Raw genomic sequence first — 53,154 nt, 5'->3', positions numbered from 1 at the left:
CTCATGACCACGCGACGGGGGCACCCGTCAACCAAACGGGACCGCACTGAATGCTCGACGATTTCCTTGTGCGCGCGGCGCTGGCCGGACTGGGGCTGGCGCTGGCGGCGGCGCCGCTGGGCTGCTTCGTGGCGTGGCGGCGGATGGCCTACTTCGGAGATGCCACTGCGCATGCGGCGATCCTGGGCGTGGCCCTGTCGCTGGCGACCGCGCTGCCGATCGTCTTCGGCACGCTGCTTGTCGCGCTCATCATGGCGCTGCTGGTAAGTTCGCTGTCCGAGCGCGGGCTCGCGCTCGACACGGTGCTGGGGGTGATGGCCCACAGCGCGCTGGCCTTCGGTCTCGTGGCGGTGACCTTCGTGCCCGGTGCGAGACTGGACCTGAGTGCCTATCTCTTCGGTGACATCCTTGCGGTGACACGGTCCGATCTCGGGGTGATCTGGGGCGGGGCAGTCGCGGTGCTGGCGCTCATCGGCTGGCGCTGGCAGGCCCTGCTGACCGCGACCGTCTCGCCCGACCTGGCCTGGTCGAGCGGCATCGACCCGAGACGCGAGCAGCGCATCCTGACGCTGGCCCTGGCGCTGGTGGTCGCGCTGGCGATCAAGGTGGTGGGGGCGCTTCTGGTCAGCGCCATGTTGCTGATTCCCGCTGCCGCGGCGCGACCCTTCGCTCGCAGCCCCGAAGCCATGGTGCTTATCGCGGCGGCGCTCGGCGCGCTCTCGGCGCTTGGCGGGCTCTGGGGGGCGTTCGTCTTCGACACTCCGGCGGGGCCGTCGATGGTCTGCGCGGCGGCGATTCTCTTCGGGATCACCACGGGCCTGCGCCGGCTTCTGGGCTGAGCGCAGCACACCGCGGACCGCATGTGAATCGCAGCGTTTCCGGTAGCTTGGATGTGCTGGAAAGGGGGGTGGTGGTACCGCCTTCCCGGTTCGAACGGGAGACCTCTTGATCCACAATCAAGCGCTCTAACCTACTGAGCTAAGGCGGCACGTTGCGGGGGAGATAGCGCTGCCTCGGAAGGATTGCAACCCGAAATTCGGCCTTAAAGTGCACGATCCCAGTGCTGTTCGACGAGGTCGACGCCAAAGCTGTGCACGGGCGTGGCCGAGCGGCAGGCAAAGCCGTTGCGGGCGTAGAGCGCGCAGGCGGCGCGGTGGCTCTCGTGGGTCCAGAGCGTCATGCGCCGGTAGCCCGCGTCGCGTGCGAAGCCAAGCGCGTGGTCGAGCATGTGCTGCCCGAGCCCCATGCCGCGCGCCTCGGGGAGCAGCAGGAACAGCCGGAGTTTCGCGGTGGTGTCGTCCGATCTGACGCAGAAGATCGAGCCGAGCCGCCGGCGCCCGTCGCGCGCGATCCAGCCGGCTTCGCAGCGCGGATCGTGGTCGCGCTCGAAGGCGCGCAGGATGTCGTCGACCAGCGCCGGGAAGGTGGCATCGAAGCCCTCGGCCTCGGCGTAGAGCGCGCCGTGGGCCGCGACCAGCCAGTCTTGGTCAGGGGCCGAGTAGGGGGTAAGGGCGGCGGCGCACATGCGCGAAGGCTTTCACCGGGCGTCTTGCAAATCAAGCGTGCCGGGGCTACCTCGCCAAGATGCCGCGGCGCATGAGGCCGCGCGGCGACAAGAGGGCAACGTCATGGGTATCAATACCGAACGCGACATCGAGGCAAATCTCCAGATCGGGCCGACCGATCAGGGCATGGTGCGGATCTTCATCGCCGCGGGCGACCTCGAAGTGCCGATGGACTTCGAGCCGGACGAAGCCGAGGAGATTGCCGACGAGATCCGCGCCGCCGCTGCGGCTGCGAGCAAGCTTCGGGCCAAGGGCCGCCGCTGAGCGACCAGCCGTCGTGATCAGCCCGGGCCATCCAGCATGGCGCCAGGATCGCGCAGCCCGTGCAGGCGCCGCGCCGCATGGGCGGCAAAGCGCCGGATCAGCGCGTTGCGCCGGGCGCCGGCGAGCTTGCTCTCGGGGCCCATCCGCAGGATTTCCGCATCATAGGCGTCGGCGATGATGAGTCCGGTGCCCTCGGGCAGCAGGTCGGTCGGAAAGGCCTCGTCTACTGCCCAGAAGTAGCGGTCGCACCACTCGAGATACCCCTGCCACTTGCCGTCGGACATGAAGTCCGCGCGGCTGCTCTTGCATTCCACGATCCAGATCTCGCCCTTGGGGCCAAGCGCCATGACGTCGACGCGCTTGCCGCGCTCGGGGACGAATTCCTCGATCACGGAGAAGCCATGCCCGCCGGCAAGGTGGCGGCAGACGCCGCGCGCCAGAAGCTGACCGGGCATGAGAGAGGGATCGGGAGCCAGAACCATGCTGCAATCGTATGAACAATACGTGAACAGATGCAAGCATTTCGCCTGTCACTCTTCCTTGAGCGGGCGGGGTGCCTACTTCAAGAGGCACTGCGATCAAGGGAGCCCCACGCATGAGCGACGAATCCGGACTGCCGCGGCACCAGGCGCGGGGCGTGCGCAACGCGCGCGAACTGCAGGATCACCTGAACTGGCTCGACACGTTTTCCGGCACGGCGCTGGGGGTGCTGGCGGTGGCCTCGGGCATCTACACCTACCTCGGGGTGTCCTCGCTGCTCGATGACAACGGCTCGATGTCGGTCTTCGCCGCCATCGCCTATTCGGTGGCGGTCTCGGTCGGCATCTTCGTCTTCTGGTCCTACCTGATGCGCCTCTTTCCGGCGGTGCGCACTGCCTCGGCGCGGATCGGGCTGATGGGGGCGATGGCGGTGGGCAGCCTGGCCATCGTGGCGATGTCGTCATGGCTGAACGCGGCGGCGCTGGCGGGCTCGGCGGCGGTCGAGCAGCACCTCGCGAAAACCGTGCAGGATTACCAGGCGTCGCTCGAGCGCAGCCACGAGGTGGCGCTTTCGGCGCAGTCGCTGGAGCGGGACGTAGCCCGCGTGCGGCAGAGCTTCGAGGATCTCTCCGAGCAGGAGGCCGCCGGCACGCTCTCGGGGCTTGCCGGACGCGGCGCGGTGTTCCGTGTGCTGCGGCAGAAGGCAGCCGAGCTCGAGGGGCTCGAGGAACAGATCGCCACCCAGACGCAACCGGTGGAGCGGGCCTTTGACCAGGGCAACGCGATCCTGTCGCGGATGCGGGCGTTGACGGTCGAACCCGGCCCGGTCGAGGCGCGCTCGGTCGAGTTTTCCGAGGCGGCAGTCGAACTGCAGGGGCTGATCGCCCAGTTGCGGCAGCTTTCGGTCGCGCCGCTGGTGGCGCGGGCGGCGCAGGACCTCTCGGCTTCGGTCGTGCTGCCCGAGCTCGATGGCAGCACCGAGGAGATCCGCGGCAGCCAGACCGCCACCATCGACTCGGTGCTCGACACGCTGGCGAGCCGGGCGGCCACGCTCGAGGAGGCGGCGCGCGAGGTCATGGCCATGACCCCGGCGGACGAGGTGACCTATACGCCGGTGTCCTCGGCGGACGCCGTGATCCTCTATGCGCGCAATTTCGTGCCGTCCTGGGCGGGGGCCATCGCCATCGACCTGCTGCCGGCCGTGCTGGTGTTCATCACCGCCATCACCCACGCGGCGATCCGCGAGAACCGCGACGGCGCGGCGGTCGAAGACACGATGACCCTGTCGGAACTGCGCTCGGCGATCTCGGCGCTGCGCGACGTCGAGACCGACATGGAGCGGATGCCCGAGGTGCACAGCCGGGCCGAGCCTGCGCCGAGCGGCGCGCGGCCGGTGGACCCGGCGCCCTCCGAGGCGCCCACGCCGCCGCAGCCGGAGGCGCCGCGCGACAAGGGCGACCCGGCATGATCGGGCGCAGCTCCATCGGCCGGGTACTGGGCGGGGTGCTTGTCTTCCAGCTCTTCATCGCGGGTTTCCTCATCATCGGCGACATGCGCGAGGGCATCCGCCTGCCGAGTTTCGGCCCCTCTGCGCCGCGTACCTCCGAGCCCGTTCGGCCGGGCGACCAGCGCCGTCTCTACAGCCCGGACTACGAGCGCCCGCCGCTGAACCCCGCACGCGATCCCGGCGACATGCCCGAGCGTCTGACCCTGACCGAGAGCGGCGAGGCGGGGGTCTGGAGGCTCGAGGGGACCATCGCGGCAGGCGACGGCGCGCGCATCGCCGACCGGATCGACTCGGCGGAACCGGCGGTGGAGACCGTGATCCTGCAAAGCCCCGGCGGCTCGGTGCGCGACGCGCTGGAGCTGGGCCGTCACCTGCGCGCCGGCGGGATCGGCACGCGGCTGCTGCGCGGCGAGATCTGCTACTCGGCCTGTCCCTATCTCTTTGCCGGGGGCGAGACCCGGGAGGTGGAAGAGGGGGCCTCGGTCGGGGTGCACCAGCATTACTTCGGAGAAAGCACGATCCTGCCGGCCTTTGTTGCCGTCGAGGACATCCAGCGGGGGCAGGGCGAGGTGATGATTTACCTCGAGGACATGGGGATCGACCCGCTGGTAATGAGCCACGCGCTGACCACCCCGGCGGACGAGATATACCTGCTGCTGCCGGAAGAGCTCGAGCGTTACAATTTCGTGACGGATGAGGCGGGCTGAATCGTGCAAGGCCCCTTGCCGTGGGCCTGCACGCATCTTATCTCGCGGGTCAGGCGGGTTTCTGCGCTTCCCGTGACACGGTTGCATTCCGGTGGCCTTAAGCAATTCCGAGGGAGCTGGCTCTGTCCGGGCCCTGGTCCGGTTACCTGGCGCCCACCTGTATATACAGGTCCTCGGGAATGAGATAACCACACGGTCGCCGCGGTTCCCGCCGCTTTTCCAAGACAGACGACAGCCGGTCCGCCCGGCATGAAAAAAGCGCCCCGCGGGGCGCTTTGTCGTGTCTGGTCGGGCGCCGTCCGGTCAGCGGCGGCGGTGAAGCAGATGTGCGCGGTCCTTCGGACGCTCGGCGGCGACGCGCACGGGCACCGGCTGCATCGTGACAGTGGGCGCGCGTTTGCCGCCCGACGGCGGGGTGTCCGTGTCCTGCATCCGCATGATCGAGATGGCGAACTGTGCGCCGGCGAACACAAGGCCATTGAACAGCCAGAGCAGGAACACTGCCAGCAAACCGGCATCGGTGCTGGTCACCAGGTGGTAGAGGTTCGCCACGTTCTGCCAGAGCAGCAGTCCCACGAAGACCGTGGAAAGGCCGAAGCCCATGAGGGTTTGCAGGATGTAGAGGCGCACGAGGCGGGGCATGTTCATGTCTTCCTGTCTCCTTGCTGTGCAACAAATGGTATTGCAGCAACGCGGTTTGACAAGGATCGACCGCAACCGATCCTTCGTCTCTGTAAAAGATGGAAGGTCTGTGCGGCGAAATCAAGCGACGTGGCGTCGCACGGTCAGGTGTGCGGTGCCGCCGGTCGTGAAATGTCGCATCTTTCTTACATTTTTTCTCCATGGCTTCGACGGAAATCCGGCGCGGCGCCGTTCAATGCCCTCCAGACCGTTCGCCGCGCGCCCTTCGTGAGGTTTCATACGCAGATTTTCCGCCACTCGCCCGTTCCCGTTCCTGTCTGCCATCATGGCGACCCTTTTTCTGGTGACGCAGCCCCATGCCGGCCGGGCGCAGGCGCCGGGCGGCATGGGGCCGGCGGGGCGGGCGATCGAGGTCGGCGTGGTCACGCTCGAGACCGCGCAGGTGCCCTTCACCAAGACGGTCCTGGGCCGCGCGGTGGCTTATCAGCAGGTCGACATCTGCCCGCGCGTCGGCGGCATGATCGCCGAGATCGTCTATGACGCCGGGCGTTCGCTCTAGGCCGGTGACGTGCTCTTCCGCATCGAGGATCAGACCTACCGCGCCGAGGTCACCTCCGCCTCGGCCGAGGTCGACCTGGCGCAGGCCTCGGTCGATACCGCGCAGGAGACCGTCGACCGCTACCAACGCCTGCTGGGCACTGGCGTGACCCAGGAAGAACTCGCCTCGGCCCGGGTGTCGCTGAAGCAGGCGCAGGCGGATCTGAGCGGGGCACGCGCCGCGCTGTAGGTGGCGCAGCTCGATCTGGACCGCACCGAGATCACCAGCCCGATCGCGAGCTTCCCTTCGGTGCCCACCGTCTCGGTCGGCGCGCTGGTGACGGAGAACCAGACCGACGCGCTGACCACCGTCACGCGGCTTGATCCGATCTACGTCGATGTCGAGGAAACGAGCCGCCGCATCGGCCAGATCCGCGAGAAGATCGACACCGGGACGTTGCAGCGCGGCGACCGGCTGGGGATCACGCTGCAGCTCGAGACCGGCGAGACCTACTCGGGCGAGGGCCGCATGGTCTCGCCCAGCGTCAACGTCTCGACCACAACCGGCACCACCGAGCTGCGCCTGCAGTTCGACAACCCCGAGCGGCGGGTGCTGCCGGGGCAGTTCCCGCGGGTGGACATGACGCTTGGCACGACCACGGCGGTGCTGGTGCCGCAGGGGGCGACCTCGCGCGCGGCGGACGGCACGCTCACGGCCCTTGTCGCCGTCGACGGCACGGCGCAGCAGCGCAGGCTGACGAGCCAGGGCAGCTACCGGAACGCGTGGATCGTCACCGACGGTGTCGAGGACGGCGAGGCGCTCGTCATGGACGGGCTCAGCAACCTTGCCGACGGGGCGCAGGTCACGACGGTGCCGGTCTCCATCTCGGACGACCGCGTCGTGACGGAGGTGCGGCAGGACGACGGGGAGGAAACAGGCGGCGGCAGAGCCGGGGCCGCCCCCGACGACGGCGCGGCGCAGGACGCAGAGTAAACCCGATGGGCCTGTTCTTCATCCGCCGCCCCGTCTTCGCCTGGGTGCTCGCCCTGATGACCATGCTTGCCGGGGCATGGTCCTTCGTGTCGCTGCCCGTCGCGCAATATCCCGACATCGCGCCGACCGCGGTGCGGGTCTCGGCGACCTATTCCGGCGCCACCGCCGAGGCCGTCGAGAACTCGGTGACGCGGGTCATCGAGGACGCCATGACCGGGCTCGAGGGCATGATCTACATGACCGCGCGCTCGTCGCAGGGCGCCGCCTGGACCGGCATCAGCTACCAGGAGCGGCAGTCGGGCGATCAGGCGCCCTGGCTCTACGCGATTTCCGCATTCGTGATCTTCCTCGCCCTTGCGGCGCTCTACGAAAGCTGGTCAATCCCGTTCTCGGTGATGCTCGCGGTTCCCGTGAGGGTGCTCAGAGCGCTCCTGACGGCCTGGGTGTGTGGCCAATCTAACGACGTTTACTTCAAGGTTGGGATGCTCACCACGATCGGACTTGCAGCCCGGAATGCGATCCTTATCGTCGAAATTGCCGAGGATTTGCGCGCTCAGGGGCGCAGCATCGCAGAGGCGGCGATCGAGGCAGCACGGCTTCGCCTGCGCCCCATCCTGATGACCGCGTCGACATTCATCCTTGGCGTCCTTCCGCTGGCCACCGCGAGCGGGGCCGGCGCTGCGGCACAGAATGCCACCGGCACGGGCGTGATCGGAGGCATGGTGGCGTCGACATTCACAGGCATCTTCATGGTGCCAGCGCTCTACGCGCTCATCATGCGACTGGTCCGCTGGGCCGAAGAGAGAGTAACGAGCAGATGAAAAAGATAAAACTGGCACTCCTGACCGCGACGACGGCCCTCGCCGCCTGCACCGTCGGTCCGGATTACGAGGCGCCGAAACAGACGCTTGCGGTCAGCTTCGCCGAGGGCGCGGCCGCACCGATCGGCAAGGCCTCCGAGCAATACTGGTGGCGTGCCTTCAACGATGCAACGCTCAACAGCCTCGTGCAGACCGGGCTGGACCAGAACCTCAATATCCGGACCGCCATTGCCCGCGTCGCCGAAGCACAGGCCGCCGCCCGCGCGACGGGGCTGCCGGCGCAGATCTCGGGCGGGGCGTCGGGACAGATCACGCGCGCCGGAGGCGAGACCGTCGATGGCACCACCACGACGACCACCGGAGGGTTCAGCCCGTCCTACGTGTTCGATCTCTTCGGGGGCGAGCGCCGCTCGCGCGAGGCCGCGCTGGCATCGCTGCAATCGGCCGAGCTGAGCGTCGGCGAGGCGCGGCTGGCCTTCCTGTCGGCGCTGGTCTCGAACTACATCGACCTGCGTTACTACCAGAACGCGCTGGCGATCACGCGGCAGACGCTCGACACCCGCCGCGAGACGCTGTCGCTGGTGCAGAGCCAGCGCGAGGCCGGGGCCGCAACCGCGCTCGACGAGGCGCAGGCGCAGGCGGCGCTGGACGACAGCCGTGCGTCGCTGCCCTCGCTGGAAAGCGGCTTCTACGCGTCGGCCTATTCCATCGCCACCCTGCTGGCCCAGCCGGTGCAGAGCATCGAGAGCCGGCTTCAGCGCGGCGCGGCACAGCCCAGCCCCTCCGGCAGCGCCGGGGTCGGCGTTCCGGCGGACCTGCTGCGCAATCGTCCGGACGTGCGCGGCGCCGAGCGCGACCTTGCCGCCTCCGTGGCGCGGATCGGGGTGAACGAGGCGCAGCTCTACCCGTCGCTCAGCCTCGGCGGCACGGTGAGCGCCACCGAAGGCGTGAGCAGCTGGTCCTTCGGACCGCAGCTTTCGGTGCCGGTGCTGAGCCAGCCGCTGCTGCGCGCCAGCCGCGACCAGGCCGTCGCGCAGGCGAAGCAGGCGGAACTCGCATGGCGATCGGAAGTGCTGAGCGCGGTCGAAGAGGTCCAGTCGGCGCAGACCGACTACCTGCGCAATCGCCGCGCGGTCTCGGCCTATCGCCGCAGCGTGAACTCCTACGAGCGGGTCGTGTCGCTGTCGCGTGAGACCTACAACGGCGGCACCACGACGCTGCTCGATCTGCTGGACGTTCAGCGCTCGCTGGCGAACTCGCGGCTGACGCTGGCGTCGAGCGTGCGGAATCTCGCGGCAAGCTGGGCGACCCTCCAGGTCGCTGCAGGCAAGGGCTGGGCGATGCCGGTCGCGGTCACGACCGAAGCCGAGGGCAGCTGATCGGTGCGGCCGGGGCGCGGCAGTCGCGCCCCGGCCGTGACCTGCGCTGGACTGTGGGTTTGAAACCCGACACTACCGGTGCCGCCGGGGCCAGGTATTTCGAATATTGCGGCAAGATGAGACGCCGGTGGCGCCCGTGCGACAGGCGTGCCGGGCGGTGGATTTGGAAAACCGGCCCCACGCGTGGCGCGAGGCTTCGGCGGCTCCGAGAGGCGAGAGGCTTCGGCAGCGGCCTTGGCGGGCCTGCGCGTGTGGCGGATGTTCCGAAGGGCCGCGGGGCCATCCACGCCATCATGTCGATCAGGGACGCCCCCGCCGTCGGGGCGCGTCGTGCCGAGCTCAGAACGCTTCGGGCTTGGCCTCGCGGGCAATGTGGTCGAGCACGGCGTTGACGAACTTCGCTTCACGGCCCTCGGGGAAGAAGGCGCGGGTCACTTCCACGTATTCCGAGATGATCACGCGCGGCGGCGTGTCGCTGTCGACCAACTCGGCGCCGGCGGCGCGGAAGAGCGCGCGCAGCGTCGGGTCGAGCCGCGCGATGGGCCATTTCGCCACGAGCGCGCGGTCGGTCATCTGGTCGATCTTCGCCTGCCAGTTCACCGCCGAAGAGGTGATGCGGCTGAAGAGGTCGACATCGCCCTCGATCATCTCGATGCCCTCGTCGATCTCGGCGCCGAAGCGGTGGTCGACGAACTCGTGCTGAACCTTCTCCACCGTGAGGTTACCCACCTCCATCTGGTAGAGCGCCTGCACCGCGTAGAGCCGCGAGGCGGATTTCATCCGACGCTTCTGATTGCCCGAGGGGGCCGGGGGAGTGTCCGGGGTGGTCATGCGGTGTCGTTTCCTCGTGAAGACCCCGCAAGCTGATACTCGTCGCGGGCAGGAACGAATCCCACCCCCTTGCGGGCGCCGCCCCACCTACGGGCCAGCGCGACCAGATGCAAGGCCGCCGCGGCCGCGCCGCCGCCCTTGTTCTGGCCGTCCGCCTCGGCCCGGACGCGGGCCTGCTCGTAGTTTTCCACGGTGAGGATGCCGTTGCCGATGCAGAGCCCCTGCAGCCCCAGAAGCGTCAGGCCGCGCGAGCTGTCGTTGCAGACCGTGTCGTAATGGGTCGTCTCGCCGCGGATCACGCAGCCGAGCGCGACGTAGCCGTCGAAGTTCGACAGCCGTTCGGCGATGCCGATGGCCGAGGGCACCTCGAGCGCGCCGGGCACCTCGATCACCTCGTGGAAGCCGCCGGCCGCCTCGATCTCCTCCGTGGCGCCCTTCACCAGCTGCTCGGCGATCTGCTTGTAGTAGGGCGCGACCACGATCAGGATCTTGACCGGCTTGTCGAAGCTCGGCCGGGGCAGGGTGTAATGCTCTTCGTTCGAGGCCATCAGGCACCTCCGATCTTGCGCGTGCCGACGATCTCGAGACCGTAGGCATCGAGGCCCACGATGCGCGGCGTGGGCGAATTGGTCAGAAGTTCGAGCTGCGACAGGCCGAGCGACGACAGGATCTGCGCGCCGAGGCCATACTGCCGAAGCGTGCCGGGCGAGCTGCCCTCGGAGGGGTCGAGCTTCATCGCCGTGTCGCGCAGCAGCACGACCACGCCGCGCCCCTCGTCGGCGACCGCCTGCATCGCCAGCCGGAACTCGTCGGCGCGGCCGGGGTGGCCGGTGCCCGCCACGTCGAGCATCGGGTCGAGCACATGCATCCGCACCAGAACCGGCTCGGCGGTTTCGAGGTCGCCCTTGGTAAAGGCGATGTGCTCGTCGCCGTGGGTGGTGTCGGAGTAGATCCGCATCTGCCACTCGCCGCCGAATTCCGAGGTCACGGTTTCCTCGCGCTCGACCCGCACGAGATTGTCGTGGCGTCGGCGATAGGCGATCAGCTCGGAGATCGTGCCGATCTTGAGGCCGTGTTTCTGGGCGAAGGACACGAGCTCGGGCAGGCGGGCCATCGAACCGTCGTCGTTCATGATCTCGCAGATCACGCCGGCGCTGTTGAGACCGGCCAGCCGGGAGACATCGACCGCGGCCTCGGTGTGACCGGCGCGGACCAGCACGCCGCCCGCCTTGGCGCGCAGCGGGAAGATGTGGCCCGGCGTCGCGATGTCCTGCGCGCCCTTCGAGGCGTCGATGGCCACGGCAATCGTGCGCGCCCGGTCGGCGGCGGAGATGCCGGTGGTGACACCCTCGCGCGCCTCGATCGAGGTGGTGAAGGCGGTTTCGTGCCGCGAGGAGTTGTTGGTCGACATGAGCTCGAGCCCGAGCTGCTCGATCCGCTCGGCGGTCATCGACAGGCAGATCAGGCCGCGCCCGTAGGTGGCCATGAAATTGATCGCGTCGGGGGTGGCCCACTGCGCGGGAATGACGAGGTCGCCCTCGTTCTCGCGATCCTCGTGGTCGACGAGGATGAACATGCGGCCGTTGCGCGCGTCCTCGATGATTTCCTCGATCGGGGAAATCGCTGCCTTCCAGTCCGTCTCGGTCTGGCCCGGGTTCTCGTAATCCGCCATCTCGCCACTCCTGATACCGTTCCTGCCAGATAAGAGATGCAGGCCGAAATGGCTAGGGTGGTTTTGGGTCGCGGGGCGGTGGTGGCGCCCTGCGGGCGCCCGGGGGCGCGGCCCCCGTCGCTGCCGCGACTCCCCCAGGATATTTTCGGCCAGAAGAAGGCCGGGGGTCAGTCGAAGATGTCCTCGAGCAGGTCGAAGAGCCCCTTCGCGGCCTTGCGCCCGAGGGTCTTGGGTTTCTTCTTCTTGCGGCTCTTCTTGCCGGGCTTGCGCGGCCCGTCGCGCAGCGGGTCGGGCCTGTGGCGCAGCGAGCCGCGGTCGACCGCATCCGAGCGAAGTTTCTTCAGCTCGTGCAGCGGCGCGCCGCAGGAGGCGCAGGCCAGCTCGTGCCGGCCGCGGTCCAGCACCAGCGCTGCGCGGGTGCCACAGTAGCTGCAGGTGGCGATCTTGGTGTTCGGCATGGTGGCGATATGGGCGCGGCGGGGCGGCCGCGCAAGCGGCAGGGTCAGGGGCGCGCGGCGTAGAGCGCGACGGCGGCGGCGTTCGACACGTTCAGCGAGCCGAAGCCCCCGGCGAAATCGATGCGCACCAGCTGGTCCACGGTCTGGCGGGTCTTTTCCCGCAGGCCGGGGCCCTCGGCGCCGAGCACCAGCGCGACGGGGCGGTCGCGACGGCCGTCGATGGCCTCCTCGATGGTCTGCTCCGCCTCGCCGTCGAGGCCGAGCACGACGTAGCCCATTTCCTGCAGCGCGCGGATCGTGTCGGCGAGGTTGCGTTCGCGCAGGTAGGGCTGACGCTCGAGCGCGCCCGAGGCGGTCTTGGCCAGCGCGCCGGTCTCGGGAGCGGAGTGGTGCAGCGTGCCGATGACCGCCTGCGCGCCGAAGACCTCGGCCGAGCGCAGGATGGCGCCGACGTTGTGCGGGTCGGTCACCCGGTCGAGCAGCACCAGACGGGGGGCGCGGGCATCGTCGCGGATGGCGACATCGGCGAGGCGGCCCCAGTCGAGCGGCTTCACCTCCATCGCGGCGCCCTGGTGCACCGATTGCGGGTCGAGCGGCGCACGGAACTTGCGCGGGTCCTCGACCTCGGGGGTGATGCCGGCGGCCTCGATGGCGTCGGCGAGCTTGACCTGGGCGTTGGGGGTGACCAGCAGCCGCAGCTTTTCGCGCCGGGGGTTCATCAGCGCGTCACGCACCGCGTGCAGGCCGAAAAGCCAGACGGTCTCGGCGGCACGGGCCTTCTTCGCCTGTTCCTTCTCGACCACCCATTTCGGTTTCTTGACCATGACGGTTCCCCTTGTCGCTGCGCCGCCGATCCCTTGCATCGCGGTCAGGCACGCTGCAAGGGATTTTCCTGTTGACGCCGCAAATCGCCTTTTGTATGCCCCGCCCACACCGGCAGCGCCGGGGTGAAAGTGGGCGACAGGCCGCAAGGTGTGGCAGGGGACTGTAACTCCCTCGCGGAGACGCACGCTAGGTTCGATTCCTAGGTCGCCCACCACTTTCCCACCCTTTTTCTCGCATCGAAACGCTATCGCATTCGCCAATGGGCGCGAGCGATGGTCGCGCCTTCGGGCGCGTGACGGCCGTTCCGACAGTCGAGCCCGCGGGGGCCGCGGCTACTCGGCCGTTTCGATTCGCAGCGTCTGGCGCAGCTCGCCGCTGGCGCGGTCGAAGATCAGGATCTCGTCCGCCTCGGTCACCACCGCGTACCAGTCCGAGCCTTGCGTGTAGGCAGTGGCGGTGGAGCCGTCGGGCAGGGTGATCGCCTCGGGCAGCGGCGCGCGGGCGTTGCGGTAGGAGATGACAATCACCGCCACAATCGCTAGAAGCCCCGCGATCATCACCGCCGTCAGGATCGTGACCAGCACGCGCAGGAAGCGCAGGTTGGCCGGTTCGGGCGCTTCTTCTTCGGTTTCTGGAGTCTGGGACATGGACAAGCCTCTGCGCGTCATCATCGGGGACACCCCGCCGCCGCGCCTTGATAAGGCGCTGGCGCGCGATGTTCCAGAGGAGGCGGCGCTGTCCCGGACCCGCCTTGCCCGTCTGATCGCCGAGGGGGCCGTCACCCGCGACGGCGTGGCACTTCGGGACGTGAAGGAAAAGGTGACGGCGGGCGACGAGATCGTCATCGCCGTGCCGCAGGCCGAGGAAAGCCACATCGGCCCCGAGGACATCCCGCTCGCGATCGTCTGGGAGGACGAGGACCTCGTCGTCGTCGACAAGCCCGCCGGCATGGTCGTGCATCCGGCGCCGGGCACGCCGACGGGCACGCTGGTCAACGCGCTGCTGCATCATTTCGGCGGCAGGCTGTCCGGTGTGGGCGGCGTGGCACGGCCCGGGATCGTGCACCGCATCGACAAGGATACGTCGGGGCTTCTGGTGGTGGCGAAATCCGACCGGGCGCACCACGGGCTGGCCGCGCAGTTCGAGGCGCACAGCGCCGACCGGGCCTACCTTGCGGTGGTCTACGGCGTGCCCGACCCGGCCGACCCCCGGCTGCGGGGCACGCGGGGTGTCTCGCTCGAGCTGGGCGGGGTGATCCGCATCCAGTCGGGGCTGGCGCGGCACCGCACCGACCGGCAGCGGCAGGCGGTCTACTTCGACGGGCACGGCAAGCACGCGGTGACGCGGGCGCGGGTGCTGGAGAGCTTCGGCACACCTCCCTCGATGGCGCTGGTCGAGTGCCGGCTTGAGACCGGGCGCACGCACCAGATCCGCGTGCACATGGCCCATGCCGGGCACGGGCTCGTCGGCGACCCGGTCTACGGTGGCCGGCGCAAGCCGCCGCTCAAGGCCATCGGCCCCGTGGCGGGCGAAGCGGTGGCCGGCTTCTGCCGACAGGCGCTGCATGCCGCAGAGCTGGGCTTCGACCATCCGGTGACGGGAGAGCGGATGCACTTCGAGGCGCCGCTGCCCGAGGATATGGCCGCGCTTCTCGCTGCCTTGGAAGATAGCGTCAGGGGCTGATCGTTTGCGCACATTGCGAGTGCAATTTCGGCCAATTCCATGAATCAATGCACATCTGTAAAGGTTTTCCCAACCTCGTGAGCGCGTCGTTTTGACGGATCAATGCGACGGACGCTTGCGTTAGGATGATGACAGCCAATGGCGGGCACGATCCGTGTCGCCGAGCCATGCAACTTGCAATTCTCCAGGCGCGTTCCCATATGGAATGTTAAGCCCTGTAACATTGGAGTATACTGGGACAGTGAGCAACTATGCCAATCTCCCGGCACCGTCCCCTGAGGCGGGCCTCAGCCGCTATCTCTCCGAGATCCGGAAGTTTCCGCTTCTGGAGCCCGAAGAGGAATACATGCTGGCCAAGCGCTGGGTCGAGGATCAGGACGCCGAGTCCGCGCATCGCCTCGTGACCAGTCACCTGCGCCTCGCCGCGAAGATCGCGATGGGATATCGTGGCTATGGCCTGCCGCAGGCCGAGGTCATCTCGGAAGCCAACGTCGGTCTCATGCAGGCGGTGAAGCGGTTCGATCCCGAGAAGGGCTTCCGCCTTGCCACCTATGCCATGTGGTGGATCCGGGCCTCGATCCAGGAGTACATCCTGCGGTCGTGGAGCCTCGTGAAGCTCGGCACGACGAGCGCGCAGAAGAAGCTGTTCTTCAACCTGCGCAAGGCCAAGTCGCGCATCGGCGCGCTCGAGGACGGTGATTTGCGGCCCGAGCATGTTCAGCGGATCGCCACCGACCTCGGCGTGACCGAGGACGAGGTGATCTCGATGAACCGCCGCATGTCGGGCGGTGATGCGTCGCTCAACGCCACCGTCGGCAGCGACGACGAGAGTTCGATGCAATGGCAGGACTGGCTCGAGGACGAGGAAGCCGACCAGGCGACCGAATACGCCGAGCGCAACGAGCTCGAGGCGCGCCGTGAACTGCTGGCACAGGCCATGGACGTGCTCAATGATCGCGAGAAGGACATTCTCACGCAGCGCCGTCTTGCCGAGCAGCCGGTGACGCTCGAGGAACTGTCGGGAACCTATGACGTGAGCCGCGAGCGCATTCGTCAGATCGAGGTGCGTGCCTTCGAGAAACTGCAGAAGCGTATGCGTGAGCTTGCGCAGGACCAGGGGATGCTTGCCGGCGCCTGACCTCGGCGCGTCCGCCATACCGTGAATGATGACACCCGCCCGTTTGTCCGGGCGGGTGTCTTTTTTTGTCGGGGAAGGGGGCTCTGCCCCCTCTGCGGCTGCGCCGCATTCACCCCCGAGGGTATTTGGAAAGAGAAGAAGGGCCGGGGCTTGCTTTGCAATGGTAGAGGTCCGTGCCCGGGTTGCGGGCCGCGGTGGGTGCGTTAGGGTCGTGCCGGAGCAGAACCGGAGGAGGCGAAACATGGCAGACCATCTGCGCTGGGGTATCCTGGGGGCCGCAAAATTCGCGCGTGAGTACATGGCGCCGGCCATTCATGCGGCGCGGGGCGGTGCGTTGGCGGCGATCGCGACATCTTCGCGGGACAAGGCGGCGCCCTTCGAGGCTTTCGCGCCCGGTCTGCGCATCTTCGAGGACTACGACGCGCTGCTTGCCGATCCCGGCATCGACGCGGTCTACATCCCGCTGCCGAACGCCATGCATGTCGCATGGTCGCGGAAGGCAGCCGAGGCCGGCAAGCACGTGCTTTGCGAGAAGCCCATCGCGATGCAGGCCGAGGAGATCGACGGGCTGATCGAGACCCGCGACCGCACCGGCATGCTTATCGCGGAAGCCTGGATGGTCGCGCATCACCCGCAGTATGCCAAGGCGCGCGCGCTGATCGAGGAAGGTGCGCTTGGGAGGATCATTCGCATCGACTCGACCCTGTCGTTCTTCAACGACGATCTCGACAACATCCGCAATCGGCCTGAGACCGGCGGCGGCGCATTGGGAGATATCGGCATCTATGCCTTTGGCGCGGTTCGCCTGCTGACAGGGCAGGAGCCGGAGGCGCTGCTTTCGGTCGAAGCGGACTGGCTGAACGGTGTCGACGCCAGCGTGCATCTGACCGCTCGGTTTCCGGGGTTCCTCTACTCCGGTCGTATCTCGATGCGCGCCGCGCCCTGGCAGGAAATCGTGGTGCATGGCGAGAAGGCGGTCATGCGGCTGCCGGTGCCCTTCAATGCGCGCGTCTTCGGCGAACCGCGCGTCGAGCTGCACCGGGCCGATCTGTCGGTCGAGACCTGGCGCTGGCCGCGCGACGATCACTATGTGCTGCAGGTCGAGGCCTTCAACCGCGCCGTGCTGGAAGGGGCCGACTGGCCGCTGCCGCTCGAGGCGTCGCGCGGGACGCAGGCTTTCATTGACCGCATCCGGGCCGCCGCCGACGACTGAGGGCCCGGTGTTGTGCATGGTAAATCAAAGGCTTTTCTTTTTTTCTGCGCTCGCATAGGCTTTTCTGCAACGCTGCACGCCAGGGAGGGCAAGACGTGGCTGACAAGGACAAACCGCTGCTGATCAAGCGCTACGCCAGCCGTCGTCTCTACAACACGGAGACGAGCGACTACGTCACGCTGGAGGACATCGCGGGCTTCATTCGCGACGGTCGGGACGTTCAGATCGTCGACCTCAAGTCCGGAGACGACCTGACCCGCCAGTACCTGCTTCAGATCGTGGCCGAGCACGAAAGCCGCGGCGAGAGCGTGCTGCCGATCAACGTGCTGACCGATCTCGTGCGGAGCTACACCACGCAGGCGACCTCGGCAGTGCCGCAATTCCTCGCGGCGAGCTTCGAGATGTTCCGCGACAGCCAGTCGAAATGGGCCGAGAGCATGTCGTCGAATCCGATGATGCCGAAGATCCCCGGGTTCGAGGCGATGCAGGCGCAACAGGAAGCCTTCATGAAGGCGATGACCGGCAAGATGGGCAACCAGTGGTCGGGCCCCGAAGCCGAGGGCGGCGAGACGGAGGAAGACCTCGACGCCATCAAGAAGCAGCTTGCCGAGCTTCAGGCGAAACTCTCGAAGATGAACAAGTAGGGCGGTCTTGCCCGCTGCATCCCGGACCGCAGGGTGGGTTTCGCGACCCAGCCTGCGGTCTTGTTTTGCAGGATGTCAGGTGCCGTAGGCGCGCGTTTCGCCCATCACCGCCTCGGCGGCGTCGATCAGAACATCGGCCACTGCGGCGCAGTTCTCGAGCGTCAGCCGTGCGGGAAGGCGCGTGTCGCAGGCCGCCTCGAGCATCGCACGGGTGCGGGGCAGCTCGGGCATCTCGGGCAGGAACTGCCAGTTCCAGAAGGCGCGGGCGTTGTCCGACGACAGGCCGAAGACCTGCACCTTCACGCCCATGGCGGCGGCGGTCTCGGCGAAGCTGCGCATCTCGTCGCGATCCATGCCGACCAGGTTGAACTGCAGCGAGTCCGGGGCGCGCTCTTCCGGCCCGAGCGCGGCCGGAACCTCGATCCACGGGCTCTGCGACAGGCGGTCGGCGACGAAATCGTGGTTGCGGCGACCGTCGCGCACCCGGCGCTCGACATGGGGCAGCTGCGGCCGGATCACCGCTGCCGAGAGGTTCGACATGCGAAGGTTGTAGAGCGGCAGCTTGTTCTGCCAGCGATCGAAGGCCGTCGCGAGCGCGTCGCTGTTGTCGCCCCGGTCCATGTGCTTCTTCCAGTTGTGCTCGTAGGCGCCCGAAAGGATCACCGCCTGCGCCACAACGTCGGCGTTATCGGTGATGAGGATGCCGCCTTCGCCCGCGTTCACCAGCTTGTAGCTCTGGAACGAGAAACAGCCGATCCGGCCGATTGTGCCGATCTTGCGCCCGTCCCAGACGGTGCCCAGCGAGTGCGCCGCGTCTTCGACCACCGGGATGCCGCGCGCGTCGCAGAGCGCCATGATGGCGTCCATGTCCGAGGTGTGGCCGCGCATGTGGCTGATGATCACCGCCTGCACGCCGTCGAGCTTCGCCTCGAAATCGGCGAGGTCCACGCGGTAGTTCGTGCCGACCTCGCAGAGAACCGGGATGCAATCCGCGTGGATCACTGCCGAGGGCACCGCGGCGAAGGTGAAGCCGGGGATCATCACGCGGGCGTCGCGCGGCAGCCCCAGCGCCTTCAGCGACAGGAACAGCGCGGCCGAGCAGCTCGACACCGCCAGCGCGTATTTCACGCCCATCATCGCCGCGAACTCGCGCTCGAGCAGGGCGACGGGTGCATCCTCGGGCGCGGTGTAACGGAAAAGGTCGCCCGATTGCAGCAGGCGATCGATCTCGGCGCGCGCCTCGGCCGGAATGGGCTCGGCGTCATGCATGTTGGGCAGGGCAGTCATATTTCAAAATCCCGAAAGGTCATTTCGGGAAAGCTTAAACACCGTGTCTGTGACAGCCAAGTGAAAACCGCCGCGCAGGGGCGGCGGTTTCTTTCAGATGTGACAGCGGGTCGCGGAGGCGCTCAGACCCCGATGCGGTCGCGCAGGGCGTACCAGGTCATCGCCAGCGTCAGCAGCGGCGTGCGAAAGGCGGGGCCGCCGGGGAAGGTGGGCGTCGGCAGCGCTGCCATGGCGTCGAAGCCCTCGGACTGGCCGCGTACCGCCTCGGCCAGCAGCCGGCCGGCGTGGACGGCGGTGCCGACCCCGTGGCCCGAGTAGCCCGAGGCCGAGAGCACGTTCGGCGCAAGCCGCGCGAGGAACGGCAGCCGCTTCATGGTGATGCCGAGCGTGCCGCCCCAGGCGTAGTCGATGCGCACGTCCGCGAGCTGCGGGAAGATCTCCAGCATCGGCTTGCGCACCTTGGCGGGGATGTCCGAGGGGAAACGGTAGCCGTAGCTCTCGCCACCGCCGAACAGCAGTCGTCCGTCGTGGCTGAGGCGGAAGTAGTTCACCACGTGCCGCGAATCCGCCACCGCCACGTCGCGGGTCAGCACCTCGCGGGTGCGCGCGCCCAGGGGCTCCGTCGCAGCGATGAAGTTGTTGATCGGCATGACCCGCCGCGCGACCTTCGGTTGCAGCCGCCCGAGGTAGCCGTTGCCGGCATAGACCACGTGATCGGCCCGCACCGAGCCACGCTCGCAGGTCACGACACAGCTTTCGCCCTCCTCGACAGCGGTGACGAAGCTCTTCTCGAAGATCCGCGCCCCGGCCCCGGCGGCGGCCTTTGCAAGGCCCTGCGCGAAACGCAGCGGGTGCAGATGCGCCGCCCCCATGTCGAGCACGCCGCCGCGGTAGTCAGGCGAGGGGCAGAGCGTGCGGAAGGCCTCGGCGTCCAGCGTCTCGATGTCGTAGCCGTAGGCGTCGCGCATGTGGGCGGCATACTCGTGCAGATGCGCCACCTCGGCCGGGCGAGAGCCGCACCAGGCCACGCCGTCGCGCAGGTGGCAGTCGATGCCGTGCCGCGCGATCAGCCCGCGCACGAGATCCTTGGCCTCCTCGCCGAGCTCCCAAAGCTTGCGCGCGTCGTCACGGCCCACCATCGCCTCGAGCGTCAGCTGGTCCTGACGCTGGCCCGACCCGAGCTGCCCGCCGTTGCGCCCCGAGGCCCCGAAGCCCACCCGGTGCGCGTCGAGCAGCACCACATCGAGCCCAGCCTCGGCCATGTGCAGCGCCGCCGACAGCCCGGTGTAGCCGGCGCCGACGATGCAGACGTCGGCACGCTGCGCGCCCTCGAGCGCCGGAAACGCCGGCAGCTCCATCGCCGTGGCGGCATACCAGCTCTGCGGGTAGGCCCCGCGCGTGTCGTTGGAAAACAGCAGATCCACGGACCGCCCCTTCTTCTCTTTCCAAATACCCTCGGGGGTGAGGCGCGGCACGCGCCGAGGGGGCAGCGCCCCCGCGACCCCGGCCTTCGGGCTCAGACGTTCAGCAGCAGGTGCTCGCGCTCCCACGGCGAGATCACCGACAGGAACTCCTCGTACTCGGCGCGCTTCACGATCGAGTAGACCCGGGCGAACTCGGGCCCCAGCACGTCGTGCAATTCGCTCGCCTCGTCCCAGAGATCGAGCGCCGAGCCCAGCACGCGGGGAATGTCGCCCTCGCCCTCGTAGGCATCGCCCCGGAACTGCTTCGACGGGCGCTGCTCCTGCATCATCCCGAGGTAGCCGCAGGCCAGCGACGCCGCGATCCCGAGGTAGGGGTTGCAGTCCATCCCCGCGAGCCGGTTCTCGACCCGGCGCGAGTCCGATCCCGACAGCGGGATGCGGATGCCGGTGGTGCGGTTGTCGCGGCCCCACTCGAGGTTGATCGGCGCCGCATGGTCGCGCACGTAGCGGCGGTAGGAATTCACGTAGGGCGCCAGCATCGCCACCGCCGAGGGCAGGTGGGTCTGCAGCCCGCCGATGAAGTGGTAGAAGGCATCGGTCTCGCCGCCCTGCGGGCCCGAGAAGATGTTGCGCCCGGTCTCGGCGTCCATCACCGAGTGGTGGATGTGCATGGCCGAGCCCGGCTCGTCGGCGATCGGCTTGGCCATGAAGGTGGCGAAGCAGTCGTGCCGCAGGGCGGCCTCTCGGATCAGCCGCTTGAAGAAGAACACCTCGTCGGCAAGCTTCACCGGGTCGCCGTGCCGCAGGTTGATCTCGAGCTGGCCGGCGCCGCCTTCCTGGGTGATGCCATCGATCTCGAAGCCCTGTGCTTCGGCAAAGTCGTAGATGTCGTCGATCACCGGGCCGAACTCGTCGACGGCGGTCATGCTGTAGGCCTGCCGCGCGGCGGCGGGGCGGCCCGAGCGGCCCATCATCGGCTCGATGTCCTTGGCCGGGTCGAGGTTGCGCGCGACGATGAAGAACTCCATCTCCGGCGCCACGATCGGCTCCCAGCCCTGCTCCTCGTAGAGCTTCACCACCCGCTTCAGCACGTTGCGCGGCGAGAAGGGCACCGGCGTGCCGTGCCGGTCGAAGGCGTCGTGGATGACCTGCAGCGTCCAGTCGCCGGTCCATGGCGCCGCCGAGGCGGTGCTCATGTCGGGCTTGAGGATCATGTCGCGCTCGATGAAGCCCTCGTCGCCGGCGGCCTCGCCCCATTCGCCGGTGATGGTCTGGTAGAAGATCGAATCCGGCAGGTGGAAATAGGGCTGCCGGGCGAATTTCGACGCCGGCACGGCCTTGCCGCGGGCGATGCCCGGCAGGTCCGAGATGATGCACTCGACCTCGTCGAGCCTGCGGCCCTCGAGATAGGCCGCGGCGGCGGGCGGCAGGTTCGCGATCCAGTCGTTCATGCGATGCGCCCTTCCTTGAAGAAGCGCGCGAACTGCGCGCCGAGGTCTGCGCTGTCGAGCGGCATCTCGAGCTTCGAGGCCGCATCCTCGATCAGCGGTTGCGGCACCACGCCCGGCGCCCGGTGCTGGATCAGGCTGTCGACGTAGTTGCGGCGGAACTCCGGGTGCGGCTGCACCGTGTAGGCGCGCCCCGGGTAGAGGATCGCCGCGTTCGGGCATTTCTCCGACGAGGCGACGACCTCGGCCCCCGGCGGCAGCGCCGTCACCTGGTCCTGGTGCCAGGCGTTCACCAGCTTCACGCTGCCGTCCGCATAGCGGTAGAGGGTCGGCCCGATGACCCAGCCCTTGTCGGATTTCTCGACCCGGCCTCCAAGCGCCTGCGCGATGACCTGGTGCCCGAAGCAGACGCCGATGAGCGGCTTGCCGGCGGCGTCGATGGCGCGGATCAGCTCCTCGAGCGGCGCCATCCACGGGTGATCCTCGTAGGCTCCGTGGCGCGAGCCGGTGATGAGCCAGCCGTCGGCGTCCTCGGGGCCGGCGGGAAACTCGCCGTTGACCACCTTCCACGTCTCGAAGTCGAAGCCGTGACCGTCGAGCAGCTTGTGGAATTGCGTGTCGTAATCCCCGACTTCCTCGAGGATTTCGTCCGGGACCAGCCCGGGCTGCAGAATGCCGATTTTCATGAAACACCGATGTCTTTGCTGGGCCAGAGCCTAGTGCCGCCGCGAGGGGGCGGCAAGGGGCGCTCAGACCGTGTCGAGATAGATTTCCACCTGTTCCTCGGGGGTGAGTTCCGACATGTAGAGCAGCTCCTGCCGCTTGGTGAGCAGCAGGTTGCGGATCAGCCCCTCGGGCAGGATGCGCGGCATGATCTCGCTCTGCTCGAAGGCGTCCATCGCGTCGCCCCAGGTGCCGGGGATCAGCGGCAGGTCCTGCGCGTAGGCGTTTCCGGTGACCGGCGCCGGCGGCTCGCGGCCGTCCTCGATGCCGTTCAGCGCGGCGCCGAGCAGCGTGGCGAGCAGCAGGTAGGGGTTCACGTCGCCGCCCGCGACCCGGTGCTCGATGCGCCGGCCCTTGGGGCTGCCACCGGGAATGCGGATCGCCGAGGTACGGTTCTCGTAGGCCCAGGAAATGCCGCAGGGCGCGTGGTTCTCGGGAACCAGCCGGTCGTAGCTGTTGAGATGCGGGGCGAAGATCAGCGTGCTGTCGTGCATCGCGTCCATCAGCCCGCTGACGGCGTGGCGCATGGTGTCGGTGCCGCGCGGCCCGCCGTCGTCGAAGATGTTGTTGCCTTCCTCGTCGAGCACCGAGAAATGCACGTGCATCCCCGAGCCGGGGTAGTCGTGGTAGGGCTTGGCCATGAACGACGCGGCGAAGCCGTGCCGCCGGGCGAGCCCGCGCACCAGCATCTTGAAGAACCACGCGTCGTCGGCGGCGCGCAGCGCGTCGGGCTGGTGCATCAGGTTCAGCTCGAACTGGCCGAGCCCCGCCTCCGAGATCGCCGTGTCGGCGGGGATGTCCATGTCCTCGCAGGCGTCGTAGAGGTCGGTGAAGAAGATGTCGAATGTATCGAGCGCGCGGATCGACATGACCTCGGCCGCCTTGCGCCGCTTCTGCGAGCGCGGCGAGATCGGCACCTGCAGCGACTTGCCGCTGTCGTCGATCAGGAAGAACTCGAGCTCGATCGCCACCACCGGGGTCAGCCCCTTCTTGCGGTAGCGCTTGAGCACCGACGACAGCGCGTGCCGCGGGTCGCCGTCGAAGGGGCGCCCGTCCTCGCGGTACATCCAGATCGGCAGCAGCGCCGTCGGCGCCTCGAGCCAGGGCATCGGCACGAAGCCGCGCTCTGTCGGCCAGAGCACGCCGTCACGGTCGCCGGTCTCGAAGACCAGCGGGCTGTCGTCGATGTCCTCGCCCCAGATGTCGAGGTTGAGCACGGAGAGGGGGAAGCGGGTGCCGTCGTCCACCACCTTGTCGGCGAAGCGCGCGGGCACACGCTTGCCGCGCGGTTGTCCGTTGAGGTCCGAGGCCGCCACGCGGATGGTGCGGACCTGCGGGTTCTTGCGCAGCCAGCTTTTGGGGTCGTTCATGAGTCACCGGTCAGGAATTTGATCAAATTATGAGTAACGTGCCGGTCGGGGGGCTGGCAAGAGAAAACCCCGGGCGCGGCGGCAGCCCGGGGTCCGGGAGCGGGCCGGTGGTCAGCGAATGGACACGGGCAACCGGAAGCCCACGGTCCTGCCGGTGTCGGCATCGTTGCCCATCAGGTAGACCCGGATGGTGTAGTCGCCGGTCTCGGGCAGAGGGTGACGCTGGCCGCGCGCCCCTCGTTCTGGCCGAGGAAGATCGTCTCGTAGGTGGCGCCCGGCGGCATGATGTTGAAATGGATCGAACCGTCGCCGTTGGTGCCGTCGACCTCGATCCGCGCGTCGAGCGTCTGCCCCGCCTGCGCGCCGAGCAGGTAGTCGATGTACTCGTTGCCGACGATGGTTCCGTTGATCGTGGCACCCGAGGTGCCGCTCTCGAACTGTACGCGCGACTGGGTCTGCGCAGGGGCCGGAAGCGCCGTCAGGCTGACCCCGAGGGCGAGCGCGAGCGCGGTGAAAGGACGATACGACATGGCAACTCCTCCATTCCATGCAGGGGCACCCTCCGGGCCCCTGCGGGGAAGGATGCGCCGCCCGACGCCTCCGGTAAACAGGTATCAGCGCAGCAGGTTCGGCCGGTAGCGCAGCTTCGACCGCCGCGCCTGCGGCAGGTGGCGGTTGAGCCGCCGGTTGATCGCCCCGAAGAGCGCGATGATCACCAGCGTCAGCAGGATGAAATAGCCGGCAAGGATCGGGTAGGCCACGAAGGGGTTGAAGGTCTTGTCGGCGAAATAGCTCGCGTAGTAGAGCGCGTCGCCCCGCTGCTGCCACGCCGGGAAGCCCGAGAAGAACACCAGCGTCGTGGCGTGGAACAGGAAGATCGCCTCGTTGGTATAGGCGGGCCAGGCAAGCCGCAGCATGGTCGGCCAGACGATCCGGCGAAACCGTGGCCAGCCCGAGAAGCCGTAGGCGTCGGCGGCCTCGATGTCGCCCCGGGGCACCGACAGCAGCGCGCCGTAGAAGATCTCGCCCGAATAGGCGGCGGTGTTGAAGAACAGCACGATCAGCGCGCCCAGCCAGGCCGAGGACAGCGGGTCGAACAGCGGCGAGACCGATTTCAGCGACAGGAACAGGAAGTAGGCAAAGAAGAACTGGATGAACAGCGGCGAGCCGCGGAACACGAAGATGAACCACTCCGCCGCCTTGCGCACCGGCAGCACCCGCGACGCCTTGCCGACCGCGAGCGCTGTCGCGAGGAAGAACCCCGAGGCCAGTGCCAGCACGCCGAAGTAGACGTTCCAGATCATCCCCGAGCCGATCAGCACGACCTGCTGGCAGAGGGTGAAGTCGTCACGCGGCAGCAGCCGCTCGCCGATGCCCAGCGAGCGCAGCCCGTAATCGGCGACCACGTCCCAGCAGCTCATGCCCCGGCCTCCCGGCGCCACGCCGCGTGCTTCTCCGGTTTCCAAATACCGCGGGGGAGTCGCCGCAGGCGACGGGGGCAGAGCCCCCGATGATCCTTGCCGTGCCGCATCACGCCGCCTTTCTCTGCGCGTCGCCGCCCATGGTCGCCTGGCCGTGGGTGAGGCGTTTCATCAGCCGGTCCAGCACGATCTCCGACACCCGCGTGAAGCACAGGTAGAAGACGAGCAGCGCCGCGAAATACCACACCCGCCAGTCGCCGTGCGGATAGTCGGTGAACCGCGCGGTCTTCGAGCCGCCAAGCTCGCGGGCCCAGTAGACGATATCCTCGACGCCGAGCAGGAACAGCAGCGGCGTGGCCTTGATCAGCACCATCCACAGGTTCGACAGGCCCGGCAGCGCATAGACCCACATCTGCGGGATCAGGATGCGCCAGAAGGTCTGGCGATGGGTCATGCCGTAGGCCTCGGCGGTCTCGAGCTGCGCGTGCGGCACCGCCCGCATCGCGCCGTAGAGCACGTTGGCGGCAAAGGCGCCGAAGACGATGGCAAAGGTCAGCACCGCGAGCGAGAAGCCGTAGACCTCGTGCCAGATCTGCGGCGAGGTCGACAGCGGAAGTTTCGCCGCCGGGCAGACCACGAAGTCGTTGCCCTGCCGGATCGCGTCGGGCCAGTCGGGGCATTTCACCTGATGGCGCAGCCACTCGAAGCCCTGGTCGAGCGCGATCACGAAGAACAGGAAGAAGGCGATGTCGGGCACGCCGCGCACCACCGCGATGTAGCCCTGGCCCAGCCAGCGCAGCGGCGCGATCCGCGACCGCGCGCCCATGGCGCCCAGGAAGCCCATTCCCAGCGCCACCGGCGCGGTGATCGCGAGCAGCAGCAGCACCGTCCCGAAGGAGGTGTAGAAGGCCATGTGCTTGCCGGTGGTCAGGTAGCAGGCCAGCCAGTTCAGCCCCGACAGGCTGCCGGGATCGGCACAGGAAAACATCAGCTCTCGCCCCCCTTCACGCGCCCGGTCGTCTCGACGCCGTCACCCGGGCGGTTGCAGTACACCGCCCTGGGATGAGACGCGATCGCCGCACTGTCGCGGGCGAGGGCGCGGGCCTCGTCGACGCTGCCGACGGCGGCGAAGATCGCCCAGCTTGAATCGTCGCCCGAGGTCCAGTTCGTCACCTCGTGCCAGTCCCAGAGCCAGAACTGCCCGCAGGAATTGCAGGTGACCAGCTCGCGGTGGTCGTGGCTCCGGTCGAGCAGCGTTTCGACGCTCGTCGTCCAGTCACGCCAATGGCCTGCGGCGAGCGCGGGCTCGTCGAGCATCCGGCAGGTGCTGCCGGGAGGGCGGTCGCAGGCCAGGGGGGCGGTCATGGGAAAATCCGTGGTGGGCGCGACCGGAGAACGGCTCTCCGGTCGCGTCGGGTCTCAGAACTTCGGGCTGTCGGCGCCGAGGTATTCGACGATCAGCTCGTTGAGCGTTCCGTCGTCCTTCATGCTCTGGATCGCGGCATCGAAGGTCTCGCGCAGCTCGGGATCGGACTGGCGGAACGCCATGCCGATGCCACCGCCGAGCGGCACGTCATCGCCCACGAAGCTCACGTCGCTGGATTCCTCGACCACGGGGATCAGGTAGTCCTTGTCCGACAGCACCGCGTCCGCCTCGCCCGAGCGCATCGCCGCGACGGTCTCGTCCGGGGTCGGGTATTCCACGAGCGTGGCGCCTTCCATGGTGGCGACATGCGCGGCCTGGATGGTCCCGGTCTGCGCCGCGATCACGGCGGTCTCGAGGTCGATGTCGTCCATCATGGAGGCGAAGGCCGAGGGCGACGGCGGGGTGTAGTTCTGGGTGAAGGCCACGACCTCCTCGCGCTCGGGCGTGATCGACATGCCGGCGATGATGGCGTCGTAGTTGCCCGACACGAGGTTCGGAATGATCGAATCCCAGTCGTTGGTGACCCACTCGCAGGTCAGTTCGGCGCGCTTGCAGAGCTCGTCGCCCAGCACCCGCTCGAAGCCCGCGACCTCGCCCGAGTCGTCGATGTAGTTGTACGGAGGGTAGGCGCCCTCGGTGCCCAGCCGCACCACGTCCTGCGCCAGCGCGGCGCCGGCACCCATCGCCATCACGGCGGCGCCGAGAAGGATCTTTTTCATCTGGTATCTCCCCTGTTTGGTTTTTCCCACGGCTCAGGCGTGGGTCGTTGATTTGAGGAACCCCCGCAGGCGTTCCGACTTGGGCGCGCCGAAGAGCGTGTCCGGCGGGCCCTCTTCCTCGATCAGACCCTGGTGAAGAAAGACGACGTGATCGCTCACGTCGGCGGCCATCTTCATGTCGTGGGTGACGATGATCATGGTGCGGCCCTCGTTGGCGAGGTCCTTGATGACCTTCACCACCTCCTGCTCGAGCTCGGGGTCGAGCGCCGAGGTCGGTTCGTCGAAGAGCAGCGCCTCGGGCTCCATGCAGAGCGCGCGCGCGATGGCGGCGCGCTGTTGCTGGCCGCCCGACAGCTGCGAGGGGTAGGCGTCGCACTTGTCGCCGATGCCGACCTTGTCGAGGTAGCGCCGGGCGGCGGTCTCGACCTCTGCGCGGTTGCGCGCGAGCACGGTCACCGGCGCTTCCATGACGTTCTGCAGGATCGTCATGTGGGCCCACAGGTTGAACTGCTGGAAGACCATCGACAGGTTCGTCCGGATGCGCAGCACCTGGCGCGGATCGGCCGGGCGCCGGTGGTGGCCCTCGCCCTTCCATGCGACCGGTTCGCCCTTGAACAGGATTTCGCCCTGCTGGCTGTCCTCGAGCAGGTTGCAGCAGCGCAGCAGCGTCGACTTGCCGGAGCCCGATGACCCGATCAGCGACACCACGTCGCCACGATGGGCGGTGACATGCACGCCCTTGAGAACCTCCAGCTGACCATAGGCCTTGTGGAGGTTGCTGATCTCGATCACGGGCACTGGGTTGGGCAAGCCTGACCTCTGAGGCTGTTGAATGATGCGGCGCAGGATGGGCGGAAAACGGCTTGTATTGCAATGCGCAAAACGCAGCCATAGCCCGGGTTTGCGCCGCGTCAATCGGCGGTTGCGCAACGTAATGGCGGTCGGGTGGCGCGATATTGTGCAACCCTCGGGCGACCGGTCCGAGCTGTTCCGCCGGCGGAGGTCTCACCGAGAACACCGGGATGTCAGGCCGGGGGCAAGGACAAAGGTTGCGCCATCGCCCCGGCTGGCTCAGCCGGCCTTTTCGACCCGCTGCCGGGCCAGCGCCGAATCGCGGTCGTTGATGCCGAGCAGGTTCGACACCAGCCGCAGCAGCGCGTCCTCTTCGGCCTCGCGCACACCGTCGGCCAGCACCACCTGCCACAGCGCCTCGATCACGCCGATGCGGTGCTCGTAGTCGACCGCATCCTTGATCGCGCGGGTGAAGCGCACGGTGTCGGGGGCCTCGGCCTCGAGGTTCTCGGCCTCGCCGCGCAGCTTTGTCGCCTCGAAGGGCGAGAGCCCGTAGCGTGTCGCGACGATCCGGTCGATGCGCGCGCGCTCGGCCTCGTCGTAGCTTTCGTCGGACCGGGCCACGCGCACCAGCAGCGCGGTCAGCGCCAGCCGGGCGTCGGCGTCGGGCAGGGGGGCGGGGCCGGGCTCAACGAGCCGCTTGAGGAAATCTGCGAACATGCAGTTGGATATAGCGCCCGCCTGCCCACAGGGAAAGCGCACATCGCGCGGCCGTGAGGGGACCGCGCTCAGGGAATGACGGCAGCGGCGCGGGCCGCCTCGGAGTCGTCGCTCTCGAGGCCCAGCTGCTGCTCGATCAGCTCGACGAGCTCGGTCTCGCGAGTGCTGCTCAGCCCGTCCGAAAGCGCCACCGCCCAGAGCGCCTCGGCGGCAGCGCGGCGGTGCTCGTAGTCCACGCCCTCTCGGATGCGGCGGGCCATCTCCTCGATCCCCGGCGTCTCGAAGGCGAGCCGTTCGCACTCGGCGCGCATCCGTGCCGCCGCAAGCGGCTTGAGTCCGTAGGCCTCGGCGAGAATATGGTCGATTTCCTCGACTTCCTCGAAGAGGTAGGCGTCGTCGACCAGTGCGACCTTGACCAGCAGCGCGCCGAGGGCGTGCGCCGCATCGAGCTCGGGCAGGGGCGCCGGCGGCGGCGCTGCGCGGTGGAAGAAGGACTTCAGACGCTCGAACATGCGGGGGCTCCTCGTGCCTGGGGGCGTGTTCGGTGCCAATCTGCCAGCACCGGCGCCGCGGATACAACCGGATCCGTCATCCGACGCGGCGGGGCGGAACGAGATCGTCGGGATGGACGCCGAGCAGGGTCTGGGAAAGGGCAAGCAGCGCCGGATCGCTCTGCCCGGTCGAGGTGGTTGCGAGCATGTCGCGCAGGCACAGTGCGATGGCCAGCCGCTCGCGGTAGTCGATGGCGGTGCAAAGGACCGCCGCGAAGCGTTCGGTCTCGGGTGCATGGGCTTCGATCCGGGCGCAGGCCTCGAGCATCTCGGCGGCTTCCTGCACCGTCAGGTCGTAGCGCCGGGCGAGCAGCGCATCTAGCGTCAACGGATCCATGAAGACCGTGGCGTAATCGGTTCTGGATGCGCGCAGAAGCAGGGCCCCGAGCGCGAGCGGCGCGTCGCCCGGATCGAACGGCGCCGCGGTGGGCGCCGCGAGCCAGAACCTCAGGTTGCGGCCCACGCGCGGAGCTCCGGACGGGGCGCCATGATGGGCTCGAAGAGCGGGGATCGCATCGCTGTCTGTTCCTCCTGTCGCGCAAACACTGTGCGGCAGGAAGGGACGTCGTGCAATCCCGCGCGGACGCCGTTTGCGCCGTGCTGCTCAGCGCCGCCGGGTGGCGCGTCGGACCAGCCGGTCGAGGCCGGCGGCTTCCTCCTCGAGACCCCAGGGCGGGTTGATGACGAACATGCCCGTGCCGACCATCCGGTGCCCTTCGCGGATCGGCGGGAATCGCATCTCGTGTCGCAGCGCGTCGGGATGGATGGACTGAAGCGCCTTCAGCATCGGCAGATGCAGGTCCGAGGTCAGGATCGGATACCAAAGCGCGAGAATGCCCACGTTCCACTTCTTCGCGATCTGGCCGAGGATCTTCGGAATGCGGTCGTAGTCCTGCTTCACTTCGTAGGAGGGGTCCACGAGCATCAGCCCGCGCCGCGGATCCGGCGGGCAGAGGCTCTGCGCCAGTTCGAACCCGTCCTGCCGGTGGATCGCCACGTTCGGTGCCTCGATGGCGGCTTCGAGCGCGGCGTGCTCCTGCGGGTGCAGCTCGGCAAGGTGCAGCTTGTCCATCGGGCGCAGCAGGGTCTCGGCGATGAGCGGCGAGCCGGGGTAGAAGCTCTCGCCGTGTTTTGCGCGGACGGCGGCCAGCGCGCGGGCATAGGGGTGGTCGGCGGGCAGCGCCTCGGCCAGCCGCCCGATGCCCTTTGCCGCCTCGCCGGTCTTGAGCGCCGGCGCGCTCGCAAGGTCGTAGAGGCCGCGTCCGGCGTGGGTCTCGATGTAGCTCAGCGGCTTGTTCTTGCGGGTGAGGTAGTCGAGCATCCAGGCAAGCAGAGCGTGCTTCTGCACGTCGGCGAGATTCCCGGCATGGTAGAGGTGTTGATAGGATAACATCAGTTGCCTCCGAAGGCGCGGCGGAGACGCGCCACGGGCGAGGTTTCGGTGCGGGCGCGGCGCGCGATCTCGTCCAGCAGCGCCTGCTTGCGATCCGCGTCCACGGTGCAGATGTCGGAGACGTCGCGCAGCGCTGCGTGGCGGCGTTCGGCCTCGTCGCGGGGCATGGTGGGCGGGCCGATCTCGGGGAACCGCAGGCCGAAGGTCCGGTCGAGCCAGTCGAGGTCGCTGCAGCGCGCCTCGATCACCTCGCGCAGCCCCGCGCGCAGCTTCGGCTTGGTCTGTCCGGGCACCGCCGCATCGGCGTGGCGGACGAGCCACTTGTAGCGCTGTGGCCGGCGGTCGTAGTGGCGGTGCGGTGAGCGAATGTCGCCGCGGAAATACTGCTGGAGCACCTCCATCGCCTCGGCGCTCACCGTCTCGTTCTCGTCGTCGGGCGACCGGACAAGGGTATCCGGCGCGATGCCCGGCAGGTAGCGCGTCACGAAGTCCGTCACCACGTCGCCGCCCTCGAGCGTGTCGCGGGCGAAGCCGCGCACCACCAGCTGTCCGGGGCCGAGCGTCATCCACGGCTCCAGCGTGTCGCGGAAGCGGCTCGCCGTGGGCAGCTCGAACGCCGGGCGCTTCTTGAGGTCCTGTTGCGCCGCCGAAAGGAAGTAGGACGCCGGCGCCCGAAGGTAGGCCATCACCCTTATGTCGCCGAAAAGCGGGCGCAGCCTGTCGTTCATCCGCCGGAACGCCTCGGGCGGATAGGCGCGGAACTGGTTCTCGCAGCTCAGCACGACGAGACGCGGGCGCACCCTGGCCACCTGTTCCTCGAGGCGGTGCCACAGCCGGGCACCGTCGCGGCGGGCCTTTTTCAGCTCGCGGGCCGCGTCCTGGTAGGCCGGGAGCTTGTCCTTGGGCAGGTCGGTCAGGAACGAGAAGATCTGCTGGTGATTGGCGTGGCCGTCGGCCTCGCCTAAGACGATGCCGGCGGCTTCGAGGGCGGGGCGGTTCGCGTCGAGCACCCGCTGGATCGAGGTCGAGCCGGTCTTGCCGTGACCGATGTGAAGAAGAAGGTCGGGTTTCTGCATGGATCCTGAACCGGAGGGGTGTTTTCCTGTCTAGCCTATCGTGCCGCGTGGCGCTACGGGGCGGCCGCTTTCAGCCCATGCCGCTGCTGCGGATGTCTTCGACCGCAAAATCAATGAGCGCCCGTGTCTTGCGCGGAAGCGTCCGCCCTTCGAGCCAGAGCGCGCTGAGGGGATGCGCAGGGGCGTCGTGGTCGGGGAGAAGATGCACCAGCCGTCGGGCCTCAAGGTCGTCTCCCAGCACGAAATCCGGGCAGAAGGCGATGCCGTCGCCGGCGACCGCGAGATCGCGCGCCACCTGCGCGCTGTTCACCATGAAACGGGTCGGCACCTGCACGCTCACGCTCTCCCCGTCACGGGTCAGCCGCCAGTGCGCGGGGGCCGCGCGGTTGGTGTCGACGATGCAGGCATGGTCTTGCAGATCCTCGGGCGCCTGCGGGGCGGGGTGCCGTGCAAGGTAGTCGGGGCTCGCCACCAGGCGGCTGCGGATCGCCCCCAGCTTGCGCCGCGTCATCGACGAGATCGCCACGTCGCCCACGCGGAAGGCAAGGTCGATCCCCTCGGCGGCGAGGTCGACGAAGGCATCGCTCAGTCGCAGGTCGATGGTCAGCCGGGGGTGCGGGGCGGCAAAGCGGCTGAGCATGCCCTGCACGTATTTCTCGCCCAGGGTCACGGGCGCCGAGATCCGCAGCGTGCCGCTCAGCCCCTGCCGGTCGTCGGTCACCTCGGCCAGCATCGCGTCGAGATCGTCGAGCAGGGCAGGGGCGCGGGCGAGAAGCGTCTCGCCCGAGGGCGTGAGCCCGACCTGCCGCGTGGTTCGTTGCAGAAGGCGTACGCCCAGTCGCGCCTCGAGCTCGGCCACGTATTTCGACGTCAGCCGGTTCGACATGTCCAGCCGTTCGGCGGCACCGGTGAACGAGCCGCTCTCTGCCGTGGCGACGAAGGCGCGCAGGCCGTCGATCAGGTCCATCGTGATATCCGGAACGCTTTGTGGAAAGTCATTCCACATCATCGCCATATCATTCCGGTGCCGCAAGGGCCATCTTCCGGTCATCGCAACGAACACCGGCGACCGCGGGGCCAGACGCCCCGGCGCCCCGCAAACGAAGGACAAGACCATGACCGATCCCCGCACCGCCCCCTATGCAGCACTTCTGCTGCGTGTCACCACCGGCGCGCTCTTCGTCGCGCACGGCCTCACCAAGCTGCTCGTCTTCACCCCCGCCGGCACGGCGGGCTTCTTTGAAAGCCTCGGGCTGCCGGGCTGGCTCGGCATCGCCACGATGGCGTTCGAGATCGTGGGTGGTATCGCGCTGATCCTCGGCGTCGCCACCCGCGCCGTCGCCGCGGTCTCGGTTCCCGTGCTGCTGGGCGCCGCCATCACCGCGCACTGGCCGAACGGTTTCGGCTGGTCGAACGAAGGCGGCGGCTGGGAATACCCGGTGATGTGGGCCGCCGTGATGGCCGCTCTCGCGCTGCTCGGTGACGGCGCTCACGCGCTGCTGCCCCTGAAGCGCCGCTGACGCCGATGCATCGAACCGCCGTGCCCCCGAGCGGCACGGCGGCCTCTTCCCCCGGAACACGAGGTGAATGCCATGACTATCTCAAGACAGCTCCAGTCCCTGAAGGACAGCCTGAAGACCTCCGACCGGCTGCCCGTGGTCTTCCTCGGTCACGGCAGCCCGATGAACGCCATCGAGGACAACGCCTATTCGCGCAGCTGGGCCGAGCTTGGCCGCAGCCTGCCGCGCCCGCAGGCGATCCTCGTGGTGTCGGCCCACTGGATGACGCGCGGCTCGACGCTGGTGAACGTTACCCGGCGGCCCGAGACGATCCACGATTTCTACGGCTTCCCGCAGGAGCTGTTCGAGGAACGTTACCCGGCTCCCGGGGCGCCCGACGTGGCGGCCGAGGTGGTCTCGATCCTCGCCAGCCACCACGCGGAGGGCGACGAGACCTGGGGGCTCGATCACGGCGCCTGGTCGGTGCTGAAGTTCCTCTACCCCGAGGCGGACGTGCCGGTCTTCCAGTTGTCGATCGACATGCAGGCCGACCTGCCCGAACACGTCGCGATCGGCCGGGCGCTCGCCGAGCTTCGAAACCGCGGCGTGCTGATCCTCGGGTCGGGCAACGTGGTCCACAACCTGCGTGCCATGCGCTTCGGCGGCACGCCGCACGACTGGGCCGAGGAATTCGACACGCTCTTCGCCGACCGGCTCGGCGCCGGCGACGTGGCAACGCTCGCGGATCGCGGCAAGCTCGGCACGCTGCTGCGCATGGCGCATCCCTCGCTCGATCACTACCTGCCGGCGCTGACCGTCGCGGGTGCCGCGGACGACCGCGACCAGCTTCTCTTCATGAACGATGCCATCGACCTGTCCTCGGTCTCGATGCGCAGCTTCATCTACTACTGAACCGACGAAGGACGGAGACAGACCCATGCTCGTGAACGGCAAATGGACAAGCGACTGGCAACCGGTGCAGAAGGCCGACGAGAAGGGCCGCTTCGTGCGGCAGGTGTCGTCCTTCCGCAACTGGATCACCCCCGACGGCAGCGCCGGGCCGACCGGCGAGGGCGGCTTTCCCGCCGAGGCCGGGCGCTACCGGCTCTACGTCGCCTACATCTGCCCCTGGGCGTCGCGCGCGCTAATGGCGCGCGCCCTGAAGGGGCTCGAGGACATCATCCCGGTGACCGTGGTCAACCCGTCCCTCAGCGACCAGGGCTGGCGGTTCGGCGGCTACGAGGGCGCCGACTTCGACCCGCTCTTCGGGGCCGATCACCTGCACGAGCTCTACACCCGCGCCGATCCGGACTTCACCGGTCGCGCCACGGTGCCGGTGCTCTGGGACATGAAGCGCAACGTGATGGTGAACAACGAAAGCGCCGACATCCTGCGCATGTTCGACACCGCCTTCGAGGGTATCGCGCCCTCGGACCTGCGGCTCTACCCCGAGGAGCTTGCGGGCCGCATCGACGCCCTGAACCCGCGCATCTACGACCAGCTCAACAACGGCGTCTACAAGGCCGGCTTCGCCACCACGCAGGCGGCGCATGACGAGGCGGTCGAGGGTGTGTTTGCCATGCTCGACGAGCTCGAGGACACGCTCGAGGGGCCGTATCTCTTCGGCGACCGGCTGACCGAGACCGACATCCGTCTGTTCGTGACCCTGATCCGCTTCGACGCGGCCTATCACGGGCTCTTCAAGACCAACCGCCGCCAGATCGCCGACTACCCGAAGCTGACGGCGCTGATGGAGCGCGTGCTGGCGCTTCCAGGCGTGCGCGACACGGTGAACATGGATCACATCACGCGGGGCTACTATTCGATCAAGGCGCTGAACCCGACGGGCATCCGGCCGACCGGCCCTGCCCATGTGGCGGCGCTTCTGGGGTAATCGTCGCGCCGACCCCGGGTACGCAAGCGCCGCGCCGGTGACATGCCGGCGCGGCGCTTCCCGGTTCGGAGGTGCAGGTCTCAGCGGGCCTCGATCTTGATCGAAAAGCTGCGCTGGGCGCCTGCCGGTGGAGCGGGGAAGGGGGCTGCGCGCTGGACCACCCGCAGCGCCGCGCGGTCGAGCGCCGCCGACCCCGAGCTGCGCGCGACCGAGAGCCCGGCCAGCCCACCGCTTCCTGCAACGCGGAAGGCCACCACCGTGGCGCCCCGCACGTTCATCCGGGGGCGCGACACCCGCGACAGGCGCCGCATGACCTCGCCGGGATAGTTGCTCGCCGCCGCATTGCCGGCCTGCGAGGCGCGCCCGCTGCCGCCACTGCGCGTCGCCTGCGCCTCGCGGTTGCCCTGCGCCTGTCCCGCCCGGGCGTTGCGGTCGGCATTGCCGCGCGGCGCCGGTGCGGCTGGTTGCGGTTCAGGCTCGGCCTCGGCGCGCGGGGCCGGGCGTTCGCGCCGTGGCTCGGGTTTGCGAAGCGTGTCCGGGCGGGTGACCGGGCGCAGCGAACGCGCCAGGGCGTTCTCGGGCGCGTCTTCCTCGGCTTCCGGCGTCTCCTCGGCCTCGATCGCCTGTTCCGGCACCTCGGGTGCCACCGGCTCCGACGTGGCCTGCTCGACGTCCTGCTCGGGCACGACCGGCGCGGCCTGGTCCGGCTCGGCGGGAACGATGGCGTCGGGCGCCTCCGAGGGCTGCGCGATCTCCGCTTCCACGGGGGGCGTTTCGGTCGGCGCAGCTACGGTGGCAGGAGCCGCCTCGGCGGGGCGCGCTGCCTCTGGAACGCTCTCCGGCGGTGTCTCGCTGGGCGTCTCCGGCGGTGTCTCGGCAGGGGTTTCGGCGGGCGTCGCCGCAGGCGGCGCGGTGGCGACCGTCTCCTGCGGGCTTTCGGCGCTCAGCGTGCCAGCCGCCATGTCGGCGAAACTGGACCCGAGGCGCGCCTGCTGCGCCCCGCCGGAGCCTTCGATCTCGACCGGGGTCTCGCCATGGAAGAGCGCGACGGCCAGCGCCCCGTGCGCACTGAAGGCCAGCAGCAGGGCCATGAGCTTGGCGCGGCGTGATGTGGCGATCATTCCAGCCCCCTTTCACTCACGATGAGCACCCGCTCGGCGCCTCCGGCGCGCAGCGCACGGCCGATCCGCACGAGCGCCTCGGCGGACAGGTCGCGGTCGGGCACGATCCGCACCGCCTCGCGCGCCTCATCGCCGAGCGTCTCCAGAAACGCTTCGGGCGTCGCCATCTCGCGCCCGGCGAGGGTCATCCGTTCATCGGAGTGGATCACCAGCGCGTCGGCGGGCGGCGAGACGCCGTCGAGCTCGGCCGAGCGCACCAGCTTCAGCGCGCTGTCGAGCGGCTGCGCCAGCGTTCCCGCGACGAGGAAGAAGATCAGCATCAGGAAGACGATGTTGATCAGCGCGATCGTCGGCTCGCGCTCGGTCTTGGGGCGGCGGGCACGCATCACGAGGTTCCCAGAATCGTCGGAGACACGCCGGACACGCCACGCAGCACCACCAGCAGGTCGGTGAGCCGTTGCGCGGTCACCCCCGGCTGGAGCGAGACCAGCAGGCGGCGCGGGCTCTCCGTGTCGCCGGCTTCCGTCCCGAGCGCCTCGCTGAGCGCCTCGAGCGACAGCTCCGCGTTGTTGAGCTGCGCGCTCTCCGGACCGAGTCGCAGGAAAAGCGGGGGCGTCCCGGACGCGGCGGCGGCAGAACCGGCGCCCGCGGCGGTCAGCTCGACTTCGGTGAAGCGGGTGAAGGTCGAGGTCAGCATGAAGAAGAGCAGCAGCAGGAAGATCACGTCGATGAGTGAGGTCATCGACAGCCTGCGTCTGCGGCGGACCTTACGCATGGCGCAGGGCGCCGTCCGGCGCGGTGGCAACCGGGCCCGTCGCCGCGTCGGACGCGGGCGACTGGATGCTGCGCAGGGCCTTCTCGGCCAGCACGCGCTCGGCCTCCATCCGGGTCTCGAGCCAGCTCAGCACCACCGAGGTCGGCATGGCGACCGCAAGCCCTACGGCGGTGGTGAGCAGCGCCACCCAGATGCCCCCCGCGAGGATCGACGGATCGACCTGCGAACCGGCGTCCTGCAACGCCTGGAAGGCCGAGATCATGCCGAGGACGGTGCCGAACAGCCCCAGCAGCGGAGACAGCTGCGCCACCGAATCGAGGAACCGGAACCCGCCTTCGAGCCGGGCAAAGCGCGCCTCGGCCTCGGCGTCGAGCCGCGGGGCGTCGCAGCGCCCGGCAAAGGCCATGGCGATCACCGGCTTGAGGTAGCTTTTCGACTGCTCCAGCTCGCGCCGCGCGGCGGCGTGGTCGCCCGCGTCCCACGCGTCGACCGCGAGGCGCAGCGCCTTGTGCCGCCCGACGCCGGCCGAGCGGAACTGCCAGAGCTTGTAGAGGATCACCGCCAGCGTCACGATCGACAGCGCGATGAGCAGCAGGACGACCGGGCCGCCAAGGTCGGCGATCCGCAGGACAAGGTCGGAGAGCGGTGCAAACAGCGTCTCGGTCATCCCAGCATCTCCACGCCGGTGCGGCTGGTCACCGTGAGCCCGTCCATGCAGGCGCCGGGCGCCTCGGCCTCGCAGGTGCTGGCGCCGTTCACCAGGATCTGACCGAGGGCCTCGCACTGGAGGTCGGGCACCACGAACTGCCGCAGCCGGGGCTTGCCCGGGGGCAGGGCGCCGAAGTCGAAGAGCGTCAGCCGCTCGACCTGTCCACCGGTGTCGAAGAGCACGGTTTCATAGACCGCCTTGTCGATGGGGCTCTCGCCGCCGTTGCGGATGAGGAAGCTCAGCTTGCACCCGGCCTCGACCTGCTCCTGCGCGTTGAGCTCGACCGAAAGGGCGGGGTCCCCGGTCTCCTGCGCGGCGAGCGTGACGGGCAGCATGGCGGCACAGAGGCCGCACAGGGCGAGACGGAAAGATCGCGGGAGGGCTATGGGCACCGGCAACTCCTTGGACGGGGACACTTGCGGAAGACGCTGGCGGGGCGATGAGGCTCCGGCTGGCTGTGTTCTGCGCGCAGAAAGACCACAGGTGCGTGAAAGTTTCAATACCTTATCAACTTACTCAACTTTAGGGCCGGCGGAGCGCCGTGCGTGGCCATGGCCCAGGCACGGATCGGTCGGCCGCGATCAGAGAATTCGGCGTCACGATGAGGAAAGCAAGCCGCGCGGGCCCGCGCGATGGATTCGGGGCTCCCGAGGCAATGAGGCCGCGACCAGCACCACCAGGTTCAGGGATGAAGACAGGCGGGATGCCCGCGCGCCGAGCATGCAGGGGGACAAGCCGGTCGCGGGGGCCGAGCAGGTTCCCCGCGCGAGGACCAGGTCGGTCGGCCGGGGGCGCAGCCCGGCGTGCCGTTCGCGTCATTCCAGTGTGTCGCGCAGTTCATCCCGCACCGGCACCCCGCGTTACCCCGCTGGTCTGCTCGTCCTTCGCGCCTCCGACCTCCATGACACGTTCGCGAGGCAGCCAATCGGCGTGTTCGTCGCGCACGTAGGCCAGGAGTTGCTCGCGCAGGCGGCTTTGGACGGTCCAGCCCGTGGCGGGGTCGGGCATCATCGCGTAGAAGCTGATCTTGAGGCCCTCCGGCAGGTGTTCGGTCGCGTAGGTGAAGGTGTTTTCGGGGTCCCTGATGTCAGGGTCTTCCTGCAGCAGCGCCTCGAACTTGCGGCGCAACACGTCGACCTCGCAGCGGGGATCGATCCACAATTCGACCACGCGCATCATGCGAGCCTCCGTTACCGACCAGTTCTCGAAGGGTTTGCTGATGAAATAGGTGACCGGGACCACGATGCGCCGCTTGTCCCATGTCCTGAGGCGCATGAAGGTGTAGAAGATCGCTTCGACATAGGCCCAGTCACCTTCGAAAAGGATCGCGTCGCCGATCCGCACCGGCTTGGCAAAGGCGATCTGGAGGGAGGCTATGATATTGCCGAGGACCGCCTGGCCGGCAATGCCGAAGACGACGGTGAGCACCCCCGCCGAGGCGAGGAGCGTCATGCCGACACTGTCGAACAAGTTCAGCCTTGCCAGCACGATAAGGGCGGCGACGGCCACCATGACCAGCACGATGAGCCGGCGAAGCGCATAGATCGAGGTGTGGAACTCGCGCTCGTCCCGGTCGCGCTTGTCGTCGATCTCTCCGACGTAACGCATGGTGATGCGATGCAAGATGGCGTCGAGCATCCTCAGGAAGGTCATGCCGATGCCCCAGACCATCAGAATGGTCAGTGTCGGGCGCAACAAGGCCTGGACAGGGCCGGAGAAGGAGAGCACCCAGCCCAGCAACAGCTGTCCGGTCGTGGCCATGATGAGGATTGCCAGCGGCAGGGCGCTGCGCTCCAGTCCGACCCTCAGCCAGCTACGCCGTGCCCGGTTGGACAGACCCGTCACGAGGGCATAGGTGCCCCAGCCCAGCAGCAGGGCGCCTAGTCCCGACAGAGGCATGACGATCCATTCCCACAGCCAGAGGCCCCATATTTCACGCTTCAGGCTTGCGGGGATGACCTCTTCGTATTCCGGAGGTCCGAACGCCTCATATAGCGGCACGGTGTTCTCGACCGTCTGCGGCGTGAACAGCCACATCGCCGGATTGCCCGAGGTCTTGTAGCGCGCCAGCCTGATGTCGTAGGCGGTTCCGTTCGCTTCCAGCGTCTCGATATGCAGGTCGCGGCGCGGCTGGCCGGCGCGCCCCTCGGAATTGCGGCTTTGCTCGATCCGGGCGTCGGCTCGAGCGGGCAAGCTGGTCCAGTCGATCCAGACCTGACGTTCGATGACCGAGGCCAGTTTCCGGGCAAGCTCGGGGCCGCGCTCGGAACGCTGATCAGGCTCCAGCCGCGACAGATTGAGATACTTCGCGGCACGGTCGAGATCGCCTGCGTCGCTCTCCGTGGTGAAACCCCGCAGGGTCTGGCGGGGCGTGGACCGATCCGGGTCGTAAGGGTCGCCGAGATCAAGGTTCGGTGCGTCGGTCTCGTACCAGTATTGCGACCCGTCCTGTGCGCCCGCGGGCTGCGCCAGCGACAGGCAGAGCAGCATCACCGCAAGAAGGGCACCCAGCAGAGCGCCCGGGCGTAAGGGGTGCGCCGCATGAGCGCTTGCCGCTGCAGCGGCCCCGGCACGCGTGACGGAACGGGTCCTGCCGCGCCCGACGTTGGACAGCCGCCCCGGACCCGAAAGGCCGGGGGTTGAAGCGCGGCCGGGGGACGGCGTGCCGTATCGAAGGTTCGCGCGCTGCATGTCAGATCGCGATGGCCGCGACCGAGCCGCCATCGACGCGGTAGTTCGAGCCTACGACGAAACTCGCCTGTTCCGAGCACAGGAAGGCGATCGTGGAGGCGGCCTCCTGCGGCTTGCCACGGCGTTCCAGGGCCAGCCACGGGCGTTCGGTCTTCAGGAACTGCTGGATCGCGCCCTCGCGGTCGGTCCCTTCCTCCCGGGCCTTCTTGTCCATCATGGTGTCGGTCATCGGCGTCTCTATGAAGGCGGGCGAGACGCAGTTGACCAGCACGCCGCGTCGCGCCGCCGGGCCGCTGAGAGCCTTGGCGAAATTCAGCAATCCCGCCTTCGCGACGTTGTAGACGGCTTCGTCCGAATAGGGCTGCGCCGCGTTTTCAGAACACAGGATGACGACACGGCCCCAGCCGCGGCTTTCCATCGCTGGCTCGAAGGCGCGGACGGTGCGCACGACCGACATGAAGTCGGTTTCCCAGGCCTCTTGCCAGTCCGCGTCGCTCATCTCGAGCGGATGGCCTTTCGCCCCGGTCACGCCTGCCGCGCAGACCAGGATATCCGGCATGGTGAAGCGTTCCTCGGTGGTGGCGGCCAGCCCCTTGATCTGGGCCGGATCGCGCAGATCGGCCTGGAGCGCCTTCGCGTTGTCGCCCAGGTCCTGCGCGGCGCGGGCGACCTCGTCGCCCTTGAGGTCGACGAGAATGACCTGCGCGCCTTCCGCGAGCAGCACCTTGGCAGTCGCCTTGCCGATGCCCGAGGCGCCGCCGGTGATCAGTGCGGTCTTTCCGTTCAATCCGTAATCCATCTGTCCGTTCCTTTCGTCAGGTCAGCCGCAGGTCCAGGGCGTCCAGTACCGTGTTCACACGGGCTGCGTCGCGCGGAGGCACCAGCCCCGGTTTCGTCTCGCCGTCGAGGGCGGCTAGGAACGGCAGGATGCCGGTGCCGGCATCGAGCGTCTCCAGCCGGATCCGCTCGATCGGCGTGGTCGCACCGCGAGGGGTCAGGACCAGTTCGCTGTCACGCAGTGAAATCGCGGCTTCGTCGCCCACGATATCGAGTTCAAGCCGCATCCGGGTATCGGTCCAGCCGGCCTCGACCACGCCTGCCGCACCGCAGTCGAAGCGCAGCACCGACGCGCCATGATCGTCCACCGGCCAGCCGAGGGCATTGCCGGTGACGGCGTGGCCGGAGTCGATCGGGCCGAGCATCCATTGCAGCGCATCGATCGCATGGACGGCCTCGTCGACGAAGCCGCCGTAGCAGGCGCGTTCCGGGTCGGTCATCCAACCGCCGAGATCCAGCCAATCGGCATACCCGCCGTCATGCGAAAACAGCATCCGCGCAGCCGATACGCGGCCCAAGCGCCCATGGTCGATCCAGTCCCGCGCTGCGCGCAGCGCCGGGATCGTCCGGAAGAAATAACCGGTCTGCAAAAGCAGGTCGTGCTCTTCTGCAAGGCTCGCCACGGCCTGTGCGGCACGCGCGCTACCGGCCAGCGGCTTCTCCGAAAAGACTGGCAGACCCGCTTTCAGCGCCGCGGTTATATCTGCTTCGTGGTGGGTGGTCTCGCTGCAGACCACGACCCCGGACACGTCCAGACCGTCAAGCGAGTCCAGCGTTTCCAATGGTTCGGCGCCCAGGCGGTCGCACAGCTCTTGTTTCCGGGCGGGGTCGCGGTCGAAGACATGGCTCACCCTGCGCCCGCCTTCGTCAATGCGGTAGAGGTGATCGGGCAGGTGCACGTGGGCACCGCCAAGCAGGGCAAGTGATGGGGAGCGCGTATTCATGATCGTCTCTCCTCTTGTTGGTCAGCCGGGCGTTTGCCCCGACATGGCAGGCCGCAACTCTCCGCGCAGGCGGGGCAGGGCCTCGGGGTGCTCGGCTTGAATCCATGTGATGAGTTTCTCGCGCACCTCGCAGCGCAGGTCCCATGCCTGCGGCGAGGTCCGGGCGCTCATGAGGCCACGCAGCGCGATGGTATCCTTATCCGTGTCGGTCACCTGAAGGTTGATGACGTTGCCGTCCCAATGCGGCGAGTCCCGCGCGATCTGCTCGAGTTTCGCGCGCAGCTCCTCCACCGGGACGGTGTAGTCGAGATGCCAGTAGACGGCTCCGATGATCGAGGCGCTTTCGCGGGTCCAGTTCTGGAAGGGTTGTTCGATGAAATAGCTCAGCGGGACCACCATGCGCCGCCAGTCCCAGATCCGAACGACCACATATGTGGCGAATATTTCTTCGACCCAGCCCCATTCGCCGTCGACGATCACGACATCTTCCAGCCGGATCGGCTGGGTGATGGCAATCTGGATGCCGGCGATCAGGTTGGCTAGCACCGGCCGCGCGGCCAGGCCGAGGATCAGGCCCGCTGCACCGGCGGACGCAAACAGGCTGACGCCGTATTCCTGCACCGTCTCGAAGGTCAGCAGAACGGCAGCAACGGTGAAGATCGTCAGCAGGATCGTGGCGGTGCGCCGAAGCACCCGAAACTGCGTCACCAGCTTGCGCGCGGCGAGGTTGTCGTCGATGTCCATGCGCTGGCGTCGGATGACGCGGTCGCTCAGGTGGCGGGTCAGCAGGATGGCGGTCCAGCCGATCAGGACGATCAGCAGGATCAGGAGCATGTGCCCCAGACCATCCTGCAAACGCCAGGGCAGGTCGAGACGCGGGACCGTGATCACCATGGCCGCCAGCACGAAGGCCAGGCGGGTGGGGCGCCGTGCATGCCGCAGGGACGACCCCGCCATGCCGCTGTCGGTGTTCACCCACCGCTGGAGGACGCGGAACAGCAGCGCGTGGAGCAAAAGGGAGAAGAACAGCGCGCCGAGCAGGGCGGCGGCCGACCCGATCCAGTCGGGCCAGCCAGCCGCGGTGCGCAGTATACTCTCGAGAATGCGGGCCAGGGTTTCCATCGCTTCAGGCAAACCAGATTATGAAGCCTGCCAGGCCAAGGATGAGAAGCCCTGCCCAGACCGCCTGATCCTTCCAGAGCGGCTTTTCCCAGCGGGTGAAGATCTCCGCCGTTTCGCTCTTCGACCAGACGAGGTTCTCGATGTCTTCCTTGCTATCCTGTCGCGTCATCGCGGAAATGCCCAGGTGCGTGGCGATGCCGATGAACATCATGATCGAGGACATGATCGTGTAGTGGATCGCGGGCAGGCCCCACTCCTCCCACAGGCCTGTCACCTCTTTGACGATGAAGAGCGGAACGCCGATGACCAGCCCGATGAGGATCGTCCAGAAGGCGCCGTTCCCGTTCAGCCACGGCACGAAGAGACCCAGGATGAAGACCACGACGATGGGCGGGATCACGTAGGAGAGCGAAGACTGGAAATACTCGAAAAGGCTCTCGAAGCTGGCGATGGAGGGCGCGTAGATCGCGCCGAAGACCATCACGAGCCCGGTGACAATCCGGCCCAGCCAAACCTGGCGGTCCTCTCCGACCTTCCAGATCGGCTCGATGAAGTCCTTGACGACAAGGGTGGACGCCGAGTTCAGCGCCGAGTCCAGCGAAGACATGATCGCCGCGATCAGCGCCGCGAGGATCAGGCCCCGCAACCCGATGGGCATCATTTCAAAGGCCAGCGTCGGAAAGGCGAGGTCGGGCGTTTCCAGATCGGGGTAGAGCTTCAGAGCGATCAGCCCCGGCAGGATCATGAGGAACAGGTTGGGCAACTTGAGGAAGCCCGCGAAAAGCGCGCCCACCTGGCCTTCTTTCAGGTCCTTTGCGCCGAGCGTGCGCTGCACCACGAACTGGTTGATCGACCAGTAGTAGAAGCCCAGCAAGACGACCCCCCAGATCCCGGTCCAGGGCAGGAAATCGTCATCAGCCGGCAAGATCAGCTTGGTCTTGTCCTCGGGCACGCCCACGAACAGCTCTTGCCAGCCGCCGACCTCGTCGAGGCCGAGCCAGAACAGCGCCGCGGCTGCCACGATCAGCAGGATGGCCTGCACCGTGTCGGTCACCACGACCGCCGAGAGCCCCCCGAGGATGGTGTAGATGCCCGCCACCAGGGCCAGCACGGCCACCGCCGTCCACAGGTTCAGCACCGCGGTCACGTTGGAAATGACAAGGCCCCCCGCGTAGAGTGCGCCGGCCGTGTCGATGAACATGATGGCAAGGATGGTGAACAGCGAGAACGCCCGCCGGGAGCGGACGTCATAGCGTTCCTCGAGGAACATGGGCACCGTGCTGATCTTGGCGCGCAGGAAGGACGGCAGGATGAAGATGGCGAACAGGATCAGGACCAGTGCCGCGGTCCATTCGTAGTTGAAGATCACGACGCCGTTGTCGTAGGCACCGCCCATCAGGCCGACGAAGCTGGATCCTGACATGTTCGAGGCGAACAGCGAGAAGCCGATGAGGTACCACGGCAGGCTGCGTCCCGCGAGGAAGTAGTCGTCCGAGCCGCCCTTGAGCTTGCGGGACACGTATAGCCCATGGCCGATTACGCCCACGAAGTAGATCACGACGATCGCGTAATCTATCCAGCTGAAGTCGAATGTCGAGTTTTCCATCGAGGATTCCTCCTCATCGATCGGGTTTGCAGGCCCTCAACGCGGCTCGACCCGAGACCCGCGGAATGCTTGAGGCGATGTGGGCTCAACCCGCCCGACGGCCCCCAGTTTCAAATTCGCGTTAAAATAATGGGAATCCAGGTGAGGCCCGCTATTTCCGGCAGCCGCTTGGCACGGGGCACAGCACGGGCCCTGCGTCGGCTGACCGCCGATGGGCGACCTGAGGAGGGCGATGGGCCGTCGTGCTGAATTCAGAAGGAAAAGTGAGCTGTTACAGGTGCTCATGAAACCGGGAAGATCCCGGCGCGGCGCCAGCAAGCCGCGCGATCGGCGACGACCGCGTGGACCCGCGCCGGGCATTCTCTGGGATCATGATCAGCTTGGCGTGCTTGCCGGCCCGGGGACCGTCGCTTGCACGCGTGGTTTGGTTGCGGCAGGGCCGTTCTTCACATTCCAACCCAGATCAGGGCCAGGCCAGCGATCACAACTGCGAGCACTGCAACCGTGACAAGAGGCCGGGGATGCGACGTGCGTTGCAGTTCTGCCGGGGACTTCTTGGGCTGGCGGGGCTCCTTGCTCTCGCCTTCCGCCTTGCGCGCTTCTGCCATCGCGCCGAGTTCCGTCGGGCTGCCGCCCGCTTCGGCATCCGTGCCCAAGGGCGCGGCCGCAGGGTCGGAAAAGGCGACCTTGTCCCCGGTCGAGCCCCGATCGATGTCATCTCGCAACCTGGCGGACTGGGCACCGCCACCGTCAGCCGCCGCCTTCTTCTCGTCTTCTCCGCTCATTGCAGCTACCTCGTTCCTGGTTAAACTCATTGAGCCAACCTTTCCCTGTAGCGAATGTTCCAGCCTCGGCGTGAGGGCGAGCCTCCTCTCTCCAAGGAGGTTTCTGAGATCGGGCGACCTGCGCTCGCGGTGTGCAGGGGCGGCGGTTTCGCCTTCAGTCCTCCGATTCCAGGAACAATGCGGATGGGTTGAGGATACCCAGCGGGTCCATCTGACCCTTCAGGCCACGCATGAGCGCGAGTTCCTCGGGGGTGCGGGAGTGCCCCAACCAGCGCGCCTTGATGCGACCGACGCCATGCTCTGCCGTGACCGTCCCCTGCCAATTTCGCAACAAGCCGTATATCGCTGCCTCGATCCGTTCTTCGGCGGCGGCGCTGCCATCATGCGCCACGAGCAGATGGACGTTGCCGTCCCCCAGATGCCCGACCTTGAGCGCCCCGGCAGCCTCGGGCAGCGTGGCAAGCACTGCATCGGCGGCGTCGCAGAAGTGGCCCAGGGCCGACGGCGACACGCCGATGTCGAAGTTGATGTGGGGTCCGAAGTCCTCATCGACCTCTCCGACCGCTTCGCGCACGGACCAGAGCGCCTGCGCCTCGGTGAGGGATTTTGCCAGCACGCCATCCTCGACCAGATCCTGCTCGAAGAGCTCCGCGAAGAAGGCTTCCAGCTCTTCCTCGGGCTGCGACGCGCCCGCTTCGACCTCGACCAGCAGGTAGAAGCCGTGCCGCCCGGTGATCGGCGCCGTCGCCAGAGAGGTCTCGTGGCAGACGAAGTCCCAGTAGTCGGGCCACATCCCCTCAAAGGCCCTGATCCGGGAGCCGAACCTCTGTCTTCCGGCGGCAAGGCATGCCAGCGCGGCGGCGTGGTCCGGAAGTGCGAAGAGCGCCAGTGCGCTGTGCCGAACCTGTCGGCGCAGTTGCAGCACGGCGCGGGTGACCACGCCGAGCGTGCCCTCCGAGCCGATGAAGAGCTGTTTCAGGTCGAACCCGGAGTTGTCCTTGACCGTCTTTCCAAGCCGGGAGACCACGGACCCGTCAGCCAGGACCGCCTCGAGGCCGAGCACATTGGGCCGTGTCATGCCGTGCTGCAAAACGCGGATACCGCCCGCGTTGGTGGCGATGGTGCCGCCGATGGTGGCCGTGCCGCGTGCGCCGATGTCGACGGGGTAGTCGAGGCCTGCGGCCCGCGCCGCCTCCTGCACCGCCTCGAGCGGCGTCCCGGCCCAGGCCGTGAGGGTCATCGCCTCGTGGTCGATCTCGATGATGCCGGACATGCGCTCGGTCGACAGAACCACCGTGCCTTGCGGGCTGCAGGCTCCACCGGAAAGCCCGGTCCGCCCGCCCTGTGGCACGACGCCGATACGGTGCCGGCTGCAGATCGCGAGAACACGCGAGACCTCTTCGGTGCTCGCCGGTCGCAGCACGGCGAGCGGCATGGCCCCCGACAGGCCGGACTGGTCCGACGCATAGCGCTCGCGGTCGCTCTCTTGAGTAAAGATGCCTTTCTGGCCAAGCACTTCAGCCAGATCTTTCACCGCTTCGACCTGAGCACTGTCCTGTTGAATGCCGGTTCGGTCCATCTATGATGCGCTCCTTGACGTTAGACTGTTCGATCGCGGGAGTCCCCGATGCCACCCAGCAAGATCCTTGGGCGACTGCCCGGCTTGAGGCATTTCATCGAAGTCGCCCAGCTCGGGTCCTTCCGCGCGGCGGCAGAGAAACTGCATGTGGCCCCCTCTGCGGTGAGCAAGCAGATCAAGAACCTCGAGCTTGCGCTCGACATCGAATTGTTCCGCCGGGACCGTGGCCGCGCCGGTCTCGAGTTGACCGAGGCCGGCGAGATCCTGCTGTTTCGCTGCGCCTCGGTGGTGAACGAGCTGACCATCGCACAGGACGAGATCGACCAGCTGCAGGGCCTGCAGCGCGGGCACCTGCGGCTTGGCGTCAACGAGGTGCTCGCCTCTGATCTGCTTCCGGGCATCCTGCGTGACATGGGATACAACCACCCCGGGCTCAAGTTCACCATCATCGTCGAGAATACCCGCGAGATCCTCACGCGGATGCAGGATGGCGATATCGACATCGCGCTCGGCTACAACTTCCCGCCCTCGCCGGAGATCGAAACGCTGGCGACCCTGCAGAGGCGCACCTACGTCGTCACTTCGCTGGATCACCCGATGGCGCGGCTGCGCAGCGTCCGTATCGAAGACATCGACGGCGAGAAGATGATCTTCCCCGACAGTTCGATCCCGATGCGCCAGCTTCTCGAGGATGCGCTGGTGCAGAGCGATGTCACCGTCCGCGAGATCATGAGCACCAACAGCTTTACCCTGCTGCGGCAGATGGTCGAAAGCGGCATGGGCATCGGCATCGTCTTCGGGCGCTTCCTCCAGATCCGCCGCGAGAAAATCGCCTTTGTCGAACTCGAGAACCTGCCGTTCGAGAGCCCGCCCGTGGCCTGCTGCCGCATGGCCGGACGCACGCCGACCGCTTCTTCGGTGGCCTTTGCCGCGGCCATCAAGACGCTCTTCGCAAACTACGGGGGATAGACTGATCATCGCTCGGCCAGCGGCGACCGGTTGTAATTCTTGTAGATGAGGTAGCGCGAGGGGGTACGGCCCAGGGCGCCGAACCACTGCGGGACATGCGGTCCCATCCAGATCGCGTCGCCCGCGCCCACCGGGTACCACTGGTCGTCCAGCCGGTAGACGCCGCCGCCGTCCAGCATCAGCAGGCCATGTTCCATGAAGTGGGTCTCGACATAGGCGAGCGAGGCACCCGGATGGAAATTCATGATGTTGAACTCACCGTCGAAACCCGCGTCGGTGGGCAGCATCTTCTGTACCATCAGCCAGTCGTCGCCGCGCAGGGGGGCACCGTCGATCTCGGCCACCGAGCCGAACACGGCTGCGGGCAGCTCACCGCGGGCGAGGAAGCGCCACTCGAAAAGCACGAAGCGCGTGCCCGCGGTGGTGCTCAGGGTCGCGGCGTCACCGGGGGGCAGGAAGCCGTAGCCCTCGGCGGCCAGTGTCTGCCCGGTCGAGATGCTGACGCTTCCCTCGAGAACGAAGACGAAGCGGGCGATGCCCTCGTCGGCGGGGGCGATGTCCGACAGTGCCTCGGCGCCGCGCACCAGCGCCATGGCGAATTTCGCGCCCATGTCGGGGCTGATCAGGTATGCCAGCTCGGCACCCGGCCAGTCGGGCTGGGTGATCCACTCGTGGCTCTCTGAGGTCAGCAGCGCGTGATTGCGCCGGATGTCGGAGCGGGTTTGTCCGAAGCTGGGTTTCATGAATCGTCTCCGGTCGGGCGTGCAGCCGCATAGGTCAGGATGAGCGCGCGCAGCAGCGCCTCGCGGCGCGCCAGGGGGGCGACGAGGATATGCTCCTGCGGCGAATGCCAGTTGTTGCCGATGGCACCAAGCCCGTCGAGCGTCGGCACGCCGGCGGCGCAGGTGAAGTTGCCGTCGCTGCCGCCGCCCGAGCGGGTTTCCACCATGGGCGCGCCGAGGCCGGCGTTGATCTCGCTCGCGCGGGCAAACATGGCGAGGGTTTCGGGGGTGCGGGCGAGGCTCGGTTTCTCGATCTCGCCGGACAGGGTGATTGTCACCTCGGGATCATCGGATTGCAGGGCCTTCAGGGCGTCCTCGACGGCGAAGCCAAGCGCATCGTCGGCAAAGCGCACGTCGATGTCGCAGGCGGCATGCCCGGCGACCACGTTCGGCTCGGTGCCGCCGCGCACGCGGCCCACGTTGACGGTGGTTTCCGTGTCGAGATCGGTCATCTGTTCCAGCTGGCCGATGGTCCGCGCCATCTGCAGGATCGCCGAGCGCCCGTCGGCGAAGGCCGATCCGGCATGGCTTTCGCGACCGTGGAAGTCGAGCGTGTACTTGGCCCGGCCCTTGCGGAAGGTAATGGCTTCGTCGCCACGCGCCGGTTCGGGGACAAGCGCCGCGCCGTGCTTGCGCGCCTCGGCCTGGATCAGGGCGTGCGAGGTCGGCGAGCCGATTTCCTCGTCGGAGTTGTAGATCAGCGTCACCGGCCCGGGCAGGTCCGTGCCGCTTTCCACGATGCTGCGCATGGCGCAGAGCGCGAGATAGCCGCCGCCTTTCATGTCGGCGATGCCGGGGCCGTACTGGCGGTCGCCGTCGCGGCGGATCTCGACGGAGCCGGGGGCGCAGACCGTGTCGATATGACTTGTCACCAGCACGCCCGGCCCGTCGCAACCTGCAAAACGGGCGACCAGGTGATCGCCCATACCGTCACGACCCGGGATGCGCTCGATGTCGCAGCCCAGCGGCGCGAGCTCCGAGGCGATCAGGTCCACGAGCCGCGCAATCGTCGCAACAGAACCGGTGGGCGTGTCGATCTCGACCCAGCGCATCAGGCCCTTGAGGATATCTTCGCTCTGCATCATCGCTCAGCTCAGGCTGTCGGCGTAGTCTTGCCAGATGCTCGGCGCGAGCTTCAGCGTCTCGGAGGCCGGGTAGCGGCCCTGCCAATGCGCCGCGATCTCGGCACCGGTGGCGGCCCAGACGCCGGGATGAGCCATGGCCTCGCGCAGCACGGTGGCAAGATTGTCGAAGCGATGCCCCCAACCGGACCGTGCGGGCGAGACGCACAGATTGAAGTAGCGCCCGCGGCGGTACTGCGCGCGGAACTCGGCCCGCCAGTTGTTCAGCAGCGCCTGTGGCCGTTCCAGGCCGGTGCCCTCGCGCGGGAACATCAGGAAGAAGGTGTCGTCGAAATGATAGTAGTAGGGCAGGGCCAGCAGGGCCTCTTCCCTGGCCGCATCCGAGACCCAGTAGTAGGGCGCATCATCGGCGAGCCCGTTGCCGATGTAGTCGTAGCCCTGCGCCTTGAGGAGGGCGACGGTGTCATCGGTGGCGCATCCGGTGGCGGCGCGGTCGTCGGGGCGAGACAGCGCGTACCAGCCCTTTGGCGCAGCACCCGTGACGCGGGTCAGCACTTCGGTGGCGCGGGCCATGTGCTCGGCCTCCTGCCCGGGCGCGAGGGTCGCCGGGTCTTCGCCAAGCAGCCCCTGCGCAGCGATCTCATGCCCGGCCTTCAGGAGGCGTTCGATCACGTCAGGATAGGCTTCGGCCACCACGGCAGGGGTCGCGAAGGTCGCGCGGACCCCGGTTTCGGCAAAGAGTGCAAGGAAGTTGTCGAGCCCCCGGGTCAGTCCGAAATGCCAGGTTGGATAGGCCAGGTCCTTGGCGCTGATGCCAGAGGCCTTGCCAGCAGGGTTGAGATTGACCGTCAGTCCCAGCGCCATCTGCTGTCCCTCGGGCCAGACGATGGTGCCGTCGCGCATGCCGATTTCGTCGGAGGTGGTGTAATTGTCTTTCCAGGGCATGGGCTTACTCCGAGGCGGGCGTGTAGGGGTGCTGCGTCAGGATGTGCTGCGCGAGGGCGTCGCATGTGGGGAACCAGACCCCGGGCAGCGTCTTCATCCGCTGGATCAGCCGCTGCAGCATGTCGACCCGCATGGCGTGGCCGGACACGAAGGGGTGCAGCAGGAAGTTGACGTAGCCGCCGGCCTTGTACTGCTGCAGGAAGGCGTCCCACCAGATCTCGAAGACCTCGTCGACATCCATCACCCGCTGCGCCTGGTTCGGCGTATCCAGCCAGCCGAAGCTGAAGAACATCGCGTCATCGAGCGCATAGTGGAACGGCAATTGCAGGATCGGGTTCTCGCCCTGCGCATCGAGTTCGTAGAACGGCAGGTCGTCCGCGGAGCTGAAGGAGTTGTAGACCACGCCCTTCGACCGCAGCAGCCCGGGCGTATGGCTCGACCGGGTGCCGGTGACCGGCTTGCCTGAAATCTTCGACAGTGCGGCGAGGGTACGGGTCAGATGCGCATCCTCGATCTGCGGATCGTCGTAGACTTCATGCTCCCACATGTGGTCGGCAAGCTCGTGCCCGTTGGCGACCACGTGGTGCAGGACCTCGGGGTAAAGCTCGCAGATGCGGCCGGGGGTGAAGAGCGTGACCTTCACGTCCTCGGCATCGAACATCTCCATGATCCGCCAGACCCCGACGCGACCGCCAAACTCGCCCTTGGCCTTCTGGCCCCAGGGCTCGTTCAGCAGGCGGCGCAGCAGCATGGCGTCGAAATCGAGGGTGAAGTTCACCGCGATCTTCACGCCCTCGGGATAGGCAAAGTCCGCGATGGGGATGCGCCGCGCACGCTGGAAGCGCGCGGTATCGACGAGGCCCTGGAAGGCGTCCGGGGCCGGGGCGGTGGTGTCGTTGGGGGTCATTCCGCACTCCGGGTATCTGAGGAAATCTGGGCACCGCGCGGCAGGCCCGCGCGGTAAAGAACGGCGGCCTCTGCGGCCTTGAGCCCGGCGATCACCGGGTTGACGATCGGCACGCCGACCGTCTGTGTCAGTTTCTCGGGCAGGCCGGGAATGAACGAGAGCGCGAAGCATCCCAGCACCAGCACGTCGGCGCCCTGTGCGACGCAGCCTTGCGCCCGTTCGACGATGGCAGGCAGGTGGGTCTCGGGATCTCGGTTGAGATCGGCGACCGAGCCGCCCACCGTTACCTCGGAGACAAAGCTGTCCTCGAGGCCGATACCACGTATGCGGCGGCGCAGCCCCGGCGGCGTCGGGTCCGACGACAGCTCCGAGAAGCGCTCGCCGAGCTGCACGGCGGCCAGCATGCCCGCTTCGCCCGGGCCGATCACCGCGAGCCCGGAGATCTCTGTCAGCGCATCGACCGCCGGGTCGCTGAAGCAGCCGATGACAACCGCGTCGTGCCGACTCGCCCATCCCAAGGCGCTTTCGCGCAAGGCCGGGAAGACCATCGCCGCATCTGCGGCGGACTCGATGGCGCTCGGTCCATCCTCGGGCGAGGCGATCTCCACCTGTGCCGAGGGGGCCCATGCCTGCAGCATCGCCGCGCGCCGCAGGACCACCTCGGGACCGGCGGTGCGGTGGAGCGGGCTGGCCAGCTGGTAGAGCACACGGGGGCGGGCCGACGGATCGGACATGGCTTGGGTCTTTCGTTTGTGAGGTGCTTCTGACCGGAGGCCGGTCAGAAGGCGCGTTGCAGCCCGACGAGTTTCTGCACAAGGGCCACGCCGAGGATCGACAGCAGGATCGACAGCGTCGCGGCGGCGGCAGCGGTCGGCTTGAACTCGTAGGTGAGGAAGTCGAACAGCGCGAGCGGCAGGGTATTGCCCCCGAGCGGCTTGAGCAGCAGCGAGATGGTGTAGAGATCGAAACTGTTGATGAAGGCGAAGATCCCGCCCATCGCCAGCCCCGGCATCACAAGCGGCAGGATCACCAGCCGGAAGGTCTGCCATCCCGTGGCGCCGAGGCTGGCCGAGGCCTCCTCGAGCGAGGACGGCACCTGTCGCAGCGCCGCGGCGATCGACACGTAGGCGTAGGGAAAGGACATCAGGATATGGCCCATCTGCAGTCCGATCACGGTGCGGCCCAGCTCGATCTTGT

At 67.7% G+C, this 53,154-nt stretch carries 62 protein-coding genes and 2 tRNA genes (2 of these 64 running past the window's edge); 19 read left to right on the top strand and 45 right to left on the bottom strand.

Annotated features, from left to right (window positions below):
• Together D6860_RS07570 and D6860_RS07565 are read left to right on the top strand one after the other, a co-directional pair.
• A protein-coding gene (locus D6860_RS07570) for an ATP-binding cassette domain-containing protein (protein WP_076622225.1) crosses the window boundary here: on the top strand, positions 1–50 show its end. It extends 721 nt beyond the left edge of the window; the window shows 50 of its 771 coding nt (coding positions 722–771); its start codon lies beyond the left edge, outside the window; it ends in the stop codon at positions 48–50.
• Positions 51–839 carry a metal ABC transporter permease gene (locus D6860_RS07565; protein WP_076622224.1) on the top strand — a complete coding sequence of 263 codons (789 nt, stop codon included), beginning with the start codon at positions 51–53 and terminating at the stop codon, positions 837–839. It abuts the gene before it with no gap.
• Between the two features lie 72 nt (positions 840–911).
• On the opposite strand, the gene D6860_RS07560 is transcribed toward D6860_RS07565, so the two are convergent.
• Both D6860_RS07560 and D6860_RS07555 read right to left on the bottom strand, forming a co-directional pair.
• Positions 912–988, bottom strand: a tRNA-His gene (locus tag D6860_RS07560).
• A gap of 54 nt (positions 989–1,042) precedes the next feature.
• Positions 1,043–1,525, bottom strand: coding sequence for a GNAT family N-acetyltransferase (locus D6860_RS07555; protein WP_076622223.1), 483 nt, complete (start codon positions 1,523–1,525; stop codon positions 1,043–1,045).
• A gap of 103 nt (positions 1,526–1,628) precedes the next feature.
• On the opposite strand from D6860_RS07555, the gene D6860_RS07550 reads away from it, so the two are divergent.
• A complete protein-coding gene (locus tag D6860_RS07550; RefSeq protein ID WP_076622222.1) occupies positions 1,629–1,829 on the top strand; it encodes a DUF6324 family protein in 201 nt (66 codons plus the stop codon).
• Positions 1,830–1,846: 17 nt separating this feature from the next.
• Here the strand turns inward: D6860_RS07550 and D6860_RS07545 are convergent, their stop codons facing one another.
• The gene (locus D6860_RS07545; RefSeq protein WP_076622221.1) at positions 1,847–2,311 is read right to left on the bottom strand and encodes an MmcB family DNA repair protein; all 465 of its coding nucleotides are present in this window, start codon (positions 2,309–2,311) and stop codon (positions 1,847–1,849) included.
• A gap of 113 nt (positions 2,312–2,424) precedes the next feature.
• On the opposite strand from D6860_RS07545, the gene D6860_RS07540 reads away from it, so the two are divergent.
• Both D6860_RS07540 and D6860_RS07535 read left to right on the top strand, forming a co-directional pair.
• Positions 2,425–3,777 carry a hypothetical protein gene (locus tag D6860_RS07540; RefSeq protein WP_076622220.1) on the top strand — a complete coding sequence of 451 codons (1,353 nt, stop codon included), beginning with the start codon at positions 2,425–2,427 and terminating at the stop codon, positions 3,775–3,777.
• Positions 3,774–4,523, top strand: coding sequence for a COG3904 family protein (locus D6860_RS07535; protein ID WP_076622219.1), 750 nt, complete (start codon positions 3,774–3,776; stop codon positions 4,521–4,523). The genes D6860_RS07540 and D6860_RS07535 overlap by 4 nt, the downstream gene beginning before the upstream one ends.
• 303 nt (positions 4,524–4,826) lie before the next feature.
• Here D6860_RS07535 and D6860_RS07530 read toward each other — a convergent pair whose 3' ends face one another.
• A complete protein-coding gene (locus D6860_RS07530; RefSeq protein ID WP_076625225.1) occupies positions 4,827–5,165 on the bottom strand; it encodes a hypothetical protein in 339 nt (112 codons plus the stop codon).
• A 325-nt stretch (positions 5,166–5,490) separates the two neighbouring features.
• On the opposite strand from D6860_RS07530, the gene D6860_RS25645 reads away from it, so the two are divergent.
• From D6860_RS25645 to D6860_RS07515, 5 genes are read left to right on the top strand one after another with little or no spacing between them, the layout of a single operon-like run.
• The gene (locus D6860_RS25645) at positions 5,491–5,724 is read left to right on the top strand and encodes a hypothetical protein (protein ID WP_076622218.1); all 234 of its coding nucleotides are present in this window, start codon (positions 5,491–5,493) and stop codon (positions 5,722–5,724) included.
• A 9-nt stretch (positions 5,725–5,733) separates the two neighbouring features.
• Positions 5,734–5,952: an efflux RND transporter periplasmic adaptor subunit gene (locus D6860_RS25640; RefSeq protein WP_017469508.1), complete on the top strand. Its 219-nt coding sequence runs from the start codon at positions 5,734–5,736 to the stop codon at positions 5,950–5,952.
• Positions 5,953–6,696, top strand: coding sequence for an efflux RND transporter periplasmic adaptor subunit (locus D6860_RS25635; RefSeq protein ID WP_076622217.1), 744 nt, complete (start codon positions 5,953–5,955; stop codon positions 6,694–6,696).
• A gap of 5 nt (positions 6,697–6,701) precedes the next feature.
• Complete coding sequence (locus tag D6860_RS07520; RefSeq protein WP_076622216.1) at positions 6,702–7,517, top strand: efflux RND transporter permease subunit; 816 nt, start codon at positions 6,702–6,704, stop codon at positions 7,515–7,517.
• Positions 7,514–8,896, top strand: coding sequence for an efflux transporter outer membrane subunit (locus D6860_RS07515; protein WP_076622215.1), 1,383 nt, complete (start codon positions 7,514–7,516; stop codon positions 8,894–8,896). Before D6860_RS07520 ends, D6860_RS07515 begins: the two co-directional genes overlap by 4 nt.
• Before the next feature lie 339 nt (positions 8,897–9,235).
• Here D6860_RS07515 and nusB read toward each other — a convergent pair whose 3' ends face one another.
• The 5 genes from nusB to rlmB form a co-directional block, all read right to left on the bottom strand.
• On the bottom strand, positions 9,236–9,727 hold the full coding sequence (gene nusB, locus D6860_RS07510; protein WP_076622214.1) for a transcription antitermination factor NusB: 492 nt from the start codon (positions 9,725–9,727) through the stop codon (positions 9,236–9,238).
• A complete protein-coding gene (locus D6860_RS07505) occupies positions 9,724–10,275 on the bottom strand; it encodes a 6,7-dimethyl-8-ribityllumazine synthase (protein ID WP_076622213.1) in 552 nt (183 codons plus the stop codon). Before D6860_RS07505 ends, nusB begins: the two co-directional genes overlap by 4 nt.
• Complete coding sequence (gene ribB, locus D6860_RS07500; RefSeq protein WP_076622212.1) at positions 10,275–11,399, bottom strand: 3,4-dihydroxy-2-butanone-4-phosphate synthase; 1,125 nt, start codon at positions 11,397–11,399, stop codon at positions 10,275–10,277. Before ribB ends, D6860_RS07505 begins: the two co-directional genes overlap by 1 nt.
• A gap of 167 nt (positions 11,400–11,566) precedes the next feature.
• The gene (locus D6860_RS07495) at positions 11,567–11,857 is read right to left on the bottom strand and encodes a hypothetical protein (protein ID WP_076622211.1); all 291 of its coding nucleotides are present in this window, start codon (positions 11,855–11,857) and stop codon (positions 11,567–11,569) included.
• Between the two features lie 44 nt (positions 11,858–11,901).
• On the bottom strand, positions 11,902–12,681 hold the full coding sequence (rlmB, locus tag D6860_RS07490; protein WP_076622210.1) for a 23S rRNA (guanosine(2251)-2'-O)-methyltransferase RlmB: 780 nt from the start codon (positions 12,679–12,681) through the stop codon (positions 11,902–11,904).
• Positions 12,682–12,812: 131 nt separating this feature from the next.
• On the opposite strand from rlmB, the gene D6860_RS25215 reads away from it, so the two are divergent.
• Positions 12,813–12,896, top strand: a tRNA-Tyr gene (locus tag D6860_RS25215).
• Positions 12,897–13,014: 118 nt separating this feature from the next.
• Here D6860_RS25215 and D6860_RS07485 read toward each other — a convergent pair.
• Positions 13,015–13,329 (bottom strand): DUF6476 family protein, encoded by a 315-nt coding sequence (locus tag D6860_RS07485; protein WP_017469394.1) that lies wholly within the window; start codon positions 13,327–13,329, stop codon positions 13,015–13,017.
• On the opposite strand from D6860_RS07485, the gene D6860_RS07480 reads away from it, so the two are divergent.
• The 4 genes from D6860_RS07480 to phaR all read left to right on the top strand — a co-directional run bounded on the left by D6860_RS07480 (position 13,328) and on the right by phaR (position 17,360).
• Complete coding sequence (locus D6860_RS07480; RefSeq protein ID WP_076622209.1) at positions 13,328–14,365, top strand: RluA family pseudouridine synthase; 1,038 nt, start codon at positions 13,328–13,330, stop codon at positions 14,363–14,365. The two genes, D6860_RS07485 and D6860_RS07480, sit on opposite strands and share 2 nt — an antisense overlap.
• A gap of 241 nt (positions 14,366–14,606) precedes the next feature.
• Complete coding sequence (gene rpoH / locus D6860_RS07475; protein WP_076622208.1) at positions 14,607–15,503, top strand: RNA polymerase sigma factor RpoH; 897 nt, start codon at positions 14,607–14,609, stop codon at positions 15,501–15,503.
• A gap of 241 nt (positions 15,504–15,744) precedes the next feature.
• Positions 15,745–16,716: a Gfo/Idh/MocA family protein gene (locus D6860_RS07470; protein ID WP_017467710.1), complete on the top strand. Its 972-nt coding sequence runs from the start codon at positions 15,745–15,747 to the stop codon at positions 16,714–16,716.
• A gap of 95 nt (positions 16,717–16,811) precedes the next feature.
• On the top strand, positions 16,812–17,360 hold the full coding sequence (gene phaR, locus D6860_RS07465) for a polyhydroxyalkanoate synthesis repressor PhaR (RefSeq protein ID WP_076622207.1): 549 nt from the start codon (positions 16,812–16,814) through the stop codon (positions 17,358–17,360).
• Positions 17,361–17,435: 75 nt separating this feature from the next.
• Here phaR and D6860_RS07460 read toward each other — a convergent pair whose 3' ends face one another.
• From D6860_RS07460 to D6860_RS07380, 17 genes are all read right to left on the bottom strand, one after another.
• Positions 17,436–18,647 (bottom strand): DegT/DnrJ/EryC1/StrS family aminotransferase, encoded by a 1,212-nt coding sequence (locus D6860_RS07460; protein WP_076622206.1) that lies wholly within the window; start codon positions 18,645–18,647, stop codon positions 17,436–17,438.
• A 122-nt stretch (positions 18,648–18,769) separates the two neighbouring features.
• A complete protein-coding gene (locus D6860_RS07455) occupies positions 18,770–20,071 on the bottom strand; it encodes an NAD(P)/FAD-dependent oxidoreductase (RefSeq protein ID WP_076622205.1) in 1,302 nt (433 codons plus the stop codon).
• Positions 20,072–20,163: 92 nt separating this feature from the next.
• On the bottom strand, positions 20,164–21,522 hold the full coding sequence (locus tag D6860_RS07450) for a glutamine synthetase family protein (protein WP_017467016.1): 1,359 nt from the start codon (positions 21,520–21,522) through the stop codon (positions 20,164–20,166).
• On the bottom strand, positions 21,519–22,205 hold the full coding sequence (locus tag D6860_RS07445; RefSeq protein WP_017467015.1) for a type 1 glutamine amidotransferase: 687 nt from the start codon (positions 22,203–22,205) through the stop codon (positions 21,519–21,521). Before D6860_RS07445 ends, D6860_RS07450 begins: the two co-directional genes overlap by 4 nt.
• Positions 22,206–22,268: 63 nt before the next feature.
• The gene (locus D6860_RS07440) at positions 22,269–23,612 is read right to left on the bottom strand and encodes a glutamine synthetase family protein (RefSeq protein ID WP_017467014.1); all 1,344 of its coding nucleotides are present in this window, start codon (positions 23,610–23,612) and stop codon (positions 22,269–22,271) included.
• Between the two features lie 173 nt (positions 23,613–23,785).
• Positions 23,786–24,142: a hypothetical protein gene (locus tag D6860_RS07435; RefSeq protein ID WP_229743229.1), complete on the bottom strand. Its 357-nt coding sequence runs from the start codon at positions 24,140–24,142 to the stop codon at positions 23,786–23,788.
• 84 nt (positions 24,143–24,226) lie between these two features.
• On the bottom strand, positions 24,227–25,033 hold the full coding sequence (locus D6860_RS07430; protein WP_017467013.1) for an ABC transporter permease: 807 nt from the start codon (positions 25,031–25,033) through the stop codon (positions 24,227–24,229).
• 109 nt (positions 25,034–25,142) lie between these two features.
• Entirely contained in the window at positions 25,143–26,021 is an 879-nt protein-coding gene (locus tag D6860_RS07425; RefSeq protein ID WP_076622204.1) for an ABC transporter permease, read from the bottom strand.
• Entirely contained in the window at positions 26,021–26,398 is a 378-nt protein-coding gene (locus D6860_RS07420; protein ID WP_076622203.1) for a hypothetical protein, read from the bottom strand. Before D6860_RS07420 ends, D6860_RS07425 begins: the two co-directional genes overlap by 1 nt.
• 54 nt (positions 26,399–26,452) lie before the next feature.
• Positions 26,453–27,178 (bottom strand): transporter substrate-binding domain-containing protein, encoded by a 726-nt coding sequence (locus D6860_RS07415; protein ID WP_076622202.1) that lies wholly within the window; start codon positions 27,176–27,178, stop codon positions 26,453–26,455.
• 33 nt (positions 27,179–27,211) lie between these two features.
• Positions 27,212–27,988, bottom strand: coding sequence for an ABC transporter ATP-binding protein (locus D6860_RS07410; protein ID WP_076622201.1), 777 nt, complete (start codon positions 27,986–27,988; stop codon positions 27,212–27,214).
• 261 nt (positions 27,989–28,249) lie between these two features.
• A complete protein-coding gene (locus D6860_RS07405; RefSeq protein WP_093411756.1) occupies positions 28,250–28,690 on the bottom strand; it encodes a tellurite resistance TerB family protein in 441 nt (146 codons plus the stop codon).
• 68 nt (positions 28,691–28,758) lie between these two features.
• The gene (locus D6860_RS07400) at positions 28,759–29,202 is read right to left on the bottom strand and encodes a tellurite resistance TerB family protein (protein ID WP_076622200.1); all 444 of its coding nucleotides are present in this window, start codon (positions 29,200–29,202) and stop codon (positions 28,759–28,761) included.
• Positions 29,203–29,278: 76 nt separating this feature from the next.
• Entirely contained in the window at positions 29,279–29,704 is a 426-nt protein-coding gene (locus tag D6860_RS07395; RefSeq protein WP_076622199.1) for a tellurite resistance TerB family protein, read from the bottom strand.
• Positions 29,705–29,845: 141 nt separating this feature from the next.
• Entirely contained in the window at positions 29,846–30,634 is a 789-nt protein-coding gene (locus tag D6860_RS07390) for a 23S rRNA (adenine(2030)-N(6))-methyltransferase RlmJ (protein ID WP_017469453.1), read from the bottom strand.
• On the bottom strand, positions 30,634–31,710 hold the full coding sequence (locus D6860_RS07385; protein WP_076622198.1) for a hypothetical protein: 1,077 nt from the start codon (positions 31,708–31,710) through the stop codon (positions 30,634–30,636). Before D6860_RS07385 ends, D6860_RS07390 begins: the two co-directional genes overlap by 1 nt.
• Positions 31,711–31,780: 70 nt before the next feature.
• Positions 31,781–32,677, bottom strand: coding sequence for a LysR family transcriptional regulator (locus D6860_RS07380; protein WP_076625224.1), 897 nt, complete (start codon positions 32,675–32,677; stop codon positions 31,781–31,783).
• Positions 32,678–32,825: 148 nt separating this feature from the next.
• Here D6860_RS07380 and D6860_RS07375 point away from each other — a divergent pair, with 148 nt between their 5' ends.
• The 3 genes from D6860_RS07375 to D6860_RS07365 all read left to right on the top strand — a co-directional run bounded on the left by D6860_RS07375 (position 32,826) and on the right by D6860_RS07365 (position 35,103).
• A complete protein-coding gene (locus D6860_RS07375; protein ID WP_076622197.1) occupies positions 32,826–33,230 on the top strand; it encodes a DoxX family protein in 405 nt (134 codons plus the stop codon).
• 72 nt (positions 33,231–33,302) lie between these two features.
• Positions 33,303–34,121, top strand: coding sequence for a 4,5-DOPA-extradiol-dioxygenase (gene ygiD / locus D6860_RS07370; protein WP_076622195.1), 819 nt, complete (start codon positions 33,303–33,305; stop codon positions 34,119–34,121).
• A gap of 25 nt (positions 34,122–34,146) precedes the next feature.
• Positions 34,147–35,103, top strand: a complete 957-nt coding sequence (locus tag D6860_RS07365; RefSeq protein ID WP_076622193.1) for a glutathione S-transferase family protein — start codon at positions 34,147–34,149, stop codon at positions 35,101–35,103.
• Between the two features lie 80 nt (positions 35,104–35,183).
• Here D6860_RS07365 and D6860_RS07360 read toward each other — a convergent pair whose 3' ends face one another.
• From D6860_RS07360 to D6860_RS07305, 12 genes are all read right to left on the bottom strand, one after another.
• Positions 35,184–36,224: an energy transducer TonB gene (locus tag D6860_RS07360; RefSeq protein WP_076622192.1), complete on the bottom strand. Its 1,041-nt coding sequence runs from the start codon at positions 36,222–36,224 to the stop codon at positions 35,184–35,186.
• Positions 36,221–36,610, bottom strand: a complete 390-nt coding sequence (locus D6860_RS07355) for an ExbD/TolR family protein (protein WP_179949480.1) — start codon at positions 36,608–36,610, stop codon at positions 36,221–36,223. Before D6860_RS07355 ends, D6860_RS07360 begins: the two co-directional genes overlap by 4 nt.
• Positions 36,610–36,999 carry a biopolymer transporter ExbD gene (locus tag D6860_RS07350; protein ID WP_256359816.1) on the bottom strand — a complete coding sequence of 130 codons (390 nt, stop codon included), beginning with the start codon at positions 36,997–36,999 and terminating at the stop codon, positions 36,610–36,612. The genes D6860_RS07355 and D6860_RS07350 overlap by 1 nt, the downstream gene beginning before the upstream one ends.
• Positions 36,992–37,666, bottom strand: a complete 675-nt coding sequence (locus tag D6860_RS07345) for a MotA/TolQ/ExbB proton channel family protein (RefSeq protein WP_076622186.1) — start codon at positions 37,664–37,666, stop codon at positions 36,992–36,994. Before D6860_RS07345 ends, D6860_RS07350 begins: the two co-directional genes overlap by 8 nt.
• On the bottom strand, positions 37,663–38,100 hold the full coding sequence (locus tag D6860_RS07340; protein WP_371683189.1) for a hypothetical protein: 438 nt from the start codon (positions 38,098–38,100) through the stop codon (positions 37,663–37,665). Before D6860_RS07340 ends, D6860_RS07345 begins: the two co-directional genes overlap by 4 nt.
• A 445-nt stretch (positions 38,101–38,545) precedes the next feature.
• Positions 38,546–40,198, bottom strand: a complete 1,653-nt coding sequence (locus D6860_RS07335) for a mechanosensitive ion channel family protein (protein WP_076622182.1) — start codon at positions 40,196–40,198, stop codon at positions 38,546–38,548.
• 202 nt (positions 40,199–40,400) lie between these two features.
• Positions 40,401–41,198, bottom strand: coding sequence for an SDR family NAD(P)-dependent oxidoreductase (locus tag D6860_RS07330; protein WP_076622181.1), 798 nt, complete (start codon positions 41,196–41,198; stop codon positions 40,401–40,403).
• Positions 41,199–41,214: 16 nt separating this feature from the next.
• Positions 41,215–42,180, bottom strand: coding sequence for a Gfo/Idh/MocA family protein (locus tag D6860_RS07325; protein ID WP_076622179.1), 966 nt, complete (start codon positions 42,178–42,180; stop codon positions 41,215–41,217).
• A 21-nt stretch (positions 42,181–42,201) separates the two neighbouring features.
• A complete protein-coding gene (locus tag D6860_RS07320) occupies positions 42,202–43,302 on the bottom strand; it encodes a mechanosensitive ion channel family protein (protein WP_076622178.1) in 1,101 nt (366 codons plus the stop codon).
• Between the two features lie 4 nt (positions 43,303–43,306).
• The gene (locus tag D6860_RS07315) at positions 43,307–44,908 is read right to left on the bottom strand and encodes a sodium:solute symporter (protein ID WP_076622177.1); all 1,602 of its coding nucleotides are present in this window, start codon (positions 44,906–44,908) and stop codon (positions 43,307–43,309) included.
• A gap of 446 nt (positions 44,909–45,354) precedes the next feature.
• Positions 45,355–45,693, bottom strand: coding sequence for a hypothetical protein (locus D6860_RS07310; RefSeq protein WP_076622176.1), 339 nt, complete (start codon positions 45,691–45,693; stop codon positions 45,355–45,357).
• A 154-nt stretch (positions 45,694–45,847) separates the two neighbouring features.
• Positions 45,848–47,272: an FAD-binding oxidoreductase gene (locus D6860_RS07305; RefSeq protein WP_076622175.1), complete on the bottom strand. Its 1,425-nt coding sequence runs from the start codon at positions 47,270–47,272 to the stop codon at positions 45,848–45,850.
• A gap of 48 nt (positions 47,273–47,320) precedes the next feature.
• On the opposite strand from D6860_RS07305, the gene D6860_RS07300 reads away from it, so the two are divergent.
• Positions 47,321–48,241 (top strand): LysR family transcriptional regulator, encoded by a 921-nt coding sequence (locus D6860_RS07300; RefSeq protein WP_017467792.1) that lies wholly within the window; start codon positions 47,321–47,323, stop codon positions 48,239–48,241.
• A gap of 5 nt (positions 48,242–48,246) precedes the next feature.
• On the opposite strand, the gene allE is transcribed toward D6860_RS07300, so the two are convergent.
• The 6 genes in view from allE to D6860_RS07270 are tightly spaced (at most 44 nt apart) and all read right to left on the bottom strand, a layout consistent with a single transcriptional unit that may run on beyond the window.
• Positions 48,247–48,984 (bottom strand): (S)-ureidoglycine aminohydrolase, encoded by a 738-nt coding sequence (gene allE, locus D6860_RS07295; RefSeq protein WP_076622174.1) that lies wholly within the window; start codon positions 48,982–48,984, stop codon positions 48,247–48,249.
• On the bottom strand, positions 48,981–50,108 hold the full coding sequence (locus D6860_RS07290; RefSeq protein ID WP_083697729.1) for a M20 family metallopeptidase: 1,128 nt from the start codon (positions 50,106–50,108) through the stop codon (positions 48,981–48,983). The genes allE and D6860_RS07290 overlap by 4 nt, the downstream gene beginning before the upstream one ends.
• Before the next feature lie 3 nt (positions 50,109–50,111).
• Entirely contained in the window at positions 50,112–51,050 is a 939-nt protein-coding gene (locus D6860_RS07285; protein ID WP_017468262.1) for a polysaccharide deacetylase family protein, read from the bottom strand.
• Positions 51,051–51,054: 4 nt separating this feature from the next.
• A complete protein-coding gene (locus D6860_RS07280) occupies positions 51,055–51,957 on the bottom strand; it encodes a polysaccharide deacetylase family protein (RefSeq protein ID WP_076622173.1) in 903 nt (300 codons plus the stop codon).
• Entirely contained in the window at positions 51,954–52,691 is a 738-nt protein-coding gene (locus D6860_RS07275; protein ID WP_076622172.1) for an aspartate/glutamate racemase family protein, read from the bottom strand. The genes D6860_RS07280 and D6860_RS07275 overlap by 4 nt, the downstream gene beginning before the upstream one ends.
• A gap of 44 nt (positions 52,692–52,735) precedes the next feature.
• A protein-coding gene (locus D6860_RS07270) for an ABC transporter permease (protein ID WP_076622171.1) crosses the window boundary here: on the bottom strand, positions 52,736–53,154 show its 3' portion. 394 nt of this gene lie beyond the right edge of the window; the window shows 419 of its 813 coding nt (coding positions 395–813); its start codon lies beyond the right edge, outside the window; its stop codon occupies positions 52,736–52,738.

The organism is Salipiger sp. D13, from assembly GCF_003703915.1.
Lineage (GTDB): Bacteria > Pseudomonadota > Alphaproteobacteria > Rhodobacterales > Rhodobacteraceae > Salipiger > Salipiger profundus.
This window is presented reverse-complemented; position numbering and strand designations above follow the sequence as displayed.

Excerpts from the sequence above, each read along its gene's own strand:
- D6860_RS07310 (WP_076622176.1), bottom strand. The coding sequence starts at position 45,693 with ATGAGCGGAGAAGACGAGAAGAAGGCGGCGGCTGACGGTGGCGGTGCC.
- D6860_RS07360 (WP_076622192.1), bottom strand. The coding sequence starts at position 36,224 with ATGATCGCCACATCACGCCGCGCCAAGCTCATGGCCCTGCTGCTGGCC.
- D6860_RS07335 (WP_076622182.1), bottom strand. The coding sequence starts at position 40,198 with ATGCTGCTCTGCCTGTCGCTGGCGCAGCCCGCGGGCGCACAGGACGGG.
- D6860_RS07540 (WP_076622220.1), top strand. The coding sequence starts at position 2,425 with ATGAGCGACGAATCCGGACTGCCGCGGCACCAGGCGCGGGGCGTGCGC.
- D6860_RS07275 (WP_076622172.1), bottom strand. The coding sequence starts at position 52,691 with ATGTCCGATCCGTCGGCCCGCCCCCGTGTGCTCTACCAGCTGGCCAGC.
- D6860_RS07355 (WP_179949480.1), bottom strand. The coding sequence starts at position 36,610 with ATGCGTGCCCGCCGCCCCAAGACCGAGCGCGAGCCGACGATCGCGCTG.
- D6860_RS07420 (WP_076622203.1), bottom strand. The coding sequence starts at position 26,398 with ATGACCGCCCCCCTGGCCTGCGACCGCCCTCCCGGCAGCACCTGCCGG.
- D6860_RS25645 (WP_076622218.1), top strand. The coding sequence starts at position 5,491 with ATGGCGACCCTTTTTCTGGTGACGCAGCCCCATGCCGGCCGGGCGCAG.
- D6860_RS07480 (WP_076622209.1), top strand. The coding sequence starts at position 13,328 with ATGGACAAGCCTCTGCGCGTCATCATCGGGGACACCCCGCCGCCGCGC.
- D6860_RS07290 (WP_083697729.1), bottom strand. The coding sequence starts at position 50,108 with ATGATGCAGAGCGAAGATATCCTCAAGGGCCTGATGCGCTGGGTCGAG.
- D6860_RS07555 (WP_076622223.1), bottom strand. The coding sequence starts at position 1,525 with ATGTGCGCCGCCGCCCTTACCCCCTACTCGGCCCCTGACCAAGACTGG.
- nusB (WP_076622214.1), bottom strand. The coding sequence starts at position 9,727 with ATGACCACCCCGGACACTCCCCCGGCCCCCTCGGGCAATCAGAAGCGT.
- D6860_RS07365 (WP_076622193.1), top strand. The coding sequence starts at position 34,147 with ATGCTCGTGAACGGCAAATGGACAAGCGACTGGCAACCGGTGCAGAAG.
- D6860_RS07430 (WP_017467013.1), bottom strand. The coding sequence starts at position 25,033 with ATGAGCTGCTGGGACGTGGTCGCCGATTACGGGCTGCGCTCGCTGGGC.
- D6860_RS07460 (WP_076622206.1), bottom strand. The coding sequence starts at position 18,647 with ATGACTGCCCTGCCCAACATGCATGACGCCGAGCCCATTCCGGCCGAG.
- D6860_RS07450 (WP_017467016.1), bottom strand. The coding sequence starts at position 21,522 with ATGAACGACTGGATCGCGAACCTGCCGCCCGCCGCCGCGGCCTATCTC.
- allE (WP_076622174.1), bottom strand. The coding sequence starts at position 48,984 with ATGAAACCCAGCTTCGGACAAACCCGCTCCGACATCCGGCGCAATCAC.
- D6860_RS07495 (WP_076622211.1), bottom strand. The coding sequence starts at position 11,857 with ATGCCGAACACCAAGATCGCCACCTGCAGCTACTGTGGCACCCGCGCA.
- D6860_RS07545 (WP_076622221.1), bottom strand. The coding sequence starts at position 2,311 with ATGGTTCTGGCTCCCGATCCCTCTCTCATGCCCGGTCAGCTTCTGGCG.
- ribB (WP_076622212.1), bottom strand. The coding sequence starts at position 11,399 with ATGGCGGATTACGAGAACCCGGGCCAGACCGAGACGGACTGGAAGGCA.
- D6860_RS07330 (WP_076622181.1), bottom strand. The coding sequence starts at position 41,198 with ATGGATTACGGATTGAACGGAAAGACCGCACTGATCACCGGCGGCGCC.
- D6860_RS07445 (WP_017467015.1), bottom strand. The coding sequence starts at position 22,205 with ATGAAAATCGGCATTCTGCAGCCCGGGCTGGTCCCGGACGAAATCCTC.
- D6860_RS07390 (WP_017469453.1), bottom strand. The coding sequence starts at position 30,634 with ATGTTATCCTATCAACACCTCTACCATGCCGGGAATCTCGCCGACGTG.
- D6860_RS07385 (WP_076622198.1), bottom strand. The coding sequence starts at position 31,710 with ATGCAGAAACCCGACCTTCTTCTTCACATCGGTCACGGCAAGACCGGC.
- D6860_RS07520 (WP_076622216.1), top strand. The coding sequence starts at position 6,702 with ATGGGCCTGTTCTTCATCCGCCGCCCCGTCTTCGCCTGGGTGCTCGCC.
- D6860_RS07325 (WP_076622179.1), bottom strand. The coding sequence starts at position 42,180 with ATGAATACGCGCTCCCCATCACTTGCCCTGCTTGGCGGTGCCCACGTG.
- D6860_RS07320 (WP_076622178.1), bottom strand. The coding sequence starts at position 43,302 with ATGGAAACCCTGGCCCGCATTCTCGAGAGTATACTGCGCACCGCGGCT.
- D6860_RS07405 (WP_093411756.1), bottom strand. The coding sequence starts at position 28,690 with ATGTTCGCAGATTTCCTCAAGCGGCTCGTTGAGCCCGGCCCCGCCCCC.
- D6860_RS07415 (WP_076622202.1), bottom strand. The coding sequence starts at position 27,178 with ATGAAAAAGATCCTTCTCGGCGCCGCCGTGATGGCGATGGGTGCCGGC.
- D6860_RS07345 (WP_076622186.1), bottom strand. The coding sequence starts at position 37,666 with ATGACCGAGACGCTGTTTGCACCGCTCTCCGACCTTGTCCTGCGGATC.
- D6860_RS07505 (WP_076622213.1), bottom strand. The coding sequence starts at position 10,275 with ATGGCCTCGAACGAAGAGCATTACACCCTGCCCCGGCCGAGCTTCGAC.
- ygiD (WP_076622195.1), top strand. The coding sequence starts at position 33,303 with ATGACTATCTCAAGACAGCTCCAGTCCCTGAAGGACAGCCTGAAGACC.
- D6860_RS07485 (WP_017469394.1), bottom strand. The coding sequence starts at position 13,329 with ATGTCCCAGACTCCAGAAACCGAAGAAGAAGCGCCCGAACCGGCCAAC.
- D6860_RS07440 (WP_017467014.1), bottom strand. The coding sequence starts at position 23,612 with ATGAACGACCCCAAAAGCTGGCTGCGCAAGAACCCGCAGGTCCGCACC.
- D6860_RS07435 (WP_229743229.1), bottom strand. The coding sequence starts at position 24,142 with ATGTCGTATCGTCCTTTCACCGCGCTCGCGCTCGCCCTCGGGGTCAGC.
- D6860_RS07565 (WP_076622224.1), top strand. The coding sequence starts at position 51 with ATGCTCGACGATTTCCTTGTGCGCGCGGCGCTGGCCGGACTGGGGCTG.
- D6860_RS07285 (WP_017468262.1), bottom strand. The coding sequence starts at position 51,050 with ATGCCCTGGAAAGACAATTACACCACCTCCGACGAAATCGGCATGCGC.
- D6860_RS07315 (WP_076622177.1), bottom strand. The coding sequence starts at position 44,908 with ATGGAAAACTCGACATTCGACTTCAGCTGGATAGATTACGCGATCGTC.
- D6860_RS07375 (WP_076622197.1), top strand. The coding sequence starts at position 32,826 with ATGACCGATCCCCGCACCGCCCCCTATGCAGCACTTCTGCTGCGTGTC.
- D6860_RS07280 (WP_076622173.1), bottom strand. The coding sequence starts at position 51,957 with ATGACCCCCAACGACACCACCGCCCCGGCCCCGGACGCCTTCCAGGGC.
- D6860_RS07530 (WP_076625225.1), bottom strand. The coding sequence starts at position 5,165 with ATGCCCCGCCTCGTGCGCCTCTACATCCTGCAAACCCTCATGGGCTTC.
- D6860_RS07305 (WP_076622175.1), bottom strand. The coding sequence starts at position 47,272 with ATGGACCGAACCGGCATTCAACAGGACAGTGCTCAGGTCGAAGCGGTG.
- D6860_RS07400 (WP_076622200.1), bottom strand. The coding sequence starts at position 29,202 with ATGTTCGAGCGTCTGAAGTCCTTCTTCCACCGCGCAGCGCCGCCGCCG.
- D6860_RS07535 (WP_076622219.1), top strand. The coding sequence starts at position 3,774 with ATGATCGGGCGCAGCTCCATCGGCCGGGTACTGGGCGGGGTGCTTGTC.
- D6860_RS07425 (WP_076622204.1), bottom strand. The coding sequence starts at position 26,021 with ATGTTTTCCTGTGCCGATCCCGGCAGCCTGTCGGGGCTGAACTGGCTG.
- D6860_RS07470 (WP_017467710.1), top strand. The coding sequence starts at position 15,745 with ATGGCAGACCATCTGCGCTGGGGTATCCTGGGGGCCGCAAAATTCGCG.
- rlmB (WP_076622210.1), bottom strand. The coding sequence starts at position 12,681 with ATGGTCAAGAAACCGAAATGGGTGGTCGAGAAGGAACAGGCGAAGAAG.
- D6860_RS07380 (WP_076625224.1), bottom strand. The coding sequence starts at position 32,677 with ATGGACCTGATCGACGGCCTGCGCGCCTTCGTCGCCACGGCAGAGAGC.
- D6860_RS07550 (WP_076622222.1), top strand. The coding sequence starts at position 1,629 with ATGGGTATCAATACCGAACGCGACATCGAGGCAAATCTCCAGATCGGG.
- D6860_RS07300 (WP_017467792.1), top strand. The coding sequence starts at position 47,321 with ATGCCACCCAGCAAGATCCTTGGGCGACTGCCCGGCTTGAGGCATTTC.
- D6860_RS07515 (WP_076622215.1), top strand. The coding sequence starts at position 7,514 with ATGAAAAAGATAAAACTGGCACTCCTGACCGCGACGACGGCCCTCGCC.
- D6860_RS07350 (WP_256359816.1), bottom strand. The coding sequence starts at position 36,999 with ATGCGTAAGGTCCGCCGCAGACGCAGGCTGTCGATGACCTCACTCATC.